This is a genomic window from Methylolobus aquaticus, from assembly GCF_054172105.1.
In genome coordinates this window covers 57,672-115,342 of the sequence record NZ_JBSYXP010000015.1, presented here as the reverse complement: position 1 = coordinate 115,342, position 57,671 = coordinate 57,672, and the positions used below count along the sequence as shown (strand labels likewise).

Annotated in this window: 40 protein-coding genes (2 of these 40 cut by a window edge); 9 read left to right on the top strand and 31 right to left on the bottom strand. The window is 64.8% G+C overall.

Features of this window, described 5'->3' with window-relative positions:
- From ACW73L_RS18005 to ACW73L_RS17995, 3 genes are all read right to left on the bottom strand, one after another.
- Nucleotides 1-228 carry the 5' end (the start) of a phenylacetate--CoA ligase family protein gene (locus tag ACW73L_RS18005; protein WP_498923962.1) on the bottom strand. The gene continues 1,227 nt to the left of window position 1, outside the view, so only the first 228 of its 1,455 coding nucleotides appear in the window; the start codon lies at nt 226-228; its stop codon lies beyond the left edge, outside the window.
- Between the two features lie 140 nt (nt 229-368).
- Nucleotides 369-1,037 (bottom strand): class I SAM-dependent methyltransferase, encoded by a 669-nt coding sequence (locus ACW73L_RS18000; protein ID WP_498923972.1) that lies wholly within the window; start codon nt 1,035-1,037, stop codon nt 369-371.
- A 32-nt stretch (nt 1,038-1,069) separates the two neighbouring features.
- On the bottom strand, nt 1,070-2,206 hold the full coding sequence (locus tag ACW73L_RS17995) for a BtaA family protein (RefSeq protein ID WP_498923971.1): 1,137 nt from the start codon (nt 2,204-2,206) through the stop codon (nt 1,070-1,072).
- Between the two features lie 233 nt (nt 2,207-2,439).
- Here ACW73L_RS17995 and ACW73L_RS17990 point away from each other — a divergent pair, with 233 nt between their 5' ends.
- Together ACW73L_RS17990 and ACW73L_RS17985 are read left to right on the top strand one after the other, a co-directional pair.
- Nucleotides 2,440-2,835 carry a hypothetical protein gene (locus ACW73L_RS17990; RefSeq protein ID WP_498923961.1) on the top strand — a complete coding sequence of 132 codons (396 nt, stop codon included), beginning with the start codon at nt 2,440-2,442 and terminating at the stop codon, nt 2,833-2,835.
- A gap of 85 nt (nt 2,836-2,920) precedes the next feature.
- Nucleotides 2,921-3,436, top strand: a complete 516-nt coding sequence (locus tag ACW73L_RS17985; RefSeq protein ID WP_498923960.1) for a YkvA family protein — start codon at nt 2,921-2,923, stop codon at nt 3,434-3,436.
- Between the two features lie 58 nt (nt 3,437-3,494).
- Here ACW73L_RS17985 and ACW73L_RS17980 read toward each other — a convergent pair whose 3' ends face one another.
- The 3 genes from ACW73L_RS17980 to fusA all read right to left on the bottom strand — a co-directional run bounded on the left by ACW73L_RS17980 (nt 3,495) and on the right by fusA (nt 12,508).
- Complete coding sequence (locus tag ACW73L_RS17980) at nt 3,495-6,803, bottom strand: transglutaminase family protein (protein WP_498923959.1); 3,309 nt, start codon at nt 6,801-6,803, stop codon at nt 3,495-3,497.
- Nucleotides 6,800-10,168: a transglutaminase family protein gene (locus ACW73L_RS17975; protein ID WP_498923958.1), complete on the bottom strand. Its 3,369-nt coding sequence runs from the start codon at nt 10,166-10,168 to the stop codon at nt 6,800-6,802. The genes ACW73L_RS17980 and ACW73L_RS17975 overlap by 4 nt, the downstream gene beginning before the upstream one ends.
- A gap of 300 nt (nt 10,169-10,468) precedes the next feature.
- Nucleotides 10,469-12,508 carry an elongation factor G gene (gene fusA, locus ACW73L_RS17970; RefSeq protein ID WP_498923957.1) on the bottom strand — a complete coding sequence of 680 codons (2,040 nt, stop codon included), beginning with the start codon at nt 12,506-12,508 and terminating at the stop codon, nt 10,469-10,471.
- A 162-nt stretch (nt 12,509-12,670) separates the two neighbouring features.
- On the opposite strand from fusA, the gene ACW73L_RS17965 reads away from it, so the two are divergent.
- Complete coding sequence (locus ACW73L_RS17965) at nt 12,671-13,384, top strand: S1 family peptidase (RefSeq protein WP_498923956.1); 714 nt, start codon at nt 12,671-12,673, stop codon at nt 13,382-13,384.
- A gap of 177 nt (nt 13,385-13,561) precedes the next feature.
- On the opposite strand, the gene ACW73L_RS17960 is transcribed toward ACW73L_RS17965, so the two are convergent.
- The 8 genes from ACW73L_RS17960 to sucC all read right to left on the bottom strand — a co-directional run bounded on the left by ACW73L_RS17960 (nt 13,562) and on the right by sucC (nt 30,738).
- Complete coding sequence (locus tag ACW73L_RS17960) at nt 13,562-14,290, bottom strand: esterase family protein (RefSeq protein WP_129884552.1); 729 nt, start codon at nt 14,288-14,290, stop codon at nt 13,562-13,564.
- The gene (locus ACW73L_RS17955; RefSeq protein ID WP_498923955.1) at nt 14,262-15,242 is read right to left on the bottom strand and encodes an acetylxylan esterase; all 981 of its coding nucleotides are present in this window, start codon (nt 15,240-15,242) and stop codon (nt 14,262-14,264) included. The genes ACW73L_RS17960 and ACW73L_RS17955 overlap by 29 nt, the downstream gene beginning before the upstream one ends.
- 124 nt (nt 15,243-15,366) lie before the next feature.
- Entirely contained in the window at nt 15,367-16,557 is a 1,191-nt protein-coding gene (locus ACW73L_RS17950) for an ATP-binding response regulator (RefSeq protein WP_498923954.1), read from the bottom strand.
- Nucleotides 16,558-16,688: 131 nt separating this feature from the next.
- Entirely contained in the window at nt 16,689-22,007 is a 5,319-nt protein-coding gene (locus ACW73L_RS17945; protein ID WP_498923953.1) for a PAS domain S-box protein, read from the bottom strand.
- A gap of 236 nt (nt 22,008-22,243) precedes the next feature.
- Nucleotides 22,244-26,938, bottom strand: coding sequence for a PAS domain-containing protein (locus tag ACW73L_RS17940; RefSeq protein WP_498923952.1), 4,695 nt, complete (start codon nt 26,936-26,938; stop codon nt 22,244-22,246).
- 101 nt (nt 26,939-27,039) lie between these two features.
- A complete protein-coding gene (locus tag ACW73L_RS17935) occupies nt 27,040-28,659 on the bottom strand; it encodes an NAD+ synthase (RefSeq protein WP_498923951.1) in 1,620 nt (539 codons plus the stop codon).
- 46 nt (nt 28,660-28,705) lie between these two features.
- Nucleotides 28,706-29,578 carry a succinate--CoA ligase subunit alpha gene (gene sucD, locus ACW73L_RS17930; RefSeq protein ID WP_498923950.1) on the bottom strand — a complete coding sequence of 291 codons (873 nt, stop codon included), beginning with the start codon at nt 29,576-29,578 and terminating at the stop codon, nt 28,706-28,708.
- Nucleotides 29,575-30,738 carry an ADP-forming succinate--CoA ligase subunit beta gene (gene sucC, locus ACW73L_RS17925; RefSeq protein ID WP_498923949.1) on the bottom strand — a complete coding sequence of 388 codons (1,164 nt, stop codon included), beginning with the start codon at nt 30,736-30,738 and terminating at the stop codon, nt 29,575-29,577. The genes sucD and sucC overlap by 4 nt, the downstream gene beginning before the upstream one ends.
- 126 nt (nt 30,739-30,864) lie before the next feature.
- Between sucC and ACW73L_RS17920 the strand changes: the two genes are divergently transcribed.
- Together ACW73L_RS17920 and ACW73L_RS17915 are read left to right on the top strand one after the other, a co-directional pair.
- Nucleotides 30,865-32,562, top strand: coding sequence for a sensor histidine kinase (locus ACW73L_RS17920; RefSeq protein WP_498923948.1), 1,698 nt, complete (start codon nt 30,865-30,867; stop codon nt 32,560-32,562).
- 2 nt (nt 32,563-32,564) lie between these two features.
- Nucleotides 32,565-33,908: a sigma-54-dependent transcriptional regulator gene (locus ACW73L_RS17915; RefSeq protein WP_498923947.1), complete on the top strand. Its 1,344-nt coding sequence runs from the start codon at nt 32,565-32,567 to the stop codon at nt 33,906-33,908.
- Between the two features lie 93 nt (nt 33,909-34,001).
- Here the strand turns inward: ACW73L_RS17915 and ACW73L_RS17910 are convergent, their stop codons facing one another.
- From ACW73L_RS17910 to ACW73L_RS17865, 10 genes are all read right to left on the bottom strand, one after another.
- Nucleotides 34,002-34,505 (bottom strand): hypothetical protein, encoded by a 504-nt coding sequence (locus ACW73L_RS17910; RefSeq protein ID WP_498923946.1) that lies wholly within the window; start codon nt 34,503-34,505, stop codon nt 34,002-34,004.
- 169 nt (nt 34,506-34,674) lie between these two features.
- Nucleotides 34,675-36,501: a lipid A export permease/ATP-binding protein MsbA gene (gene msbA / locus ACW73L_RS17905; protein ID WP_498923945.1), complete on the bottom strand. Its 1,827-nt coding sequence runs from the start codon at nt 36,499-36,501 to the stop codon at nt 34,675-34,677.
- 156 nt (nt 36,502-36,657) lie between these two features.
- Nucleotides 36,658-37,257, bottom strand: coding sequence for a Uma2 family endonuclease (locus tag ACW73L_RS17900; protein WP_498923944.1), 600 nt, complete (start codon nt 37,255-37,257; stop codon nt 36,658-36,660).
- 292 nt (nt 37,258-37,549) lie between these two features.
- The gene (locus ACW73L_RS17895; protein WP_498923943.1) at nt 37,550-39,256 is read right to left on the bottom strand and encodes a ClcB-like voltage-gated chloride channel protein; all 1,707 of its coding nucleotides are present in this window, start codon (nt 39,254-39,256) and stop codon (nt 37,550-37,552) included.
- A 150-nt stretch (nt 39,257-39,406) separates the two neighbouring features.
- Nucleotides 39,407-41,224: an asparagine synthase (glutamine-hydrolyzing) gene (gene asnB / locus ACW73L_RS17890; protein ID WP_498923942.1), complete on the bottom strand. Its 1,818-nt coding sequence runs from the start codon at nt 41,222-41,224 to the stop codon at nt 39,407-39,409.
- On the bottom strand, nt 41,225-42,331 hold the full coding sequence (locus ACW73L_RS17885) for a glycosyltransferase family 9 protein (protein ID WP_498923941.1): 1,107 nt from the start codon (nt 42,329-42,331) through the stop codon (nt 41,225-41,227).
- A gap of 42 nt (nt 42,332-42,373) precedes the next feature.
- Complete coding sequence (locus tag ACW73L_RS17880; protein WP_498923940.1) at nt 42,374-43,060, bottom strand: sulfotransferase family 2 domain-containing protein; 687 nt, start codon at nt 43,058-43,060, stop codon at nt 42,374-42,376.
- Between the two features lie 19 nt (nt 43,061-43,079).
- Nucleotides 43,080-44,204, bottom strand: a complete 1,125-nt coding sequence (locus ACW73L_RS17875) for a glycosyltransferase (RefSeq protein WP_498923939.1) — start codon at nt 44,202-44,204, stop codon at nt 43,080-43,082.
- A complete protein-coding gene (locus tag ACW73L_RS17870) occupies nt 44,201-45,421 on the bottom strand; it encodes a glycosyltransferase (RefSeq protein ID WP_498923938.1) in 1,221 nt (406 codons plus the stop codon). The genes ACW73L_RS17875 and ACW73L_RS17870 overlap by 4 nt, the downstream gene beginning before the upstream one ends.
- A gap of 86 nt (nt 45,422-45,507) precedes the next feature.
- Complete coding sequence (locus tag ACW73L_RS17865; RefSeq protein WP_498923937.1) at nt 45,508-46,809, bottom strand: M18 family aminopeptidase; 1,302 nt, start codon at nt 46,807-46,809, stop codon at nt 45,508-45,510.
- A gap of 556 nt (nt 46,810-47,365) precedes the next feature.
- On the opposite strand from ACW73L_RS17865, the gene ccmA reads away from it, so the two are divergent.
- Genes ccmA through ACW73L_RS17850 form a run of 3 tightly spaced genes read left to right on the top strand, consistent with a single transcriptional unit; the run spans nt 47,366 to nt 49,419 of the window.
- Nucleotides 47,366-48,004, top strand: coding sequence for a cytochrome c biogenesis heme-transporting ATPase CcmA (ccmA, locus tag ACW73L_RS17860; RefSeq protein WP_498923936.1), 639 nt, complete (start codon nt 47,366-47,368; stop codon nt 48,002-48,004).
- A 1-nt stretch (nt 48,005) separates the two neighbouring features.
- Entirely contained in the window at nt 48,006-48,683 is a 678-nt protein-coding gene (gene ccmB / locus ACW73L_RS17855) for a heme exporter protein CcmB (RefSeq protein ID WP_498923935.1), read from the top strand.
- Nucleotides 48,684-48,687: 4 nt separating this feature from the next.
- Nucleotides 48,688-49,419, top strand: a complete 732-nt coding sequence (locus tag ACW73L_RS17850; protein ID WP_129884533.1) for a heme ABC transporter permease — start codon at nt 48,688-48,690, stop codon at nt 49,417-49,419.
- A 59-nt stretch (nt 49,420-49,478) separates the two neighbouring features.
- Here the strand turns inward: ACW73L_RS17850 and ACW73L_RS17845 are convergent, their stop codons facing one another.
- From ACW73L_RS17845 to ACW73L_RS17835, 3 genes are all read right to left on the bottom strand, one after another.
- Complete coding sequence (locus tag ACW73L_RS17845) at nt 49,479-50,288, bottom strand: Stf0 family sulfotransferase (RefSeq protein WP_498923934.1); 810 nt, start codon at nt 50,286-50,288, stop codon at nt 49,479-49,481.
- 112 nt (nt 50,289-50,400) lie between these two features.
- Nucleotides 50,401-51,102 carry an FAD-dependent thymidylate synthase gene (gene thyX / locus ACW73L_RS17840; protein ID WP_498923933.1) on the bottom strand — a complete coding sequence of 234 codons (702 nt, stop codon included), beginning with the start codon at nt 51,100-51,102 and terminating at the stop codon, nt 50,401-50,403.
- Between the two features lie 93 nt (nt 51,103-51,195).
- A complete protein-coding gene (locus ACW73L_RS17835) occupies nt 51,196-52,290 on the bottom strand; it encodes a glycosyltransferase (protein WP_498923932.1) in 1,095 nt (364 codons plus the stop codon).
- A gap of 410 nt (nt 52,291-52,700) precedes the next feature.
- Here ACW73L_RS17835 and argB point away from each other — a divergent pair, with 410 nt between their 5' ends.
- Nucleotides 52,701-53,609 (top strand): acetylglutamate kinase, encoded by a 909-nt coding sequence (gene argB, locus ACW73L_RS17830; RefSeq protein WP_129884529.1) that lies wholly within the window; start codon nt 52,701-52,703, stop codon nt 53,607-53,609.
- 66 nt (nt 53,610-53,675) lie between these two features.
- On the opposite strand, the gene ACW73L_RS17825 is transcribed toward argB, so the two are convergent.
- The 4 genes from ACW73L_RS17825 to ACW73L_RS17810 form a co-directional block, all read right to left on the bottom strand.
- The gene (locus ACW73L_RS17825) at nt 53,676-55,298 is read right to left on the bottom strand and encodes a right-handed parallel beta-helix repeat-containing protein (protein WP_498923931.1); all 1,623 of its coding nucleotides are present in this window, start codon (nt 55,296-55,298) and stop codon (nt 53,676-53,678) included.
- A 229-nt stretch (nt 55,299-55,527) separates the two neighbouring features.
- Nucleotides 55,528-56,169, bottom strand: coding sequence for an orotate phosphoribosyltransferase (gene pyrE, locus ACW73L_RS17820; RefSeq protein ID WP_498923930.1), 642 nt, complete (start codon nt 56,167-56,169; stop codon nt 55,528-55,530).
- A gap of 57 nt (nt 56,170-56,226) precedes the next feature.
- Entirely contained in the window at nt 56,227-57,237 is a 1,011-nt protein-coding gene (locus ACW73L_RS17815; protein ID WP_498923929.1) for an AAA family ATPase, read from the bottom strand.
- A gap of 82 nt (nt 57,238-57,319) precedes the next feature.
- Nucleotides 57,320-57,671, bottom strand: partial view of an alpha/beta hydrolase gene (locus ACW73L_RS17810; RefSeq protein ID WP_498923928.1) — the 3' portion only. It continues 323 nt past the right edge of the window; the window shows 352 of its 675 coding nt (coding positions 324-675); the start codon falls outside the window, past its right edge; the stop codon is at nt 57,320-57,322.

The window sequence follows — 57,671 nt, the reverse complement described above, 5'->3', positions numbered from 1 at the left end:
ATCCGTCGCCTTTTCGGTCTGGCCCAGGAAGGACCGGAAGCGCCCCCTGAAAAATGGGTTGGACCGATCGACCCGTTCCAGCAGCTTCTGCAGTTCCGCCCGCAGAAAAGCGCTCGATGCGGGGCCCTCGGGCACCATCGCAGTACGGCGATAGATCTCTTCAGCTCCGATGGCTCGCAGGAAGCCGCCGAGGAAGAGTTGGCGGAGGCGGACCTGATTGAATGGCATTGTTTATCGCGGCAGCGTGGGGATACGAAGGCCGCACCGTACACTCGGGTCAGCGCAGTGACCACGAAAGACGATGGCGCGGTGCGTGATGGGCCGACACTGCCCGGCGGCGCAGCCACGGCTCTATTGTCTATCGGGGGTTATGCGGCGAACCCGGCGCGACCAATGAACAGGTAGTACGGCACCCGGAGGCCAGGCAGATACGGAATCGGCGCTCGACGCTCTTCGACCGCGTGGTCACGGCATAGCCCGCGGAGAGCGCTCACATGCTCCGCGTTCAGTCGCACGCCATCGTGGCCGAACCACGCGCGCCAGAACAGGCTGGCCAGCCGGCCCTGCTGTGGAGAAACGGTGAAATCAACAACGGCCAGCAGGCCGCCCGGCTTGAGCATCGCCATGGCGTTGCCCAGCGCGGCGTTCCAGTCGGGGATCATCGTCAGGCTGTATGAAAAGATCACGCAGTCGACGGAGTGCGCGGGGCGATAGCTCGTCGCGTCCCCCTCGACCACCCGCACGTTCGGAAACGACGCCGCGCGCTGCCGGGCCTCGGCCAGCAGCGCCGGACACAGGTCGACCAGGTCCACCGATTCGAACGCGTTGAGCCGCTGGCCGAAGTGATCCAGATTGCGGCCCGTGCCGGCCCCGAGTTCCACGATGCGGGCGCACCGCGGCAGTTCGAGTTGCTCGATCAACTCGCGGCGCCCTTGCAGCAGGCGCTCGCGGAAGTCGTCATAGGCTGAAGCCTGCGGCGCGTAAAACGCTTGCAGCCGCGCTGCCGCATCGCCACTCCGCGGCATGCCCCGGAGCATGTGCAGCACGACCCGCAAATCGGACGCGACGCTCATGTCGGCACGTCGGCAATGTGGAAGCCGGCGTAGGTATGCACGCGGTCCTCGGTCTGCAGGCGCGCCGCCAGCGCGTCGTCGAACTGCAGCCGGTCCTTCAGACGCTGTCCGCCGAGTTCGAGCTGCTCCAGGTAGGCCGGCCGCGCGTGCGCACTGCGGAAGATGATGCGGGCATTCGGTGTCGCACGGTCAAGGATGGCCTCCCATTCTTCGCGCAGCGCGACAGGGTTCACACTGGACATCCAGTCCATATGGTCCAGCAACACGAAGCGCGAGAGCGCCTCGGGCGTAGCGTGCAGGAAGCTCGTCACGGTGCAGGTGTGCGCACTGATACGGTCCACCAGACCGCCCTTTAGGGCCAGGAAATTGTCGCGCTTCAGATACTCCGGACAGCACGCCTCGCCGTAGCGGCCACGCACGTAGACGCTCCAGAAATAGTTATTCCAGACCGGCAGTTGACGGAACACATACTCGATCGAGTCGCGCACGAACCCGGCGACGCCTCCGGCATGCTGTGCCTGAACCTCACGGCGCTGCGCGGTCGGCACCCCCAGCAGGCTCATCGTCAGTTGCCGGGACAAAGCCCAGTTCAGGCCGCGGTGCCAGAGTTGCGGCTGGATGTGCTCGTCGTAGAGGCGGCGTTGCTCCTCGAGGTTCTGTGTCTCGAACAGCGCCAGCACCGGCTCGGCCAGTCGCGGCCGCATCGCCAGATAAGTCCGGAACAGACGAGCCACCAGCCCCGACAGGCCATGGTAGTAGAAACTGCCCTGGCGGCTGACGAACCAGCCGGCGTTACGGTCCCAGAACGCGCGCCCAAACTCGGAAAGCTCGGCGCGCAGCAGATCGCGGTAGAGTTCCGGGAAGTGAGCGTGGTACCCCTGGCCAAACGTCGCAAAAAAATCGCTGAAATCGAGCCGGCGGATACCTGCCAGCTTGAGTTCCAGCAAGGCGGTCTGCCGCGGGTTCGCATCGACGGCATAGATATGGCGGGGACCCGTCAGCGCGTAGTCGAGGACATTGCACCCGGCACTGGTGATAACCAGCATCTTGTCGTCCGGTCCGAGTTGCAGGGCCCGGCGGTCCACGGCCGGATCTTCCCAGCACGTGTTGTAGACAAGGGAACGGGAGTAGATCGCGTCGAAAATTCGTTGATCGACGCGTTCGGTCAGAGTCGGTTCGTGTTTCAGGGCCGGAATCCTCTGGATTTAGGTTTTCGGCACGATACACGTCGGATGTGACAATACGATTGCCTGAAGATCTCCGGCAAGGCGCACCCGCAAGCAAACTTGCGCTCGCGGCAAAGAAGGCGCCGCGTGCTAACATGCGGCCGCGCAGTGGGTATCGCCAGAATAACGGTGAATTGCAGATGGCAGAGAACGACGGCCGGAGCGGATTCGAGGGACCGGGCGGCACGCCCGGCGGCCTGGGCGAGTTCATCGTCGGCGTCCTGATGGCCACCGCGGCACTGTACCTGCTAACCAGTCAGGTGACGGTGAGCAGCGGGTACTGGCAACTTTGGGGATACAACGCGATGGGACTGTCGCTGGTTCCGCTGATCCTGGGCGTGGGAGTGCTGTTCTTCAATGGCAAGTCGCCCGCCGGCTGGTTACTGTTGGCCGCGGGGCTGGTCATCGTCGTGACGGGTATCGTCATGAACCTGCATTTCTACTTCCAACCCACGAGTCTCTTCAACACGCTGATCATGCTGAGTCTGCTGGCCGGCGGGATCGGCTTTCTGGCCCGCGGATTGCGAGGACATTGACCCACCGACCCGCGCGGATTGCGTTTCGGCCGGGGCACCATTACGCTGGTCCGGCGGCAGCACACCATCCCGAGCGAGCCCAGTAATGTCCGACAGCAAGGCCGTGGTTCTCACCGCCACCCGAGACGGGTCGGCCTACTTCGATTTTTATCAACGGTTGCGCGCGCGGATCCGCCATTCGCTGGCGCGCCGAAAAGCGCCCGGGCCACCGGCGTCGTCGGCTTTCGGGGGCCTGGTCGAATACCTGTCGACCCTGCCGGATCTCTTCCACCTAGGCGTCAGCCTGTTGCTCGACAAGAGCGTCCCCTCAGAGAACAAGGGCGCGTTGATTGCCGCGCTGGTCTATGTGATGAGCCCTATCGATCTGATCCCGGACGCGCTGCCGATTGCCGGCTGGGTCGACGACCTGATCGTGATCATCGTCGCGCTGAACAAGTTTCTGGAAACCGAGAAGCCCGAGGTCGCCGCCGCCGTGCGGCGGCACTGGGCCGGCGATCAGGATGTGTTCGAACTGCTGAAACATCTGCTGGCAGTCGGCGACGGCGCCATCGAATTCTTTCCGAAACGGCTGACACGCATGATGCGCGACATGTTCCGATGACTGCGGGCGCCCTCACCATCGCCGGCCAGCAGAAAGGCTCTGGCCGGGATGGGGATGATCAGGTCCAGTGGGTCAGATCGAGCAGGTAGGGCGCATCCGGCCGCAGGTGCTCCACCGGAACCGGCGGCACCTCGGTGGCGCTGCCGAACGGCAGGAACTTGCCACCGACACTCCAGGGCGGCACGTTCGTCAACGGCTGCCGCCGCTGCTGGCGCCGCGGGGTCGCATCGACGGCCGGACTGGTCCATGACGTACCGGCCGAACCCCACACGCCGGGACGGGGCGGATAGTAGGTAAAACCGCCTGCGATGCGACGCGTCCAGTTATCGATCAGGTCGACGACGAGTGAGCTGACCGGGTAAACGGTAGGATGCAGCGTCGACGGGGGATTCCAGACCTTGTACCGCACGCCGGCAACGTACTCGCCCTGAATCCCGGTCTCGTGCAACGGGACGATGAAGCCATTGCAGAAGACACTGTAGCGGCCGGGCGTAAGACCGAGGCAACGCACCTGCACCCGTTCGTTCGCGGCATCGACGAAGCGGGTGACGCCACCGGCGCAACTCTCCTCCGCGAGCAGCGCCCAGGGTTCGTGGGCGGTCCGCAATTCCAGCGTGACGTCACCGATCTGGGTCGTGCCGAGAACCGGGAAGCGCAACTCGACGATGGGCAGAAACCACTCCTCCTGCAAGGGATAACCCGCTTCGGATAACGCCGCGAGCACGCTGCGGAAATCCTCCCACAGCAGGCGTGGCAGCATGAAGCGATCGTGCAGCGCCTCACCCCAGCGAATGAACCGCCCCGCCTCGGGCTTCTTCGCCAGCGCGGCGATCAATGCCGACACCAGCAGGGACTGCAGCGCGGCCAGCTTCGGGTCCGGCACCGATTCAAAGGAACGCAGCACCAGTTTGCCGAAGCGCAGGCTCGGCCGGTCCGGCGCGTACAGCAGATCCATCCGGATCTCGGCGCGCTTCATGTTTCCGGCGGGATCGGCCAACAGGTGGCGCAGCAGCCGGTCCGGCACCCAGGGCATCAGGTTCTCGCCGCTCGGGACGCGCTCCAGCGCCAGCCCGAGTTCGTACAGGGCATCGTCGCGACCCTCGTCGGGGCGCGGCGCCGGCCCGTCCGGACCGACCAGGCGACCGGCGAACAGATAGGACAGGGACGGGTGGCGTTGCCAGAAAACGATCAGGTCGCGGAGAAGCTCCGGCCGATGCAGGAACGGGCTGTTGCCGGGATTCTCTCCTCCCAGGGTCAGCTCGGCACCGCCGCCCGGCGGCACGCGCCGACCTTCACCGATGATGCGCTCGGCGCGCAACCCCAGTCGCTCCGCCTCCTCGTAAGCCGCGACGACCAGTTGCATCTGTGCGGTCCAGCCCGGAATCTCCGGTAGCCAGGCCTTCAGGACGCCGGGTTCCGGCTCGATGACCAGCCGCCGCAAACGATGATCCTCGGGCGGTTCGTAGCCTTCGAACATCACCGGGATGCCCGTCTCGCGCGCGGTGGCCTCGACCGCGCCGATCAGGTCCAGGTAATGCTCGAGATGCGTCAGCGGCGGAATGAAGACGAATAGCTGGCCATCGCGCAACTCGAGCGCAAGCGCGGTGCGCGGGGGGCGGCCAGCCTCGGACAAGGGGCCGTCGGCCTCTTCCATCGCATGACTGGGCGGACCCACGGTCGAATAACGGACGCTGAGCTCGCCGCAATCCTGGGGCAGCAGCGAACGCTCTTCGGTCTGACAGCGTTCGTGTTCGGTATCGAGCGGACCGGCATCACCGGCCGGCAGGCTTTCGATGGGAAGCCGGAAACCCAGCGGCGATTTGCCGGGAATGAGGAACAAGCCTTCGCGCCGAAAGGACCAGCGGCCGCTGGACCAACGCTGCAGCACACGATCCCAGCGCAAGGGCAGCACATAGCCCGCGGGCTCGCCCTGACGCCTCGACAGGCAGGCGGCGACGGCGCGACGACGCTCCGGATCCCGCAGATCGGCCGGCGACGGGATGTACCCGGTGCCGAGTCGGCCGGCCCACAACTGATGAAGGCTGTCTTCGTGAGCGGCCATCACGTGATCCGCCGGGACGCGCAGCACTTGCGCCAGCGACTCCGCGAAGAACCGGACGTCCTCCGACCGGATGTTCATCGGCCGGCGGCGGCGCCACGCCAACAGATCGGGGTTCTTCCATATCGGCTGGCCGTCGGCCCGCTGGTAACAGCCGAGGCGCCAGCGTGGCAGTTCCTCGCCGCTGAACCACTCGCCCTGCCCAATGTGCATGACGCCCCCGGCGCCGCAATGGCTGGCCAGTGCCGGCAGCAGCATCTCGGCGACCTGCCGCTTGTGCGGCCCGAGGGCCCCGGTCGTCCATTCCGCTGCCGTTGGATACTCCATCGAAACGAAGGACAAGCCGGTCCCAACGGTCAGATTCAGGCGGGCCGACGCGAGATCGGCTTCGACGCGCCGGCCAACGGCCCGAATATCGCGCCAGGCTGCCCCATCCACCGGCTGCTCGGGCGGCGCGGGGACCAGACGCCGTACGCTGACCGTGGTGCTGATCTCGCTAGGGCAAGCCTCGTGGTAACCCGATATGGGCACGGTACGCAGCGGATCGGGCGCGGAGGCCAGCGGAATGTAGCCCTCCGAGGTGTATAGGCCGCTGGCCGGATCCAGGCCGATCCAGCCGGCACCCGGCAGGAACACATCGCTCCAGGCATGCGGACTGACCACGTCCGGGAGTTCATCCGTTGCGGACAGCCAGACCCGATAACCCGAGGTGAACCGGGCCGCGAGGCCGAGACCGCGCAGGGTCAGCGTCATCAGCCAGGCGGTTTCCCAGGGGGAACCGGAGCCACGGGCCAGCAGCCCTTCGATGTCGACCCAGCCCGGACGGCTCTCCCCAACCGAAGCGATGCGCTGGTGGACGCCGGCCAGTATCCCGTTGAGCTTTTCAACGATGTACTGCGGCGAACGGTCGAGACTGCCGAGCCAATCCGTCAGCCAGGGCCCCGGCTGGTCGATCCGCAGATAGGGCACCAGTTCCTTCCTGAGCTGATCGGGGTACTGGAACGGATAGTTGGCGGCATAGGGATCGGTCAGGAAATCGAACGGGTTCGACGGCTCCAGTGCCGCGATGATCTCGAGATCGAACCCCAGGGAGGACACCGGCTCCGGCAGGTCGAGTCGCGCCAGATGATTCTCGTAGGGGTCGCGGAGCCAGTTAAGGAAATGCGGCTCTGCGTCGACCCTCAGCGAATAGGCCTCGATGCCCCCAGCCTGCGGAGCGGGCCGCAGTCGCAGCCAATGCGTGGACAGCTGTACCCGGCGCTCGAAGTTCTCCGCGATCCGGGCGGTCAGGGCGATGCGTTGCGTCATGAGGCCCCCAGGCGGCGCAGATCGAGGGTGCACGGGTAGTCCGGATTGGGTGGTTCCGGCGGCGGTTCGTAACAGGCGGCGGCCAGTTTGCCTTCATGAAACCCGGAAAGACCCTGGACCCAGGGTGGCGGTGAGACATCGCCGGCGGTATGCCCGCAATCCCAGAAACGGGACACGCGGCGCGACTCGGCTTCGTAGGCGTTTACCGGGAAGGTGTCGTAGGCGCGCCCGCCCGGATGGGCGACATGATAGACGCAACCGCCGACCGAATGGCCCAGTTGCCGGTCCACGATGTCGAATACCAGAGGCGCATGCACTTCGACCGTAGGATGGAGTCCGAAGGCTGCCTTCCAGGCCTTGAACCGCACACCCGCGACATAGTCCCCACTGTTGGCCGTCGGCTGCAACGGCAGACGGCGCCGATTGCAGGTGACCAGGAAACGCTCCGGATCGAGATTGCGGCAACGCACCTGCAGCCGCTCGACCGCCGAGTCGACCACCCGAGCCTGACGGTGCGCCGTGGCGTCCTCACCCAGCACCAGCCAGGGTTCGAGCGCCGTACGGAGTTCGAGTTCGACACCGGCGTAGTGGACACGGCCGCAGACCGGAAAGCGAAACTCGAGAAAGGCCTCGAACCAGGCCAGGTCGAAGTGATAGCCGGCCCGCTTGAGCTGCTCGATGACCGTTCCGAAGTCACTCCAGACGTAGTGCGGCAGCAGGAAACGATCATGCAGCGAGGTGCCCCAGGGCACCGGCGAGTGCCGATAGGGCTCGCGCCAGAAATACGCGACCATGGCCCGCAGGAGCAGCATCTGGGCCAGACTCATCCGTGCGTGCGGCGGCATTTCGAAAGCGCGAAACTCCAGCAACCCCTGCCGACCCGAAGCGGAATCCGGCGAGTACAGCTTGTCGATGGAGAACTCGGCACGATGTGTGTTGCCGGTGCCGTCGACCAGGAAATTCCGCAGGGCCCGGTCGAGCAGCCAGGGCGCGGCGATATGCTCGATTTCGCGCAGGCTCACATCCAGTTCGGCGAGCAAGCGGCTGCCGCGCTCGTCCGGCCGCGGGGCCTGGGAGGTGGGGCCGATGAAGGTGCCGGAGAATAGATACGACAGCGAGGGATGATGCTGCCAGTAGGTCACCAGCGACCGGAGCAGATCCGGGCGCCGGAGAAAAGGGCTGTCCTGCGGTGTGGGACCGCCCAGCGTCACGTGGTTGCCGCCTCCGGTCCCGGTATGGCGCCCGTCCAGCATGAACTTCTCGGTAGCCAGGCGCGACAGGCGCGCCTCCTCGTACAGCGTGACGGTGTTGCGTTCCAGTTCCTCCCAGTTGGATGCCGGGTGGATGTTGACCTCGATGACGCCGGGGTCGGGCGTGACCTTTAGCACCTTCAGTTCCGGCGATCCCGGTGGCTCGTAGCCCTCGATCAGCACCGGCAGGCCGAGTTCGGCAGCGGTCGCTTCGATCGCTTCGAGCAGGTTCGCGTAATGCCACAGCGTGTTCAGCGGCGGCATGAAGAGGTGCAGGCAGCCGCCGCGGGGCTCGATACACAGCGCGGTATGCGGGATGCCCTCCCAGGTACGGTAGCGCTGCCGGATCACCTCCGGCCGTTCGTCGGCCGCGAGCGGCGCGCGGACGTCCGGCGCAGGCGAGGCCGGGGCGGCTCGCGCGCCGGGCAGGGCCCCGACATTCGGCGAGCGCTGCGGCGAGGGCGCGCTGATCAGGACCTCCTGCTCGACCTCGACGGCCCAGGGCAGTTCGTGCGTGGGCAGGCGCAGGCCCATCGGCGAACCGCCAGGGGTCAGGTACATCTGCTCCCGCGCGAACCGCCACAGGCCGGAGCGCCAGCCGGCGGCGGCGTAGTCCCACAGCAACGGCAGCGCGAGTCCGACCGGCTGGTCAAGTCCGCGCGCCAGCACCAGGCTCAGGTCGTCGCGGAACTGCGGCGCCCAGGGAATCGCGATTGGGTCGAGATTGACCGGTTGGTTAGCCTCCCGCCACAAGTAGTAGACCCAGTCCTCATAGCCGCGTACCAGATATTTCGGATCGATGCCGAGGCGCTCGGTCAAACGTTCCGCAAACTTCCTGGCCTGCTCCGGCCCCACACCATAATCGCGCTCAGCATCGGCGATCAGCCTTTCGTCCTTCCACAAGGGTTGCCCGTCGGTGCGCCAGAAACAGCCCAGGGCCCAACGCGGCAACGGCTCGCCCGGGTACCATTTACCCTGACCGAAATGTAACAGGGCGCCGGGGCCGAAGGCCGCGCGCAAGCGTTTCAGCAGCACGCCCGCGCGCTGGCGCTTATCGGCGCCGAGCGCCTCGGTGTTCCACTCGGGACCTTCCATGTCGTCGACCGAAACGAAGGTCGGCTCACCGCCCATCGTCAGGCGCGTATCGAGCGCCCGCAGTTCCGCATCGACCTGATGGCCCAGATGCTGGATATCGGCCCATTGCGCTTCGGTGTAAGGTTTGGTTACACGCGGGTCTTCCAGCACCCGCTTTACGACGTTGGCGTAGCCGAACTCGACCTCGCATTTGTCGCTGGCGCCGGTCAGCGGCGCGGCGCTCACCGGGTCGGGCGTGCAGGCCAGCGGGATATGCCCTTCCCCGGCAAACAGTCCCGAGGTCGGATCGAGCCCGATCCAGCCCGCACCCGGAATGAAAACCTCCGCCCAGGCATGCAGGTCGGTGAAATCCTCCTCGGGCCCCGAGGGGCCGTCCAGGGACTTCTGATCGGCTGTCAACTGGATCAGGTAGCCCGACACGAAGCGCGCGGCCAGCCCCATATGGCGGAGGATCTGCACCAGCAGCCAGCCGGTATCGCGGCACGAGCCGAGTGCCTTGGTCAGCGTCTCTTCGCCGGTCTGAACACCGGGATCGAAGCGGATCGTGTAGTCGATGTCGTCCTTCAGACGCTGGTTGATCGCGACCAGGAAGTCGACGATGCGCATCTTGCGCCGGTCGACCTTATCCAGCCAGGCCATCAGCTTCGGACCGCTCTCGGTCAGTTCGAAGTACGGTTCGAGTTCCCGCTTCAACAGCGGCTCGTACTGAAACGGAAAATGTTCGGCGTATTTCTCGACGTAGAAGTCGAACGGGTTGATCACCGTCATCTCGGCGACCAGACGCACGTCGATCTTCAGTTCGTCGACCTTGCCCGGAAAAACCACCCGGGCGATGGTGTTCCCGAAGGGATCCTGCTGCCAGTACAGGCGGTGATCGGCCGGCGTGATGTCGAGGCGATAATCGTGTATCGGCGTCCGCGCATGCGGCGCGGGACGCAGGCGGATTACGTGCGGGGAAAGAGAGACCGTACGGTCGTATCGATAAGAGGTGCTGTGCTCGATGGCGACATGTATTGCCACGTACGAATCTTCTCCGAAAGGCTGCTCCGGTCGGCCGCGACATTGGCGGCGAGAGACCGACGGTTTTCCTGGGTCGAAGCCGTACTGTAACGGATTTTCACGGGTCCGGGCGAACGCGTTCGAACAATGCAGTGGTTCCTTGCGTTTACTCCCTGGCGACCGTCACTGCACGATTACCGGCCACCGGAGTCAATTGCATACGCATCATGACGCAGGAAACGGAGCCGTCCAGACCCTGTACCGATGCAGCCTGGTCAGCTCCGGCCGCGAACCCCGCGGGGCCGGCTGTCGGCGAACGTATCAGTCTTCCTGCCGCTTGTGCCTGCCGGCCAGTTCCTTTTGCACGCCGGGTGGCGCGGGCTCGTAATGGCTGAACTGGATGCCCCAGTTACCTTCGCCGCCGGTCAAGGACTTCACACGTGAACCGTATTCCTGCAGTTCGGCCAGCGGCGCCAGGGCCCGGATGATGACCTCGCCATTCGGGCCGGCATCGGTCCCGCTGATGCGCGCCCGGCGCGACGAGAGGTCGCCGGAAATCCCGCCGGCGGAGTTGCCCGGCCCGCTGACCTCCAGATCGACCATCGGCTCCAGTACGACCGCCCCGGCCTTGTCGACCGCATCGAGAAACGCCTTGCGACCGGCCGTGACGAAGGCGATTTCCTTCGAGTCGACCGCGTGATACTTGCCGTCGACGACAGTGACGCGGACATCCTGCAACGGAAACCCAGCTAGCGCCCCGGACGCCATAACCTGACGCACGCCCTTTTCGATCGCAGGAATGAACGTTCCGGGAATCGCACCGCCGACGATGCGGTTGACGAATTCAAAGCCTTCGCCACGCGGCAGCGGCTCGATCTGCAGCGCGACTTCCGCGAACTGCCCGGCGCCGCCGGTCTGCTTCTTGTGGCGGCAGAAACCATCGGCCGGCTTGGTGATCGTCTCGCGGTACGGGATGGTCGGAGCATGCGTTTCGACCTCCACGTGGAAGCGCTCGTCGAGCTTTTCCAGTGCGACGCGCAGGTGGAAATCGCCGAGACCACGCAGCACGGTCTCGTTGGCGGTCATATCGTATTCGATCCGCAGACCGGGATCCTCCGCCACGAGCTTGTGCAGCACCTCGGTGATCTTCTGCTCATCGCCGCGGCGCTTGGCCTTCAACGCCAAACCGACCAGCGGCGTGGGATACGATAACTGCGGCGCGGCAACCGTATCCTGCTCGTGCTTCTCGTGCAGCACGACGTCCTGCTCGACCTCCTCGATCTTCGCGACGGCGCAGATGTCGCCGGCTTCCGCTTCGTCGATCTCCTGGTGCTCCTTGCCGCTGATGCGAAGCAGATGAGCCAGCTTCACCTGTTTGCCATCACGCCCCACCAGGATCTGCGAACCCTTGCGGAGACGGCCCTGATGAATGCGCACCAGCCCGATCTTGCCGATGAACGGATCGAATTCCAGCTTGAACAAATGGGCCAGCAGCGGCGCGTCCGCATTTGGCTCGGCCCAGAGTTGCTCACCCTTGCCATCGGCTTCGGCGATGAACGGATAGGGATTGGCCTCCAGCGGGCTCGGTGCCAGATCGGCCAGCGCTTGCAGCAGTTCCGGCACACCGGCGCCGCTCCGCGCGGACACGAAGCACACCGGAATCAGGTGCCCTTCGCGCAACGCCTTCTCGAACGGGGCATGCAGTTCGTCGGGGTTCATGTCGCCCTGCGACAGGTATTGCTCGGTCGCCGCCTCGTCGACCTCGACCGCCTGTTCCAGCAACGCCGCGTGCGCCTCGGACACGGACGAAAAATCCGCGGACCCATCGTTGTGGGCCACGACGTCGACGACGCGCTCGGCATGATCCGTCGGCAGATCCAGCGGCAGGCATTCTTTCCCGAATGCCTCCGTAATCTCTTCCAGCAGCGTGGCGAGCCGATCAGGCTCGGCATCGATCTTGTTGATCAGGATCATGCACGGCACATGCTGATGGGCCACCCAGTCCATCATGCGCCGGGTCATGGGCTCGATGCCGGTCTGGGCATTGACCACGACCGCGACGGTCTCGACCGCCGACAGGGCGCTGAGGGTCTGGCCTAGAAAGTCCGGATAGCCCGGCGTGTCGATCAGGTTGATTCGCCGCCCCGCGAAGTCGAAACCGACGACCGAAACCTGGAGTGAATGCTGGTGGCGCTGTTCCAGGGCATCGAAATCACTGACGGTATCGCCCTTTTCGACGCTACCCTTGACCGGTTTGGCGCCGGCATGGAACAGCAAGGCCTCGACCAGACTGGTCTTGCCTGCACTGGCCTGTCCAACCAGCGCGATATTGCGTATGTTTTCTGCAGTGTATGCAGCCACGGTTCATCCCTCGAAAATCACCAGAATTTAATCGGCGCAGTATAAAGGCTGGGGCGAAGTCGCGGCTATGGCCTCAAGGTCGTACCCCGCGTTGCCGGCGAACTTACGCCCCGAGGACCACTCCAAAATTGTGCTGGGTTACCAATGACAGGAGCGGCTTCAATGCAGCGTGCATGCTCGATCGCAACAGCCTTTTTCATGGCCTTGTCTTGTTCCGACGGCATGGCCGAGGTGGATCATCGCTTGTCCTTGAGCGTCGTGCAGATCCACGCTTACCCGGAGGGCGGACCGATGTTCTTCGGATCGGGCGTCGCAATCGGCAGCGACCAAGTGGCGACGAACTGTCACGTGACCCGACTGGCCCACTCCATCGTCGTTGCGAAAGGGCCTGTCCGTTACCGCGTCACCGCACAACAGGCGGACCCGCGCCACGATCTCTGCCTGTTGACGGTCCCGGGGCTCCCCCTGCCACAGGCGCAACTCGGCAGTGCCGCTGACCTGTCGGTGGGCGAGGAAGTGTACTTCTACGGATTTCCGCGCGCGCTCGGGATGTCCTTTTCGGTGGGGCGGGTCGAGGGGTTGCATCCATTCGATGGTGCGCCGGTCATCGAGACGTCGACCGACTTCGTGCAGGGCGGGAGCGGGGGCGGCCTGTTCAGTGAGCGCGGTCGGCTGATCGGTCTCGCAACCTTCCTGACCGCCGGCAAAGCCGGTCGGAATTATGCAATACCCGCCGACTGGATTCCGGCCCTGTCGCGAACCGCGGCGAACGCGGTCGTGCCACTCAGCGGCGCGTCATTCTGGGAAGACGTGAATCATCTGCCGGGCTTCCTGAAGCGGCCCGAACCGCTGGCGACGGTCCACGCGCGGCCCTGAAGGCCGGATTCAGTGATTTCGTGCGCATGGCGCACGAAACACCCTGCCCCCGAGATGCGCTTCAGCCGCGAACGCCACCCGGGTTTGCCAGAGAAGAGGGTGTCTCGTCGCGGGCTGCGGCGCCACGAAAGTACCGCGGCGCGAATCACGCGGGGTGATTTTTCGCTCGGCCTGCGCTCACAGGTAGGCCGGAACCATGCCGCGCCAGGCGGAACCCTGGTGGGCGCGACCGTGCCAGGTGCGCAGTGAATGCCCGATACCTTTTTCCCAAAGGGTTTGACTCAGGTTCAGGTTGTTGCCGAGGAACGGGTCTTCGTCGCCGATGACCAGCACGATGTCCATGGCGCGCAAGTGATCCAGCCGCCCGTGGTCACCGAGGTTCGGCAGGAAGTGACTGGGAGTATGGTGGTAGACGTTCTCGTCGTAGTAGCCATCGAACAGGTTGCGGAAGTGCTCGATGCCCAGCGTCAGGTCGTAACGACCTGACAGCGCGCAGACCTTGCGAAACAGGTGCGGATGGCGAAATGCGATATTCACGGCGTGGTACGCACCGAGGCTGCAGCCGTGGGCAATGGTGCACGGATGGCCGTTCTTGGCGGCCATCAGCGGCAGCACCTCGTTCAGCACGTAATCCTCGAACTGCATGTGGCGCCGGATGCGGTCGGCCGGGTGACGCCAGAAGCAGTAGAAGCTCTCGTGGTCCAGGCTATCCAGACAGTACAGTTGCAACTGCCCCGCCTCCAGCTTGTGCCGGACGCTGTCCACCAGCCGGAGATTCTCGTATTCGTAGAAACGCCCGTCGCGGGTCGGAAACACCAGCACTTTCGCGCCGGCGTGACCGAAGATCAGCAACTCCATGTCGCGACCGAGCCGGTGGCTATACCAACGGTGATATTCGCGATTCATCGCACCCAAAAAATTGCTCGAGTTCCGCCAGCAGCATCCGTTGCTGCTCCACGCGGCGGGGGTAATCGAAATGACCGGCGTCCAGCACAAACAGTCGCTTTTCATCGGGCAGCGCGTTGTACACGGCAAACTGACCGGGCGGAGCGACGACCGGGTCAAACAAGGCGGCCGCGACATGGACCGGCACCGTCGTGAAAACGGCTGCCACGGCGGCATCGTAGTAACGCAAGGTTTCCGGAATGTGACCGCATTGTTGCCGGTATCGCTGCACGGCTTCGCCGCTACCGACCGTGGGCAAGCTCAGGCGCAAGGCCTGGTGTCCGAAGCTGGGAACGTTGTAATGCGCACTGGCGATCCGCTCGTCCCAGGGCACGGCCATCGCTCCGATGCCGCCGCCGAAGCTGATGCCCAGGTAGCCCACGCGCCCGCGGGCGCCGGGAAACAATTCCTCAAGTGCGGTCACGGCGACCCAGACATCGTCCACGCAACCGCCCAGCACGTAGCGTTCGCGATCGTCTATGCCCCACAGCACGTGTTCGTTGGGCGCCTCCGGCAGGCCCGCGCAGCGGCTGCGCGAAATCCCGCGGGCGCAGGGAAAGAACAGCACTGCATCGTCGAAGGGCAGGTCCAGATCCGGGCTCTCCCGCCCGCCATAACCGTGACCGATCACGAAGCCGCGCCGGACCGGCAGCATGCGCGGCACCAGTACCCAGCCGCCGATGCGCATGCCCCCGGTCGATTCGTAACTCAGGTCATGGACATCGAAACGCTCATCCGCCCAACCCGCCGGGCGCAGTTCAGCCGCGGGGCGCTGCTCCCTCGCTCTCGCGTAGCGGGATAACCAGAAGGCGGCGAAATCGGCGGGAGGCTCGGGCGGGGTCACCGCCAGCAAGGCGTCGAGATCGTAGCCGTAGGTGGGATCGAACGGATAGCCGTGGCTGAAGGACGCCATCGGCGACCTGTTCGGTGAAACCATGCTTGATTTAGAGATGTCGCTATCTCGACTACTTGGAGTTAATCCACCCCGCAAGCAGCCCCAACAGGGCCTGTCGACTTCGCTGGAGGCGTCCGCGCCCCTACTGCGTGTCCCTGGACTGCGGCAGCCGCACCTCCGCGACGAAGGTGCTGCCCTGCGGACCGCTGGCATCCAGCCGCACGTCGCCGTTCATCAAGGCCGCGAGTTGGCGGGCGATCGCCAGACCGAGCCCCAGGCCACCGAATTCTCGGGTTCTGGACCCGTCGGCCTGCTCAAAGGACTGGAAAATGCGGTCCCGCGCATCGCTTGCAACGCCGCAGCCGGTATCGCTCACATCGAAGGCCAACCGGAGGTTGCCACCGGCGCTGTCGAGCACCCTCGCGGAGAGGCTCACCGCTCCGCTGTGCGTGAACTTCACGGCATTGTCGAGGAGTTGTGTCAGCATGGCCGCCAAGTGATCCAGATCACCACGGAGTCGATCAGGCAGATCCTCAAGATCAATGGTCAGATCGAGCTTTTTCGCCTCGGCCGACGGGCCCGTGGTCGCCAGAAGCCGTGCGCGCAACTCCTCCGGCGCAAAGTCCTGCGGCTTGATCAGCACCTGGTTGGCCTCGAGGCGGGAGATCGCCAGCACGTCATCGAGCACCCGGACCAACTCATTGGCGGCGACCAGGATACCGTCGAGCCGCCGGAGCTTGTCGGGATCCGTTTCCTTCATCTGCAGCAGGCTGGCAAATCCGATGATTCCATTCAACGGAGTGCGCGTCTCATGACTGACGTTCGCCAGGAACGTGTTCTTGGCCCGATTGGCCGTCTCGGCCCGCGTCAGCGCCTCGCTCAGCGCCTGCGTCCGCTCGTCGACCCGGCGCTCCAGGTCGGCATTCAGCTGCTGTAGAGCCTGTTCACGTTGGCGCAGCAGGATGTGTAAACCCACCCGAAGGCGTGCGACCTGAGGATTGATGGGCTTATGGATGAAGTCGGAGGCACCGGCCTGCAGCGCAAGCGTCTCGCTCTCGATCTCGCGGCTGGCAGTGACGAAGATGACCGGGATTTCCCGGGTACGCGGATCGTTCTTGAGGCGGCTGCAAACCTCAAACCCGTTCATTGAGGGCATCAGCACGTCGAGGACGATCAGATCCGGGACATCGTTGGAAGCGAGCCGCTCCAGCGCCTCGGTACCGGAAAGTGCAAACTCGGCGGTGACGAGTGGCGCCAGCGCCCGGGCGATGATCTGCACCGACGACGGTTCGTCGTCGACGATCAGAACACGTGCAGCGGAATTCCCGGACATCAAGCGCCCCTCTCCTCGTTCATGCCGACCCGCCCACGCGATCGCCTCGACCCGCGTAGGTCCCCCAAAAGCATGCTATCACACCCCCCCCCCCCGCATACCAAGGTCGGGCCCGAGCCTTGGCCCAGGACCTAGTCCCGCTCCAGTATCGCCAAGGCGTCATCGAAGCGCAGCGTGCGTACCGCTTCGTCCAGCGCGACGACCGCCTGGACTCCAAGCGTTTGCGCCAGCGCCTCTCGCTGGGCATCGAACAAGCTCAGCGCCGCCAGATCGCGATTGACCAGGGCGAGGCGCAGGGCTTCAAGCCGCTCCGGATCGAGCAGAGGCGCATCGCTCTCCGGCTCGGCTGGCTCCCGCAGCCAGGGGGCCAACGCCACCTGCAGCGCCTCGGAGCGTTCACGAAACGTCTCGAACAAGGGGCCGAGACCGGTGTCTCCGTCCGCAATCGCGTCCTCGAGCCGCTGCGCAGCCTCGATCAGTTCGCGGGCACCGATATAGGCGGCGGCCCCACGCAGCTTATGCAAATGTGCGGCGGCCGCGCCGAGTCGATCGGCTGCCAGTTCGTCCTGTATCAGCTGTGCCGTGGCGCCGTAATCGGCGGCAAAGCCGCGCAGCAGGCGCACAAAGAAGGGTCGGTCGTAATCGAGCAGCAGCGCGGCCTGCCGGGTATCAAGGCCCTCGATAAGTGGAAAGACCGTGTCGACCCCGGCGCCTGCAGCCGCCGCAGGGGCCACGGCCGGCGCCGTGTGGACCGGCGCGACCGGTCGAGTCCAGCGAAGCACCGTGGCAACGACCGCTTCCAGATTCACCGGCTTGAGCAGGAGCTCGTTAGCCCCGGCGTTCAGCGCGTCCTGCCGCTTCTCCGCCCCCGCCCCGGCCGAAATGGCGATCAACGGAAGCCCGGACAGACCCAGTTCACCGCGTATTGCGCTCATGGCGGTAAACCCGTCCACGACCGGCATCTGGAGATCGATCAGTACGGCATCGACGGGCTGATGCCCCGCACGCAGATACTCCAGCGCCTCGCCGCCATGGGTGGCCAGGCTGACATGAGCCCCTTCCCGGCGCAGCAGTCGTTCCAGAACATCGCGGTTCATCTCGCTGTCGTCGACCACGAGACAATGCAGGCCGTTCAGCCGGTTCCCGCCTGGGCCTGGCGGGACCACCGCCTTCGACGACAACGCATCCAGCGGGGCAAGTTCGAACTCCAATTCGAACCAGAAGGTACTTCCGGTGCCGAGGACTGAGTCCACACCCAGGGTACCACCCATCAATTCGATCAGATGTTTGCATATCGCGAGCCCCAGGCCGGTGCCGCCGAAACGGCGGGTGATGGAGCCATCGGCCTGGGTGAACGGCGAAAACAGGTTGGCGACGTGCTCTGAAGCAATGCCGATCCCGGTGTCCCGAATCTCGAACCGCAGATGCACAGCGCCAGCGTTCGGCGCTCCGGCCGCGACGCGCACCCTGACTTCACCGCGTTCAGTGAATTTCAGGGCATTGCCGGTCAGATTCAACAACACCTGCTCCAGCCGCAGGGCATCGCCGACCAGACAACCGGCCAGTCGCGGCAGGGGTTCGATCACCAGCTTCAGCCCCTTGCCATGGGCGGTGTGGCGCAACATGCCCCCAACGTGGGACAAGACAGCATTCAGGTCGAAGGGCTGCCGGTCTATCTGCAAGCGGCCCGCCTCGATCTTGGACAGGTCGAGGATATCGTTGATCAGGCCCAGCAACGACTGACCGGCGGTACGGATCCGCTTCACCATCCCGTGTTGGTCGGCGTTAAGCGTATCTTGCTCCAACAGTTGCACCAAACCCAGCACGGTGTTCATGGGCGTCCGGATCTCGTGACTGATGTTGGCCAGGAATTCGCTCTTCGCACGGTTGGCGGCCTCAGCGGTCTGCATCGCGTCCATTAATTGCGACTCGGCGTACTTTTGCTCCCTGATGTCCTGATGCGTCCCCGACATCCGCACGGGCTGATCGTCCGCATCCCATTCCACGACACGCCCACGGTCCATGATCCAGACCCAGTCACCCTTCTTATGCCGCATTCGGACTTCGCACTCATAGGTTTCCGCATCACGGCGGAAGCATCGCTCCAGGCTCTGCGAAGAGCGCTTCAAGTCGTCCGGATGCACCAAGGCTTTCCAGGTATCGATGCTGATCGGGGCGAGTTCCGCGAGTGTGTAGCCGACGATCTCCGCCCAGCGTTCGTTGAACAGCACCTCTCCGGTCGGTACACACCACTCCCAGGTACCGATATTGGTCGCCCAGATGACCTCCGTGAGCCGACGGCTTTGCTGGCGAAATTTGCGCTCGCTCTCCCGCAGCTCCGCGTCGGCACGTTTTCGCTCGGTGATGTCCTCGTAAACCCCCAACATTCCGATGACTTCATCGGACGAGTTACGGAGCGGGACCTTGGATGTCCGCAGCCAAATACGCTGCCCGTCAGGCTGGGTCAACGGCTCCTCGTAGCCCAGTTTGGGGGTGCCCGAAGCGATGACCGCGCGGTCGTCGGCCTGATAGCGATCCGCTTGCAAGCGCCAGGCCAGTTGATGATCATCCTTGCCGATCAAATCCTCCGGCCTGCTGAATCCCGCATCGCGAGCAAACGCAGGATTGCAACCCACGTAGCGCAAGTCGCTGCCCTTCCAGAACACCCGAACCGGCACCGTATTGATGATGCATTGCAACAGCTGGTTAGACTCGGCAAGTGCCAGCTCGATGTGCTTGCGGTCCGTGATGTCATGGATGAAACCATGCCAGAGAACCGCCCCGTCGGTCCCCCGGTTGGGTACGGAGCTGCCATGCAGCCAGCGCACGGTTCCATCGTCGAAGCGGACCCGGTATTCGTGTTGCAACGGCCGAAGCGTCTGTGCCGAGCCGTGAATCGATGCGATGACCGCGTCTCGGTCATCGGGGTGCAGCGTCTCCAGAACCGCGGCCGCGTCCTCCCGCACAGCGTCCGGAGCCACCCGATAAATGCTGCGAATGGCTTCACTCGCATACGGGAAACAGGAACTGCCGTCGGCCCGCAGCTTATACTGATAAATCATTCCCGGAACGCGGCTGGCGATGCGGTCCAGTCGGTTGTAGAGCTCGCGGATGGCCTCTTCCGCTTCCTTCTGGCGAGTTACATCGCGCGCTGCCGCAAACAGGCCGGTCACCTTGCCCATGTCATCCCGGAACACCGCGGCATTACACAGCACCGGGGTCAGGCCACCGTCGCGATGAAGGATTTCCAGGGAGTAGTCGCGCACCGTACCGGCCTCGAACGCCTCCTGATACCCCGCTCGTGCGAGTTCGGGCGCCGAGAAATAGCTCGCGAAAGCCGTACCGATAAGTTCCCATCGGCTACGACCGGTGGCCGCTTCCATGGCCGCGTTAACATCCGAGATCGCACCGTCCGGGCTGATGGCCACCAGTGGATCCAGGCTCGTTTCGAGCAGCGTGCGGGTATAGCGCGACGCGAGGCGCCAAGCTTCCGCTGCGCGCAATGCCGCCTCGCTTTCCTTGCGCTCGGTGATCTCCATGACCGTGCCGTGCATCCGTGTCGCCTGCCCATCGTCAGCGAAAATGAATTGCCCCAGAGCACCGATCCATATCACGCGCCCATCGGGCCAGACGACGCGAAAGTCACAGGAGAATGACGTTTTATCCGCGATGCTCCGGGCAACCGCGGCGTCGACCTGGGACAGATCGTCGGGATGCAACCGGCTGGCGAAATGCTCATAGGTCCCGGCGAACTCGCCGGGCGAGAACCCCCAGAGCGCCTCGTGTTGGGGCGACCAGACAATCTTTTGGCTCACCAAATCCCAATCGAAGGTGCCCATGCGCGCCGCATCCAGCGCCAGCCGAAGTCGCTCTTCGGCGGCGAGCAGCGCCTGCTGCGCACGTTTACGCTCGGAAATGTCTGTACCCACCCCACCAAGACCGACGATCGCCCCCCCCGCATCGCGCAACGGGAATTTCGTCGTGATGGCGTCGATATGGCTGCCATCGGCAAGAACCAGTTCCTCCTCGAGTTGCAGCGCCTGCCCGGTGATCATGACCTGCTCGTTGTCCGCCCACAGCCGCTCGGCTGTCGCAGACGGGAACACCTCGAGTTCGGTGTGCCCCATCAGTTCGTCCCGCCGGAGTCGGCAGACCGACAAATTGGCCTGATTGGTCAACGTGAAGCGGTGTGCCCGATCCATCGCGAAAACCGCGGACGGAGCGCTGTCGACGATCCTTGCCAGCAGTTCCTGGCTGGCGTGCAGGGCGGCCTCGGCCTGCTTCCGTTCGGTCACCTCGAAGACAGTCCCGCGCATGCGCACCGGCTCTCCATCGTCTCCGTAGGCAAACTCGCCACGACCGATGACCCAGCGCTCGCTGCCATCGGGCCAGACGACCCGGTATTCGCAGCGGTAGTGCTTCCGTTCCGCCCGGCTTCGGGCCAAGGCAGCCTCGACCACGGGGAGGTCATCCGGATGGACACGGCTCGCGAAATCCTCATAGGTGCCGGTCGACTCCCCGGGCTGGAACCCCCACAGTAGTTCGTGTTGCGGATTCCAGCTGACCGTCCCGGCCACTACGTCCCAGTCGAAGCAGCCGATACCGGACACTTCCACCGCCAGACGCAGCCATTGCTCGCTTTCGGCCAGGGCACTTCTCGACTCGTCGAGATCGCTGAGGTCAGTCAGCGTCAGCACCGCGCCGACGTTCGAATCGCGCGGGCCGTGCATCGGGGTGAGCTTGCAGGCCACCGGGAACCGGCGACCGCTGCTCGCGGTCATCCAGGCCAGCCACCGCGGGGTCGAAGCGCATGGCTCGCCGCTCAGGACCCGACTCAGCATCTGCCGCCAATCCTGCCCCGCGTGTTGATGTTCAAGCGTCAGTACCTGGGCTATGGGCTGGCCGATCAACTCGGCCAGCGGCCAGCCGCTCAGGTCGGCGAACTCCCCGTTGCCCAGTGTCACTCGCCCCGCCGCGTCGACCGCCACGAGGCCGTCGGCGACGCTGGCAAACGTCGCCTCCAGCCACTGACGGTGTTGGTTGAGGTCACGGCTCAGTCGCACCTTGCCAATGGCATTGGAGACGGCTTGTGCGAGCGATGATGCGGTGGCACGGTCCTTTTCGATAAAATCCGTGGCGCCGGATTGCAACGCGGCCACCGCCAATGGCACATCGGCATAACCCGTCAGCACCACCACCGCCGGTTGCTCCGATGACGGGTCCTGATGAAGCGCCTCGAGGAACTCGAGGCCATCGAGATCGGGGAGCCGGTAGTCGAGCAGGATGCAGTCCGGCTTCGCACGGCGGTAGGTGTCGAGCCCCGCCTGGCCGTTCCCGGCTTCCAGCACGCGGCATTTGGACTGCATGAAGTCGCGATAGGTCTGTCGATCCTCGGGCGAATCGTCGACGATCAGGACAGTCGGTTGGTCGGGGATCTCCATATCCTTCATTGGGTTCCAATGCCTCGTGAGACAGATCTGCCAACCGATGGGCCCGAGGATGCGGACGCGCGACGCCAGGTGGAGCACGGGCCTTGGGAGATCGATCCGATCGCACCGGCCGCGTTCCTCCATGAGCCGCGGAACGGGCGGACAGCGCCCTGTTCGCGCGCGTTCCGGACAGATCTCTCGGCAATTCGCGCACGCACTCTATTCGCCCCGTTCGGGCCACGCAAGCTTGGACCTTGCTATCGGGGCATCGCCGGTGTGGGCGCAACCAGCGCTGCGGATTGGGTCCAGCGCAGCAGCGTGGTGACGAACGCCTCGAGGTCCACCGGTTTGAGCAGGAAGTCGTTGGCGCCCGCGTTCTCTGCCGCCTGCCGCTGCTTCCGCCCCGCCGCAGCCGAAACGGCGATCAAAGGCAGCCCGCTCAGACCGAGTTCACCGCGTATTGCACCGATCAACTCGAGTCCATCCATCACTGGCATCTGGAGATCGATCAGAACGGCATCGACGGGCTGACTTCGCGCACGCAGGTACTCCAGCGCCGCGCGACCATCGGCCGCCACATCGACATGAGCCCCTTCCCGCTGCAGCAGATATTGCAGAAGGTCGCGGTTCATCGCGCTATCGTCGACCACGAGGCACTGCAGTCCCTTCAGCCTGGGACCGGTCACGGTCAAAGGCGCGGACGCCACCGCCGTTTCCAACAGGGCGTCCGCGGGGGCCAGCGGGAAACTCGCTTCGAACCAGAAGGTGCTGCCGACGCCCAGGGTACTGTCGAAGCCGAGCGTTCCGCCCATTGCTTCGATGAGGTGCTTGCTGATGGAAAGCCCTAGGCCTGTCCCGCCGTAGCGGCGGGTGATGCTGCCATCGGCTTGCGTGAAGCGCGTGAACAGGGCGTCCTGTTGTTCCTGCGAGATGCCGATGCCGGTATCGCGGACCTCGAAGCGCAGACGCGCCTGGGTCCCGGTCACCTCCTTCGCGATCACCCGTACCTCGACGCTGCCCTGGTCGGTGAACTTGATCGCATTGCTGGTCAGATTGACGAGCACCTGTTCCAGTCGGCCCGCGTCCCCGAGGAGTGTGATATCGCAGTTGGCCGGCATGTCGAACCGCAGTTCCAGGCCTTTGCCGACGGCCATCGAGCGCAGCAGTCCGATGACATTGGACGACACTCCGTCGAGCGAGAAGGGCTGCCGCTCGAGGGCGAAACGGCCTGACTCGATCTTGGAAAAGTCGAGGATGTCATTGAGCAGGCCCATCAATGATTCGCTGGCGGTGCGTATCCGCCGCACCATCCCGCGCTGCTCGGGAGTGAGCGCATCCTTCTCCAACAGTTGTGCGAAGCCAAGGATCGCATTCATGGGTGTCCGAATCTCGTGACTCACATTGGCCAGGAAAGCACCTTTGGCCTCGTTCGCTGCATCGGCTGCAGTCCTCGCCTCCCGGAGGTTCTCCTCGAGCGCCCGCTGCGCCGTTACATCGCGGTTGATCCCGACCATCCTCACCGCTGCGCCATCCGGGTGATATTCGAACAGCGCGGCCGATTCGATGTAGCGGACCCGCCCCCCCGGCAACAGGATGCGGAATTCGCCCGACCAGACGGATTGCGCAAGCCTGGCAGCCGCAAAACTGGCTTCTATACGTTCGATATCGTCGGGATGAACCCGTGATCGCCAGAATGCGTAGTCAGGCCCGGTCTCGCGCATGCCATCCGGCACCTCGTACCAGGCCAACAGCCGGTCGTCCCAATTCAGACGGTCATCAGCGAAACTCCAGGTCCAAATTCCGATATCCGCCGCTTCGGTAGCCAACTGCAGGCGTTGCGCAGCTCGCCGCACCTCGAGTTCCGCCCGCTTGAGCGGTGTGATGTCCTGCACCGTGCCTACGCCATTCAACAGCGTGCCGCGTTCGTCGAAGTCCAGCTCCGCGAGGGCCCTGATCCAGACGACCTCGCCCCGAACGACGATGCGGTAGACCCTCTCGTAGGGCGCACCGCGCAAGGCATCCTGCCAGGCCGCCGCAACCCCTGCCTGATCGTCGGGATGAACACGAGCGAACCATTCGGTGAACGTGACGGGCCGGTCACCCGGGAGATCGAACAGCTTCGCCGTCTCCTCGGAAATGTCGAAAACCTCGGAATCGCGAAACAGACGCCAACTCCCGATCTGGCCAACGGACTGGGCGCGCCGCAAGCTCGCCTGACTGGCCTCAAGCGCCTGTTCCGCTTGAAGACGGGCCGTGATGTCGCGAGCGGCGGCGAAAACACCCTGGATCCCGCCGTCTTCGTCGCGGACAACGGAGGCGTTATACAACACGTCCGTCAGTTGCCCGGACGTGTGCCGGAGGGTCAACGGATGGTCCCGCACACGACCTTCCACGAAGGCCTGCCGGTAAATGGCGCGGGCCTGGGCAGGGTCGGTGAAGTAGTCCGCGAAGTCGCTGCCAATCAGATGTGTGCGTGACCATCCGGTAGCGTCCTCGGTCGCTCGATTGACATCGGTGATGACGCCGTCCGCGCTGATGGTCACCATTGGATCCAGGCTCGTCTCGATCAGAGAGCGGGTGTAGCGTGAAGCCAGGCGCCATGCTTCCGCGTCAAGTAGCGCCGTTTCACGCGCTTTGCGGTCGGAGACATCCATCGTGACCCCGCGCAGCCGCAGCGGCTTGCCGTCGCTGGCATACTCGAACTCGCCCAGAGAACTCACCCAATGCGTGCTGCCGTCCGGCCAGTTCACGCGATATTCCAACGAAAAACGCTCGCGCGCGGCCCGGCAACGGGCCAATTCGCTTTCGACGGCAAGCAGGTCGTCACGGTCGACCCGTTGCGTTGCCGCCGCGTAGGTGCCGTCGAACTCGCCGGGCGAAAAGCCCGAGAGCGCTTCGTGCCGGGGTGACAAAGTGATATGCGCGGTCACGAGGTCCCAATCGAACGTTCCCATCTGCACGGCATCCAGCGCAAGGCGCAAACCCTCTTCGCTGATCCTCAGTGCCTGCTCCGCCACTTTGCGCTCGGTGATTTCGCTGTGAGTCCCGATCACCCGCAGGAGATTCCCTGCCGCGTCCCGCGCTACAACCTTCGCTCGGCTGGCCACCCAGATATAGGGACCCGCCCGGCTACGCATTCGAAATTCCAACTGGTATTCGCCGACGGTGGCTAGCAGGTGCATCGCCTCCGCTGTAACGGATTCCCGCTCATCGGGGTGCAGTAAGCCGGTCCAGGTCTCAAAGGATTCAGGGAAATCGCCCGGCGCGTAGCCGAGCATCCCGAAATAGGCCGGACTGTAGTAGGTATTCCCGGTCGGAACGTCCCAGTCCCAGATCCCATCCCTGGTCGCGTCCATCGCCAGGCGGAAGCGCTCCTCGGCGGCGCCCAGCGCCTGTTGCGCGCGCTTGCGCTCCGAGATATCCGTGGCTACCCCACCGAGCCCGACGATCTCGCCCTGCGAGTCGCGCAAGGGGAATTTCGTCGTGATCACGTCGATACGGCTGCCATCGGCGAGGACCAGTTCCTCCTCAAGCTGCAACGCTTGTCCCGTATGCATGACTTGCTCGTTGTCGGCCCAAAGCCGCGCGGCTGTCACGGGAGGGAAAACCTCGCGCTCCGTGCGTCCGATCAACTGATCCCACTGGAGCCGACAGGCCGACAGGTTGGCCTGATTGGTCAGCGTGAAACGATGCGCTCGATCCATCGCAAAGACCGCCGATGGCGCGCTCTCGATGATCCTTGCCAATAGTTCCCGGGTTGTCTGCAAGGCGGCATCGGTCTGCTTCCGTTGCGTCACTTCGACGACGGTGCCGCGCATGCGCAGCGCCCTGCCATCCTCCTGGTAGACAAACTCGCCCCGACCGCCCATCCAGTGGGTACTGCCATCGGGCCAGACGACCCGGAACTCGCGGCAGTAAGGAACCCGATCATCCCGGCTGCGGGCCAGAGCGGCCTCGACTTCAGGCAGGTCGTCCGGGTGGACGCGTCTCGAGAAATCCGCATAGGCACCCGTCGTTTCCCCGGGCTGAAACCCCCACAGCGCTTCGTGCTGCCGGTTCCAGGTCACGGATCCGGTCTCCAGGTCCCAGTCGAAGCAACCCATGCCGGAGGCTTCCAGCGCCAGACGCAGCTGTTGCTCACTGTCCGCCAAAGCTCGTCTCGACTCATGAATCTCGCTGAGGTCAGTCAGAGTGATCACCACGCCCGTGTCTGAATTCCTCTGGGCGAGAATCGGGGCCAGTTTGAAGGCGATCGAACGTCGGCTTCCATTCCGCGCGATCAACTGGCCCGACCAACGGGGCGTTGCAACCTGCCGCTCGCCGCTCAGGATCTGCCGGAGCGTCTGCCGCCAATCATGTGCCGACCCATCCTGAGTGAGCGCCAGCACCTCATTGATCGGTTGACCCATGGCTTCGGCCAGTGACCATCCGCTCAGTTCGGCGAAGGCCTGGTTGCACAGCGTCACCCGGGCCGACGCATCGACCGCCACGACGCCTTCGGCAACGTTGGCGAACGTCGCATCGAGCCACTGGCGCTGACGGTCCAGATCACAGCTCAGCCGCACGTTGCTTATGGCCCGGGCCACGACCTGTTTGATCGATACCGCAGTGATGTGGTCTTTCTCGATGAAGTCGCTGGCTCCCGCTTGCAAGGCAGTGACCGCCAAGGTCACATCGGCATGGCCGGTCAGCACCACCACCGCGGGCTGTTCGCATGAAGGGTTCTCAAGCAGCGTCTCGAGAAACTCGAGACCATCGAGGTCGGGAAGCCGATAGTCGAGCAGGATGCAGTCCGGCTTCAGGCGCCCGATCAGCTCAAGACCCGCCTGACCCGTGTCGGCTTCCAGCACCCGATACCCGGTATCCAGGAAGGTGCGACAGGTGTGTCGATCCTCGGGCGAATCGTCGACGATCAGGACAATCGGTTGGTGAAGAACTTCCATATCCTTCATTGGGGTGCAACTCCTCGTGAGGCAGTCTTGGATGGGCGCCGCGCGGCGGTCTGAGGTGGCTGACAGATGCGCAGCATGGGAACGTCGCGCCCCAACGCCCGTCAGCGCCGCCCGTATCCGCAGGTAATCGGATAGCGGCGGTCGCGCCCGAAGGCTCGTCGCGAAATCTTGACGCCGGGCGGGGCCTGACGGCGTTTGTACTCGTTGCTGTCGACCAGCCAGGTCACCCGCCGGACCGCGTCCTCGGGATACCCTGCGGCGATGATGTCCTCGACCGAGCGGTCTTCCTCGACGTACAAGGCCAGGATGGGATCGAGCAGATCGTAGGGCGGCAACGAGTCCTCGTCCTTCTGGTCGGGCCGCAACTCGGCCGAAGGCGGCCGGTCGATGACGCGCTGCGGGATGACGCGCGAGATCCCATTCCGATAGTCGGCCAGGCGGTAGACCAGCAGCTTGGGCACGTCCTTCAGCGGCGCGAAGCCACCGGCCATGTCACCGTACAGAGTGGCGTAGCCGACGCTCATCTCGCTTTTGTTGCCGGTGGTCAACAGGATCTTGCGCTTCTTGTTCGAGATGGCCATCAGGATCACGCCCCGGCAACGCGCCTGAATGTTCTCCTCGGTGGTGTCGGCGGGCAGACCCTCGAACGTGTCGGCCAGGGTCTCCGTGAAAGTGCGGAAAGCCGGCTCGATCGGGATCACATGGTGGGCAACACCCATCAGTTCGGCCTGCGCCTCGGCATCGGTCACGCTGATGTCGGCCGTGTAGCGCGATGGCATCAGCACCGCCTCGACATTTCCGGCACCCAGCGCATCCGCCGCCAGCGCAAGTGTCAAGGCAGAATCGATGCCGCCGGACAACCCCAACACCGCGCCGGCAAAACGGTTCTTGGTAACATAGTCGCGGATGCCGGTCACCAGTGCCTGGTATACCGCGGCGGTCTCGTCCAGCGGCGGTGTCACCGTGGCGGCAACGGGTTCGGGAGACGCGGTGCCGGCAAAATCGACCGCGAACAACGCTTCCTCGAAGGCAGGTGCGCGGGCGACGACCGATCCGGCGGCGTTCATGACGAAGGACGAGCCATCGAAAACGAGTTCGTCCTGGCCACCGACCAGGTTCGCGTACACGACCGGCACGCCCGCCACCGTGACGCGATCGCGGACCACCCGCTCGCGGTCATCGCCCTTGCCAACCTGAAACGGCGAGGCATTGAGGTTCAGCACCAGACGTGCGCCGGCCGCGGCCGCGCCCTCGACGGCCCCCGGCAGCCAGATGTCCTCGCAGATCGTCAGTCCCACCGGGACGCCATGCAGTTCGAACACGCAGGCATCGGCGCCGGGCAGGAAATAGCGCTTTTCGTCGAACACGCCGTAGTTCGGCAAGGCCTGCTTGCGGTAGGTGCAGTGCACCCTGCCCTCCCGCAGCACCGCGGCGCTGTTGTAGGGCATGCCGACCTGACGCTCCGGAAAGCCGACGATGACGTCGATGCCCCGCACCTGGGCCGCGAGCCCCTGCAGCGCGTCGTCGACGCAGCGCAGGAAATCGGGCCGGAGGATCAGGTCCTCGGGCGGGTAGCCCGACAAAGTGAGTTCGGGGAAGACGACGGCGTGCGCCCCAAGGCGGTCGCGCGCCTCGCTGGCTGCCTGCAGGACGCGGCGGCTGTTGCCGGCCACGTCACCGACGAGGAAATCGAGCTGTGCGATCGCGATGCGGAGGTTCATCGCCCGGCGCCCCACGCATGCGATCGCATTCGGATAGCGGGGGACTTCAGGCCAGCAGCTCCGACATGCGGCGCCCCATCGCGGACGGCGAATCGACCACCGCGATGCCGGCGGCCTGGAGCGCGGCGACCTTGCCCTGACCGGTCCCCTTGCCGCCGGTGATGATGGCACCGGCATGGCCCATGCGCTTGCCCGGCGGAGCGGTCAGGCCGGCGATATAACCGACGACCGGCTTCGTGACGTGGGCGCGGATGTACTCGGCCGCTTCTTCCTCCGCACTGCCCCCGATCTCACCGACCAGGATGATGCCGCGGGTTTGCTCGTCGGCCTGGAACAACGCCAGCACGTCGATGAAATCCAGCCCCTTGATCGGATCGCCGCCGATACCGACGCAGGTGCTCTGCCCCAGACCGGCCCGCGTCGTCTGGAACACCGCCTCGTAGGTCAGCGTACCGGAGCGCGACACGATGCCGACCGAGCCCGGCATGTGAATGAAACCGGGCATGATGCCGATCTTGCATTCGCCCGGCGTGATCACCCCCGGACAGTTCGGGCCGATCAGCCGGACCTCCGGATAACCGCGCAAGGCATTCTTCACCTTCATCATCTGCAGGACCGGTATGCCTTCGGTGATGCACACGATCAGCGTGATGCCGGCGTCGGCCGCCTCAAGAATCGCATCGGCGGCGAACGGCGGCGGGACGTAGATCATCGAAGCCGTGGCCCCGGTGCCGGACACCGCCTGCCGCACCGTGTCGTACACCGGCAGGCCGAGGTGGGTCGTGCCACCCTTGCCGGGCGTGACACCGCCGACCAGTTGCGTGCCATAGGCGAGACACTGCTCAGAGTGGAACGTCGCCTGTTTGCCGGTAAAGCCCTGGCAGATCAGCCGCGTCGAACGATCGATCAGAATGCTCATGCGCGTGCTGCCTCCACTGCCTTGCTGGCCGCCTCGTCCAGGTCGGATGCGGCGATGATCGCGAGTCCCGATTCAGCCAGCATGGTCCTGCCGGCCTCGGCATTGGTGCCCTCGAGCCGGACGATCACCGGCACCGCGACATGGACCTCCTTCACGGCCGTGATGACGCCCTCGGCGATCAGGTCGCAGCGGACGATGCCGCCGAAGATGTTGACCAGCACGGCCTTGACCTTGTCGTCGGCCAGGATCAGTTTGAAAGCCTCGGCGACCTTGGCCGCGGTCGTGCCGCCACCGACGTCGAGAAAATTTGCCGGCATGCCGCCGTGCAGCCGCACCATGTCCATGGTCGCCATCGCGAGGCCGGCGCCGTTGACCATGCAGCCGATCTCCCCGTCGAGGGTCACATAGCTGAGCCCGTGCTCGCGCGCGGCGGCTTCGGTGGCATCTTCCTGCGACAGGTCCCGCAGTTCGACGAGGTCCGGATGCGCGTACAGGGCGTTGTCGTCGATGTTGATCTTTGCATCGAGCGCCAGCAGCTGCCCTGCCTCGTTGACGATCAGCGGATTGACCTCGACCTGGCTCAGATCCTTGTCGAGCAACAACCGGTAGAGTCCTTGCATGATGCGCCCCAGCGCGGCCACCTGCGCACCCTGCAGTTTCATCGCGAAGGCCAGGTCGCGGGTCTGGTAGGCCTGCAGGCCGACCACCGGGTCGACACTGCAGGTCAGAATCGCCTCGGGCTGCTCCGCCGCCACGGCCTCGATGTCCATGCCGCCCTGTTCGGATGCGATGAACAGAATCCGGGCGCTGGCGCGGTCGACCAGCGCGCTCAAGTAGAGCTCGCGCGCGATCGGCCGGACCTCCTCGACCAGTACCCCGCTGACCGGAAGCCCCGCAGGGCCGGTCTGGTGCGTCACCAGGCGCATCCCCAAGAGTTCTGACGCGACGGCGGCCACCGAGTCCAGGCCTTCGACGACGCGGACTCCGCCGGCCTTGCCTCGACCACCGGTATGCGACTGCGCCTTGAGTACCCAGCGGTCGCCGCCGAGCGCAGTCGCTGCCGCGCAGGCCTGTTCCGCCGAGAAGGCGACCTGCCCCCGAGGGACGTCAATGCCATAGTCGGCGAACAGGGCTTTGGATTGGTATTCGTGTAGGTTCATCAGTGTGGAACCGAAGAGCGTTATCCGGCGTGGGTTGCGCTGCCGGAACAGGCCGTTTACGGGCCGCGAGTGCTAAAATCTTGGCGAAACGGCATTTTAGCCAAGTCCTGCGAAAACTGCACCGCGATGGCAACGGGTTCGCTCGAAGGAACGAAGACATCCACCGTCAACGACGCCGAGGACGGCGTTGCGACTCCCGATGCAGCCGACCCGGGCGCTTATCTGACGCCCTGTCCCTTTTCCCCGAATTACCGGGTTCAGGTCGACCCGGCCTGGCGATCGCTGGTGTTGTACGTCGGCTACCGCGGCGTACTAGGGTTCGCGTTCGTCGTGCCACTGTGGCTCGGCCGATTGACCTCGCTGGTGGACGTGCAGGACCCCCAACGCTTCGCCACGGTTTCCGGCCTGTGTCTGATCACCGCAGTGCTCAGTGCACCCCTGGTCGCGCTGCGCCGTCCTCAGTACACGACCCAGGTCAACCTGCAGGTGCTGACGGACATCGCGCTGATAGCGATGCTGATGAGCGCCTCGGGCGGCGTGTCGGGAGGACTCGGGATCCTAATGGCCTGCACCGTCGCTGCCGGCGGCATCCTTACCGGGGGACGCTGCGCCCTGGGCTTTGCGGCGGTCGCGAGCATCGCCGTGCTGTCGCAGGAGTTGTCCATCGGGTTGGGCGTGCTGCCGTCGGCGATGTCCCTGACCTCGGCCGGACTGCTGGGCGCGGCGTTCTTCGCCGTCGCACTGCTGGCCACGGCACTATCGGCGCGTGCGGAGCAGAGCCAGTTGCTGGCCGCCCAGCGCAGCCACGACCTGGCAACGCTGCGTCAGCTAAACGCCTTCATCATCGACCATCTCCAGTCCGGCATCCTCGTGCTGGACGACCAGCAACGCATCCGGACCGCCAACCCAGCGGCGCGACGCCTGCTCGGGGCGGGTGCTTCGGTCGCCTCCGTCAAGGATCTCAACCCGGTATTCCAGCAGGCTTATGTGGAATGGTCCCAACAGGATTCGGAGGCCTCCGGCACGCTGCGTTCGCCGAACGGCCAGCCGGTCCATGCCCGGTTCGCGCGCCTGCTGCATTCGGACCCCGCGCTGAACATGGTCATGCTCGAAGACGAAGCCGTCCACAAACAGCGCGTGCAACACAGCAAGCTGACGTCGCTCGGCCGCCTGACCGGCAGCATTGCGCACGAAGTGCGCAACCCGCTCAGCGCTATCCACCATGCCGCTCAGCTCCTGACGGAGTCGGATGCCCTGAGCGGGGAGGATCAGCGCCTCCTCGAGATCATTCTGCGCCACTCGAAACGCGTCAACGAAATCGTCGAGAACGTCCTGCAACTGTCGCGCGGCCGCAGCACCCAGCGCGAACGCGTGGAACTGGGCCCCTGGGTCAGCCGGTTTCTGGATGACTTCACCGAGGAGCGCGATCTGTCCGCTCCGCCCTTCGCGCTGCGCGGCGCCGAACGCTCGCTGTGGGCGCTGATCGATCCGAGCCATCTCCGGCAAATATTGGACAATCTGTGCACCAACGCGATGAAATACGGGCGACCGGACAAAACCATGCTGGAGATACGCCTTGAAGCGGACGCACGAGACGGTCGCCCCTGCCTGGCCGTGGTGGACCACGGCGGGGGCATCGATGGACAGACCGCCGATCAGATTTTCGAACCCTTCTTCACGACCTCCCGCAGCGGCGTGGGCCTGGGGCTCTACGTGGCACGCGAACTGGCCGAACTCAACCAGGCCCGGATCGACTATCGGCCGCTCAGCGATGGCAGCGAGTTCCGCCTTTGCCTGGCTGACGGCCAGAACCCGGCGATCTGAACATGACTGAGCCGGTCGTACTGATCATCGACGACGAGCCCGACATTCGGGAACTGGTCGGCATCACGCTCCGCCGCATGGGAGTCTCCGTCAAGTCCGCCGAGGATCTGGCCACGGGGCGCGCGCTGATCGAAAGCGGCACCGTACATCTGGTCCTGACCGACATGAAGCTGCCCGACGGCAATGGACTGGACCTCGTCGAGATGATCCAGCAGCGGTACCCGAACCTGCCGGTGGCTGTCATCACCGCGTACGGCAACATGGACGTCGCGATCCGGGCACTGAAGAGCGGCGCCTTCGACTTCGTCCCGAAGCCGATCGACCTCGAAGTATTGCGCCGTCTGGTCGAGGTCGGACTGAAGCTGAGTCTGCACAGCGACCACATCGACCGGCGGTCGCGCGACACACTGATCGGTGACTCGCCGGCGATGCGGCAGATCCGCGCCACCATCGTCAAGCTCGCCCGCAGCCAGGCACCCATCCTGATCACCGGTGAATCGGGCACCGGCAAGGATCTGGTCGCCCGCCTGATCCACAGCAAGAGCCCGCGGGCCGACCAGCCGTTCATTGCGGTGAACTGCGGCGCGATTCCGGGGGAACTGATGGAAAGCGAATTCTTCGGCCACCGCAAGGGCAGCTTTACCGGCGCAGCGAGCGATAAGGAAGGCCTGTTCCAGGCCGCGGATGGCGGGACCCTGTTTCTGGACGAAGTCGGGGACCTGCCACTGTCGCTGCAAGTCAAACTGCTACGCGCGATCCAGGAAAAGTCCGTGCGGCGAATCGGCGATCCCAAGGAGATTCGCGTCGACGTGCGGATCCTAAGTGCGACGCACACGAATCTGACCGAGGCGGTGCGCGACGGAGCGTTTCGCCAGGACCTCTTCTATCGGATCAATGTCATCGAACTGCACGTGCCGCCACTGCGTGACCGGGGCAGCGATATTACGCAATTGGCCGAACGCATTCTGGCGCGGATCGCGACCGAAAACGGTCTGCCCGGACTGAGGCTGAGTCAAGCCGCCCTCGATCGGCTCGCCGCCTATGCATTCCCGGGCAACGTCCGCGAACTGGAGAACATTCTTGAACGCGCCGTCGCGATGTGCGACGAGACCGAGATCAAGCCTGGCGACCTGCTGCTCGAAGCGGGAACCGACACCGGTCGGTCGACGGAAGCCGCACCCTACGACCGTTCGATGCCGCTGGACCGTTATATCGACGACGTGGAGAAACGCGCGATTCTGGAGGCGCTGGAGAAAACGCACTGGAACAGGACGGCGGCGGCACGCGTGCTGGGGCTGACCTTCCGGTCGCTGCGCTACCGCCTCAAGCGACTGGGCCTGGAATGACGACGGCCTAAAGCGACCGCCCGAGACCCTGCTGCGATACCCCGTCTGCAATAGTCCTTCGCCGCCGGAGCGGCGGGACTCAAGCGGGTTGTTTCAACCCTGATATTTCTCGATGCTCTTCAGCCGTCCGATCGCCTCCTTGACCTGCTGCGAACCTACGTCATCGAGATCCGCTGCCTTGTAGACCCGGTCGAGCAAGCCTTCGGCAACCAGCGCATCCTTGACCCACTTCTTGGCAAAGCGGTAATTCGTCGGCACGGGGCAGGTCTCGCCGGTGGCAGGGTTGCGCAACGTCGAGATCACCTTGTCGGTGGGCGGAGCCGAGATCGGCGCCGATGCAGGCTCCGCGGCGGCTTCGGCGGCCGGCGGCGGCGCGGTGGCTTCAGCAGCCGGTTCGGGCACCGGCTCGGCAGCAGCAGGCTTCGGAGCCTCGACCGGCTTCGCCGCAGCAGCCTTGGCCTCGGGCGGGAGCTTGGCCTTCTCCTGAGCCGGACCGGCTACGGGGGGCCGGCGGTTGGTTTCCGAAACCGTCTTGAAGACCTCGTATAAAACATAACCGGCGAATACCACCGTCAAGCCCGCTACCAACTCGAACATGTTCTCTCTCCTTTCCAGGATTGTTTGTCGTTTTAGATTGCTTGCGCGTTTTTCGTGGCCGAGGCGCCCCCTGGTTCGGCGCCTCGGCCGCTACACCTTATGGCGAAACCCGCGAAACCGCAATATCCCGGATTTAGCTGGCATTTGAGTGCCTCGAAGCGGTGACGCCTCAAACGGCGGGATTCGGCGACGCCTGGACCGCAGCGGGCGCGCTGCGCCGGAGGCTGCCGCCGGTGGCATGACCGAACTGCAACGCATGGAGATCGGCATACGCGCCGTGAGCCGCTAGCAACTCGGCATGAGTTCCCTGCTCGACGACCCGCCCGTCACGCAGCACACAAATCTCGTCGGCGTTCTGGATGGTCGACAGCCGGTGCGCGATGACGAGCGTGGTCCGGTTGGCCATCAGAATATCCAGGGCCGCCTGCACATGGCGCTCCGACTCGGCATCGAGCGCCGAGGTTGCCTCATCCAGAATCAGGATCGGCGCATTCTTCAGCAGCGCGCGGGCGATTGCGATGCGCTGCCGCTGGCCACCCGACAGGATCAGTCCCTGCTGCCCGACCATCGTCTCGAAACCCTGCGGCAAGGCCTCGATGAACTCCATGGCATGCGCGGCGCGCGCCGCCTCCCGGATCTCCTCGGGCGAAACTACACCGCGCCGCCCATAGGCGATGTTGTTCGCCACCGTGTCGTTGAACAGTGTGACTTCCTGGCCGACGTAGGCAATGTGGCCGCGCAGGTTGGCAAGCGTCAAATCCCGAATCGCATGACCGTCGATACGGATCTCCCCGCCTGTCGGCTCGTAGAGGCGCGGCAGCAGTCGGGCCAGCGAGGTCTTGCCGCTGCCCGATTGCCCGACCAGAGCGACCGTCTTGCCGGCTTCAATGGTCAGGTTCACGTCGCTGAGCGCCGGTTGCTGGTCCTCGTTGTAGCTAAGGCTAACGGCCCGGTATTCGATGTGTCCCTCGATTTTGTCCAGTTCCAGCGTGCCGGTATCGTGTTCGCGCTCGGTGTCGAGCATCTCGAAGATGCTGTCGCCAGCCGCGATCCCTTTCTGGATCGTGCTCATGATGCTGATCAGCCGCTTGATCGGGCTCAGCATCATCGCCATCGCGGCCACGAACGCGATCAGGCTGCCCGGGGTGATGGTCTGCCGCACCGACTCCAACGAGACGACATAAAGGATCGCCGCGAAGCCGCTGATATAGATGAACTGGATCACGGCACTGCTGAGCGAGTCGGTCGAGATCAACCGCAGGTAGCGCCGCGCGTTGCTCTCGTTTTCCCGGGCGAACTTCTCGGTCTCATAGTCGCTGCCATTGAAGACCTTGACGATACGGTGCGCATCGATGACCTCCTGAGCCACATGGCTGACATTCCCCATGGACTCCTGGATGCGCGCGCTGATGTTCCGGAAACGTTTGCTGACGAAGCGGATGCTGAACACCAGCAGCGGCCCGACCAGCATGAACACGGTCGACAGGATCAGGTTCTCGTAGATCATCAACGCGGTCAGGCCGATGATCGTCAGTGCATCCTTGAAAGCCGAGACGAGGCCGGTGGTCAACGCATTCGAGACCTGCTCGGTGTTGTAGAGCAGACGGGACAACAACTGGCCCGAGGACGAACGGTCGTAGTATTTGCAGGGCAGATACAGCAGTTGGTCGAACAGGTCGCGACGCAGATTGGCGATGATGCGGCGACTGACGTAGCCCGAGCAGTAATCCCCGGCGAAACCCGTGACACCCCGCACCAGCGACAGACCGAGCAGGATCCACGGCGCGTTGCGCATGACGGCCGGGTCCTTGTCGATGAAAGTGCCGTCGATCAGCGGCTGGATCAACTTCGCGAACGCCGGCCCCAGCATCGCGTACAGGATCATCGCGACGACCGAGATTGCGAACATCTTCCAGTACGGCAGCCCGTAGGCGAGGAGACGGCGGTAGATGGCGAGACCGGTTTGGGTCTGCCGGGAGTCGGACTGGCCGGTCATGGTCGATTGGGCACGCGCAAAAAGACGCAATGATACGCGAAAGCCGCCAAATGCCGTGGCGGCACATGGCCCGGCCGGAAGCCCGAGCGCGGTGCCGGAGGCTGGGTGGACTGCGAGCGAAACGGCTGGGGTCGCGCTTGCGCCGGGAGCGGCAGGCTAATCGGAATTCGGCACCGGTAGCGCAGACTCGACGTCCTCGAACAGCGCGGCCAGCGGTGCCTTGAAACCGACGCTCGCCAATTCGAGCGTGTCGCTGCCGGCAAACGGATACAACACCCAGTGATACAACACCCAGTGATACAACACCCAGTGATCGGACGGGTCGCGCCGGAAACAGTCAACCGTGAACCGGAACGGATCGACCAGCACATACTCCTGCAGGGTATCGATCTGGCGGTAAAGTGCGAATTTCTCGCCGCGGTCGTAAGCCGCGGTGCTATCCGACAGGACTTCGACGATCAGGCTAGGGTGACGCTTTGCCAGCGGATCGGAGCGGTCGCGCGCATCGCAGGTCACGAACACGTCGGGATAGAAATACACATTCGCGGCGTCGACGCGCAGCTTCATGTCGCTGATGTACACCCGGTACGGACCGCCGCGCAAATGGGCGAGGAGCTCGGCAAATACATTGCCCGCCACGGTCACATGCGCATCGCGCGCACCCACCATCGCGTAGACCGGATACACGAAGCCGTCGACATACTCGTACTTCTCGGACTGGGTCTGTTCCCATTCGAGGAATTCGTCAGCGGTCATCGACGAGGCGGTTTGCGGCGTAGTTATGAGCGCTTCCGGAAAACGGAGATCGGTCAGGCAAAGCTTACCACCCCGTGCAGGATCCGGGGCGGCAGGCGTCAGACCTCATCCGTGCGCACGGCGCACGCTACCGGTCGTCCGTTGGACACCGCTGGGAATGACCTTGATCTTGTCGACCTGCCCCCCCGGCCGGCCGTGCCGAACCGGCCCGGTCGCGGGCGCCGCGCGCGGAAGGAAGGCGGCGTGCGCCTGCCGATCGTTTTAGCCCATCCAGCGTCGGGTGTGCGATCGGTCAGGCCAGCGATAGCAGCACATCGGTCTTGCTGATTTCCCCCAGCAGGACGCCGTTCGCTCCCACCACTGGCAGGCGCTCGACGCCGGTTCGCGAGAAAGCGGCGAGTGCATCGGTCAACGGCGCGCTGCTGCGCATCGCCGGCACATCGTCTTCCATGAAGACCGCCGCAGCCCTGATGTGTCGAAGATCGCCGTGACCGAGAAAGCGTTTCATCGTGTGCAGCGCTATCGCTCCCCGGTAGCGCCCGGATGCGTCGACGACCCAGACATGCTGGACGGCAGACCGGCAGAAGATCTCTCTGACCTGTTCCGCCGAAACGTCGTCGCGGACTGTCGCAACCGGCCGCGTCTTCAGGTCCTCGACATGCAGCAGATACGGGAGCCGCGCCTGTCCCGTGCCCAGGGAATGCGCATAAACGGACGACGGCCGGATCGCCGCGGCCACATAGCGCGCGGTCATCGCAGCCAATATCAGTGGAAACAGGAGATTGGCATCCAGCGTCATCTCGAAGACCAGCACGATCGCCATCAGCGGCGCGTGCGTCGTGCCCGACAATAAGGCCCCCATGCCGAGCGCGGCAAAGGTCACCGCATTGGTTGCCAACCCGGGTAATGCCAGATGCAGACCGTCACCGTACAACCAGCCAGCCGCAGCACCCATCAGCAACGTTGGCGTGAAGACCCCGCCCACGGCGCCCGAACCGACGGCGATAGCGGTCGCCAGGACCTTGAACATCAACAGATGCAGTACGAAATCCGCCTCGAGCTGTCCGCCCAGCAGCGCGGTCGTGGCCGCATGACCGTTGCCCCAGATCTCGGGCGTGTTCACCGACATCAGGCCGACCAGGAACCCACCCAAACCGAGACGGATCGGCAGCGGCAGCCGCGACCACTGAAAGGCGCGGGTAGCTGCCCCCAGCAAGCCCAGCAGCGCCGGTGCGAGCAGACCGGCGAGGAGACCGAGTCCGAGCACCGGCAGCACGTCGACATCGGCTGGCGCGGCAAGCTCTGGGGACGTGAAGATGGGCCGTAGTCCAATCCAGTGCCGGATGGTCAGCGTGGCCGCTACCGATGCGACGACCAGGGGTCCGAGCGCTTCGATCGCGAGCGACTGGAGCACGATTTCGGCGATGAACAGGGCTCCTGCAAGCGGCGCATTGTAGGCGGAGGCGATGCCCGCGGCCCCGCCACAGGCAACCAGCAGGCGAAGTTGCGGCTTGGAGAAGCGGAACAGGCGACCCACGGTCGATGCCATCAGGGCGGACAACTGGACCATCCCGCCCTCGCGGCCGATCGACGTGCCGGAACTGATCGACAACAGCGAAGAGACGAGCCGCGCGAGCGTCGGCCGCAGCAGGATGACCCCGTCGCCGAGCCGGATCACTTCCAGATACTCTTGCGCTCGCATGCCGCGAAACAGCCGTGCCCCAACCGCCAGCGCGATGCCGGCGCCGATCCCGCCCACGGTCGGAATCAACAGTCGCATGCCCGGCGACAGGCTTTCCGCAATCGCGACGATGTCGCCGGACTGCCCCGTCAAAAGCCATTTCAACCCGATATTGGCCTCGCGGAAAAGGGCTGACGTGAGACCGCCGCCCATGCCGATCAGCGCGGCCCAAACCAACATGCCATGCGCAGGCATGCGACCGAACCGCGCCCCGAGCCGGATTCGCGCAAGCAGCATCAGTCGATCGAAACTGCCCATCATCGCGAATTCAGGGGCAAATGAGCGAAGCGCAGCCCATGGCAGCGCACGATGCCGCCCACCGTTCGCCGCCGAACGGGAGACGATGAGTCCAGGAAAGCACGGTCAAGCGCCACGGACAGCTCTCGGCCGGCGGCAGGCCAGACCTTATCAGGCAATCCAGTCCAGCGGATCCTCGTCGACACCCGGTTGGCTTCCCGGCTGCTCGATGAACAGCCGATGCCAGATCGCAAACTGCATCAGACAGAAGAGTTCGCGGCCGGCGTTGCCCTTGCGCCGCTGCGCGGCAAACAACGCCGGCAGACGATTGGGCTCGAACCATTCACGAACGGCAGCGTTGCGCATCAGTTTGCGCTCGAGTCCATCCAGAAAAGGGCCGCTGAGCCATTCTCGAACCGGCACCGTGAAGCCGCGTTTCTTGGTGTACAGATGGTCTCTGGGCAGGTACTTCTCGGCCCAGCGGCGCAGGAAGATCTTCGGTTCGCGACCGTCGCTCTTCAACCCGTCGGGCAGCGACAGACCGAACTCGACGACGCGATGGTCCAGAAACGGCACGCGCCCTTCGAGCCCGAACCCCATCATCATTCGGTCGACCTTGACCAGCAGGCTGTCGGCCAGATCGGTCGCGATATCGGTGTACTGGCAATGCGTCAGATGGCTCCAGTCGGCCGGTGCGCTCTGCCAGGCTCTGATGTAGGGGTCGCGAAAGCGCGGGCGCAGCGCAGCCAGTTGCGGCCCGAGCAGATGCTGCGAGCGCCGCCGCCACCAGTCGCTGCGGGTCCGGAAGCCGCCGGAGCCCGGCGCGAGCAGGTTTCGAAACCACCAGGCCAGCGCCGGCTGGCGGTAGCGGCGGTATCCGGCGAAGACCTCGTCGCCGCCCTCACCGCTGAACACGACCTTCAGTTCCTGCGCGGCCGCCTCCGATAGGGCCGAGGTCGGCAGGCTGGCGTAGTCGCGCATCAAGTCGTCGGCGGCCCAGATGGTATGCGGGATACGTCGGAACAAAGCGGAACGGTCGACCCGCAGGGACGAATGCTGACTGCCGAATACGGCGGCGATCCGCTCGGCGTCGTCCAGTTCGTCCTTCATCGCGGCGTCGCGGTAGCCGATCGAAAAGGTCCGTACCGGCTGGCTCTGGAAGCGGCTCAGCATGGCCAGCAGGATCGCCGAGTCGTTGCCGCCGGACAGGAACAGGCCATAGGGCACGTCGGAGCGAACATGCTCGCGCATCACCTGCTCGAACAGCGCCTCGAACTCCGCATCGGCTTCGGTGAAATCGATCGCGCGTGGCCTGACGCTCAGCGCCGACCAGTAGGTCCGGCGACGGATTCGCAAGTCGGCATCGATCTCGATGATCTCACCCGGCGCGACGCGCCGAATTCCCTGAAAGATCGTCTGCTCGCCGATCGCACAGTGGTCGTGCAGGAATTCGGACAGCGCCTCGGAAGCGATCGCCGGGGCAGCCGGCAGTAAAGGCAGGATGGCCTTCAGTTCGGAACCGAACAGCACGCGGTCGGGAAGGACCGCGTAGAACAGCGGCTTGATGCCGAGCCGGTCACGACCCAGGACCAGTTTCCGCCGCTGAGCGTCGACCAGTGCGAACGCAAACATGCCGTGCAGGCGTGCGACGAAGTCGACCGGGTCCTCCGCGTAGGCATGCAGAATGGTCTCGCTGTCGGAATGTGTGGCGAAGCGCCGACCGGACTGTTCCAGTTCGTCGCGCAGTTCGATGTAGTTGTAGATCTCGCCGTTCGCAACGACGGCGAGTTGGCCATCGTCGCCGAGAATCGGTTGACGTCCGCCGCTCAGGTCGATGATCGACAGGCGCGTGTGCACCAGGCCGAAACCCTCGTGCGTGAAAAAGCCGAAGCCGTCGGGCCCGCGATGGCGCATATGCTGCGCCATCGGCTCGAGCATGTTGTCGGTTACCCCCGCACCTCGCAGCACGATTCCCGCTATTCCGCACACTTAGCTCTTGCCCTCCTGACGATCGGTTGGAACGGCCTCGGCCCCTGCCAGCAGCGTTTGCATCGTGTCGAACACGCCTTCGACGGTATGCATCCGCATACAGGTGAATTCACCCCCGCAGGTCGGCCGGCGGTAGCAGGGATAACAGGGCAGCCGGTGATAGAGCACTCGACCATGGGCGGTGCCGGTCTCAAAATAGGGGTCGGTCGAACCGAGCAGCGTCACGCTCGGCCGGCCCATCGCGATGCCCATATGCGTCATTCCGGTGTCGACGCCGACCACTAGCGCAGCGCTCCGGATCACCGCGGCGCATTCGTCCAGCCGGGTCTGGCCGCACAGGTTGACTGCAGCGCCAGCGCTGGACTGCACGATGGCTGCGGCGCGCTCCCGGTCGCCCGCCCCCCCAACGAGCACGGGCACCAGACCCGCCTCCCGGCGTGTTCGCACCGCCAGTTCAACCCAACGCTCGTCGAACCAGTGTTTCTGCGGCCGCGTCGTGAACGGGCAGAACACCGCGAACGGTCCCACGACACCGGACCCGTGCAACAACGTGGAGGCGTGGCGATCGGCCTCGGCCGAGACGGCCATGTCCATCACGAATCGTTCCGGCGCGGCGGCCAGGACGTTCATCAGATGACGGTATTCCTTGCCGATCAGCGGGCTCTCGGTCGGCCGGTCGACGACCTCGGTCATCAGCCACTGCGACCCCTCCTTCGAACCGAGCCCGATGCGGCGGCGGCCGCCAGCCAGCCGCGCCCACAGCGCACTCTTCAGCAAGCCCTGCAAGTCGAGGATCCAGTCAAAGCGCTGACCCCTCAACTCCTGTCGGAGCTGATGGAATTCCTGCCAGACGGCCCGGCGGCGGCCGGCCTTCCAGTCTTCGCGCCAGCGTCGGCGCGGCCAGACGAAGACCCGGTCGAGGCGCGGATTGGCCTGCAGCAAAGCCTCGTTGCCGGCCTCGGTCAACCAGGCAATGCGCGCCGCGGGAAAAGCGGCACGCAGGCATGGCAAGACACCCGAGGCCATGATGATGTCGCCGATCGCACTGAGCCGAATGATCAGAATGCTGTCCGGCACACGCGCCGGCGACGAGCGCCGCTTGCTCATGACCACCGCATGGGCTGCGGCACACCAGCCGAAAGGGTCACGCTATTCCCCCGTCAGCAGGCAGACCGAAGGATCATCGAAGCGGTAGCCGAAGCGCTCGCAATCCGACCGGTAATGTTCGGCGATCAGGGCTGCAGAGGCATCGTCGAAATAGGCGCGGTAATCTCGGCTCCGGTCCGTCGCGCGGCGGCTGTGACGGAGTTTCGGCGCGCGTATGCCGATCTTGCGGCAGGCGGTTTCGAAATCCTCGACCAGATGCTCATAGCGCCCGACATAATCCACGATCAGGCGGCCATGCAGGTCGATCAGGTAGTCGCTCTGCACGACGGTCGACATGTCGGCGTGGTACTGAGGGGGGCGCCGCGGATCGAACTTCCAGCGCAGAAACGCCGCAAAGTCGGGAATGCCCGTCATCAGGTCGGGACGCTCCCGGCGGATGTGATGGTAGGAGCTGACCTGGAGATCCCACGGATTGCGCACGAAGGCGAACTTGAACAACTGCTCGTAGACCTCGCGGGGCAGCATCTCCTGCGCGGCGATGGCCTTCGCGTGGCGCGGGAATTTGGCGCCGATCCGATGCCCGGTCAGGCCGCTGAGCTTGCTACACAGGAACTGCGGGAACCGGTAGGGATCGGTCCATTTGTACCAGCCGAGCGAATCGCGCACGCTGGTGCCGCCGGTCTTGGCAATGTGCACGAATAGGAAACGATAGCGAAGTGAAAGCAGCATGGCACCGTCGGTCCGGACGCTAGATCAGATGTAAGGCTTCGAGATAGCGTCGGGCGCTGACGTGACAGGAGTATTCGGCAACCGCCTGGCGCAGCACCGGGCCCGGCAAGGGCCGGTCCAGCGTCGCGAGGATGGCATCCGCCAGCGCCGCCGCATCGCCGACCGGCACCAGGCGTCCGAACTCTCCTCCGCGCAGAATCTCGCGCGGACCGCTGGGGCAGTCGGTCGCCACCGAGGGCGTGCCCACGGCCAGCGCCTCGGTCAGGACGTTGGGGCTCCCTTCCCAGGCGGAGGACAACGCAAACACCGCGGCCTTGGCCATGAAGGCGTAGGGATTCGTCACATGCCCGGGCATCCACACGTCATCACCGACACCCAGCGATTGAACCAGCGCCTCCAGCTCCGACCGCAGCCCTCCCTGCCCCAGGATCACCAGACGACAAGGGCGCCGCACCCGAACCCGGGCAAATGCGCGGATCAGCGTCGAAAAATCCTTCTGAACGGTGAGCCGGCCGGCGCCCAGGATCACCGGCGGGGCCCCGGTGTGAAACCACGGATGCATGACCGGCTCCTGCGCCAGTACGTCCAGCGCCGGAGTCACGACGGGATTGCGGATCACGATCACGCGCTCATCGGGCAACCGCGTCAGTCGGCGCGTGTCCTCGGCCACACCCTCCGAGTTCGCCACGACACAGTCCACGCCCTGGTAAATCAGCCGCATCGGCCCGGTGCGGAACCAGCGCAACGGCGCCGGCTTGCGTTCCAGGGCCGCAGAAAGATGCGTGCCGAGGCGCCCGACCAAGCGCACACGCTCGCGTTCACCGCTGAGCTTGCGGGCCACCACGGCGGCACGGATCGCGCGATCCTTCGCCGCCAGCAGAGCAGCCGGCCGGCTGGTCCGCAGGTAGCGCATCAAGGCCGGCACCGCCAGCGAGGAATGGCGCACGTTGAGATCGATACGACGCACACCGTAGTCACCCAGCTTCTTGAGTTCGGGCGTCGGATACCGCTCGATGGCCAGCAGATCGACCTTGACACCGGCGTTCACGATATCGGGCAACAGATTCAGGACCATCCGCTCGACACCGCCGGTCCCGGAAAACGAAATGAACACGGCCAGCTTCCGCGGCTCCGGCACGCTCATCGGACCGCTCCGCCGGCATTGGCAACCCAGTTTGGCCGCGAAGTATCGGCGGCGAGAACTGCTGGGTTCGACGGTGGCAGGAGGCCGAATGCCTGCAGATAGCTGCGGGTGCTTTGCTCGACCGAGTAGCGTTCGGCCGCCCGTTTCAACGCCGCACCCGGCAGCGGGTCACGCAAGGCGGCATCGATCGCCTCCGCCAGCGCTGGCGCATCGCCCACCGGGACCAGTGCTCCCCAGCGCCCGCCTTCCAGGATCTCCCGCGGGCCGTAGGGGCAGTCGGTTGCGACCACCGGAGTGCCGCAGGCCAGAGCTTCGATCAGAACATTCGGCCCGCCTTCCCTCAACGACGACACGACGAACACCGACGCCCGGGCCAGATAGGCATAGGGATTGTCCACGAAACCGGTGAAGTCGACGTCGGAGGCCACGCCCAGCGTCTGCGCGAGTCGTTCCAGCTTCCGCCGCTGTCGCCCCTGCCCCAGGATCATCAAACGACACCGGCGCATCGCACGCAGCCGCGCGAAAGCCTCCAGCAGCGTCGGAAAGTCCTTGACCCGGCTCAGGCGCCCGGCGGCCATGACCACCGGAATCGCCGTATCGGATAACCACGGATGGTCCACCGGCGCCGCGGCCCGCGTGAGAATATCCGGCGGCACGGCCGGGTTCGGGGCGACGGCGATGTGGGACGGCGCAATGCCGAGAAATGCTGTCAGGTCCCTTGCAACGCCCTGCGCGTTGGCGATGAGGCCGTCACAGCGGGAAAAAAGGGCTTGCAGACGACGCCGATACCACCAGCGCTTGGGCCAGAACGGATGGCTTTCCCGCGCCTGTTGCGACAAGGGCGTGCCGACGCTGATGAAAAAACGGTGGCCGCCTCGATCGAGTTGGCGTTTGGCGGTCATCGCGATGCAGTCATCACGATGCTGGCCCGTCATCACGACCGCGGGCGGTTGACCGGCCAGGAAGGCCAGCAGCTCGGCTGCCAGATCGCTCTCACTCGCGCCTGCAAGGCGGCACAGCTCGACCTTGGGGTGCAACTGTTCCAGAAACACGCAGCGGTCGGCGCTGGCCATCAGCGTGACGGGATACCCGGCGTTCGCGAGGCCATTGGCCAGAAACACGAAGTTGCGTTCGACACCGCCATCGCCGTAGCTGGGAATGAACAGCACCACCGGTGTCGGGGCTGTGTGTGTTTCGTCCTGAATCAATGCGTACAACAGGCGTGGAGATGGAGAGGGTGCCTCGTGGCCTTAGGAACGATGCGCCCGCCCGGTAAAGTTGTCAAGAATGGCCCGGCGGCGCATCAGCCGGCAAAGAATTCGTGCAACACGCGCAGCAGATAGGCATGGTCCAGGACACCCGCGCTCTCCCGAATGCTGTGCATCGCCCACATCGGGTTGCCGACGTCGATCACATCCAGCCCCAGGCGCGCCGCCGTCATGGGGCCGATCGTGCTCCCGCAGGCGAGGTCGCTGCGATGGCAGTACGTCTGATAGGGCACCCCCGCGCGCTCGCACAGGTGCGCGAACCGCGCCGCGCCGACACCATCGGTTGCATAGCGCTGATTGACGTTGCTCTTGATGACGGGCCCGGCATTGACGGCAACCAGGTGCCCCGGTTCATAGGCGCCGGGGAAATTCGGCTGGAATGCATGCGCCATGTCCGCGCTGAGCATCAGACTCCGCGCCAGGCCACGCCGCAGGCCCTCGCGGCTGCCGCCGCCGGCCTGGACGATGCGCTCCAGCACATCGGACAACAGGCTGCCGGCAGCGCCCTTCGCGCTTTCGCTGCCGATCTCCTCGTGATCGAAGAAAGCCCCGACACAGGTCACGGGCGACGGTGCGGCGTCCATCAACGCGACGAAGCCGGCATGGCACGAGGCGAGGTTGTCGAGTTGGCTGTTCGCGATGAACTCCTCATTCGCTCCCCAGAATGCACCGCGCTGGGTGTCGAACGCATTGAGCTCAAGACCGAGGATGTCGCCCGCGCTGCAGCCAGCGGCAGCGCCGAGCAGACGCAGAAAGACATCATCTGCCGGCGCATCGCCGACACTCGTCAGCAGCAGCGGCAGTTCGGTCTGCCGGTTGAACTTCAGGCCGTCCTCGTTGACCTTGCGGTTCATGTGTATCGCCAGGTTCGGCAGGCGCAGCAAAGGTCGGTCCATCAGCACCAGTCGCGTCTCCACGCCCTGGGCGCTCCTCAGGCTCACGCGCCCCGCCAGGCCCAGATCCCGATCGGCGAAGGTCGCGAGGATGGGACCGCCGTACACTTCGACACCGACGCGGATCAAGCGGCCGGCGGTATCGGCCGGTCGCGGCTTGACGCGCAGGCCCGGAGAGTCCGTGTGCGCGCCGACAATCCGGAAACCGGCTTCCTCGACCGGCTGCAGACCGGCGATGAAAGCCACCAGCGACGAACCACCGCGGATCACATAGTGCCGCGCCCCCGGCGCGAGGCTCCAGGCTTGCGCTTCGTCCAGTTCACTGAAGCCCGCGGCCTCCAGTGCACCAGCCATTGCGGCCACAGCGTGCCAGGGGCTGGGCGACGCATCGACGAAGTCGAGCAGCGCCTGTGCATGGGCGCGAACGTCGGGGGTGATGATCATGTGCAATCCAGATCAGTTAAAACGGAAATGTTGCGGTCGCTCCTGATCCCTTGGAGTCTCTTCAGATCGTCCACGACAGGGCCGGCTCGTCACGATGGCGGATGGTAAGCAGCACCGGCTGAACCGCCAAACGGAACCGCAGCTTGCGCGGTCAGTGGTAACGCCGAACGCCTTGGGCGCCCTGTCTCCGCAGCTATTGTAGCCCGCCTTCCTGCCCCGGCCGCATCAAGCGTATCGCGGCCATGCGCGCCGCAGGCCGTGGACCGATACCCCGAGCGCCGGCCGCCGAGGACCGGCCAGTGGTCGCTCCGGGCCTGTCGCTGCGACAGTAAAGGCAGCGGTCCGGATCATTATCCGGATAAGGCGAAGGGCCTTACGGGGTCGCAGCGGGGCTCCGTAGCGACGAGCCCGGTGCCCGGTCCACGCAGTGCACCGCGCTTTGACCCGCTGCCCGCAACCGCTATCATGCGCGCTGACCGCGCAAGCGCGGCACGCGATGGGGAACGGTGAGGCGTTCCCCAACAGAATTCCCACCGTACTTCCCCAACAAGACCCGATGGGTAAGCCGTCACCCGATGCCGCGGAGCTGCAAGCACAGGGCCTGGAATGCATTCGAGGCGACCGTCTGCTGTTCTGCGACCTGTCCTTCGACCTGGCTGCCGGCGAGTTGCTCGCCGTCGAGGGCGCCAACGGAGCCGGCAAGACCAGCCTGCTGCGTATCCTCGCCGGCCTCAGCCTGCCGAGTGAAGGCAGCGTGGTCTGGCGCGGGCACGCCATCGCGCGCCGCCGCGCCGAGTATTGTGCCGAGCTGATCTACCTGGGACATCAGGGCGGCCTGAAGATGGACTTGTCGCCCCTGGAAAATCTGCGCCTCTGGCTCACGCTGGCGGGGTTGGAAGCCAATGACGACGCGATCACGCACGCTCTGGCAACGGTGGGGCTGGACGGGTATCAAGATGCGCCGACACGCATTCTATCGGCCGGACAGCGGCAACGCACGGCGCTGAGCCGGCTACTGCTCAGCGCGGCTCCCTTGTGGATACTGGATGAGCCGTTCACGGCCCTCGACACCCGAGGATTGACCCTAGTCCGACAGTTGCTCGATCGGCATGCCGACCGAGGCGGACTCGCCGTGCTGACCTCGCACCAGCCGATCGAGGTATCCGGCCCGCTCCGCAGCCTGGTGCTGGCATAGCATGGACACTCTCGTCGCCGCCTTCCTGGCGCTGCTCCGGCGCGATCTGATGCTGGCCTTTCGCCATCGCGGAGAACTGGCCAATCCCCTCATCTTCTTCCTGATGATCGTGACGCTCTACCCTCTCGGCGTCAGCCCGGACGTGAACCTGCTGCGGCAGATCGCACCCGGCGTGATCTGGATCGCGGCCTTGCTCGCGGCCCTGTTTTCGCTCGAAAACCTGTTCCGCACCGATTTCGACGACGGATCTTTGGAACAGCTGTTGTTGAGCCCGCAGCCACTGCCGGTCCTCGTGATCGCCAAAGTCCTGGCACACTGGCTCGTCAGCGGCCTGCCGATGGTGCTGCTGGCACCGCTGCTGGGCCTGTTGCTCTCGATGCCGACGGCAGCTGTCACGGCATTGGTCGCGAGTCTCGCGATCGGGACTCCGCTCTTGAGCCTGATCGGAGCGGTCGGCGTGGCTTTGACGGTGGGCCTGCGGCGGGGCGGCCTCCTGCTGACGCTGCTGATCCTGCCGCTCTACATCCCGGTGCTGATCTTTGCGACCAGCGCCGTTTCCGCTGCCGCCGCCGGACTTCCGGTCGCCGGTCAGCTATACCTGCTGGCCGCGCTGCTGGCGCTCGGTGTCACGCTGGCACCGTTCGCCGTCGCCGCGGCCTTGCGCATCAGTTTGAGCTAACGCCATGTGGACTTTCCTGCACAAATTCGCCTCGCCCAAGCACTTCTACCGGATTGCCGGGAAAATGATTCCGTGGCTTGCGGCGCTCACCGTGCTGTTCATGGTTGCCGGGCTTTACTTCGGTCTTTTCGTCGCGCCGCCCGACTATCAGCAGGGCGAGAGCTACCGGATCATGTTCATCCATGTGCCCAGCGCCTGGATGTCGCTGTTCGTCTATGTGTTCATGGCGGTCGCCGCGGCGATACACCTGATCTGGAACATCAAGCTCGCGGACGTGATGGCCAGCAGTTCCGCAGTGCTGGGCGCTTCGTTCACCTTCCTGGCACTGGCCACCGGCTCGCTGTGGGGCAAACCGATGTGGGGTGCCTGGTGGGTCTGGGACGCGCGCCTGACCTCGGAACTGATCCTGCTGTTCCTTTATCTCGGCTATATCGCCCTGGTCGCCGCGATCGACGACAAGCGCGCCGCGGGCCGGGCTGGCGGCGTGCTGATTCTGGTCGGGGTCGTCAACATCCCGATCATCCACTACTCGGTCGAGTGGTGGAACACACTGCATCAGGGACCCACGGTGACCAAGTTCGACAAGCCATCCATCCACCTGTCGATGCTCTTGCCGCTGCTGTTGATGGCGGCGGCATTCCAGTTCTACTTTTTTACGCTGGTATTGATGCGCGCACGCACCGAGGTATTGGAACGGGAACGCCGCAGCGCATGGGTGGAGGAGTTGCTGGGGTAGCTGCGTTCAGCGGCGCTCTCCATGCCACCGCCCGCACAGGGAAGCGTAACGCGCGGCACTTACCGAGCAGGCTGGCGCCGGGAATCGGCGTCGCGTTGCAGATCGAGCAACAGGCGCCTCGCCCACTCGCCATTGCGCTCATCGCTGACCTTGCGGAAGACGGTCGGCTCGGCCGGAAGCGACACATTGTCCGGGTTGACACCGACAAAGGTGGCGATACGCTTCACGGCCCCTGCCAGGTCGTATTCGATGTCCTCGTAACTGAGGCAGAGCGGGAAGATGCGTCTCCGGAAGAAGTAGGCCTGCCAACCACGCTCCTGTTCCACGATGTGCCGGTACCACTCGGCGATGGCCTCGTAGCGGTACTCCAGCGCTTCCAGCTTGCTTAGCGCCGCATCGGCGTGGCTGACGTTCGTATGCCAGACAGAGGTTTCGACCGCCTTGTAGAGCGATACTGCCTGCGCCGCCAGGTCACGACGCGTCAGATAGATCCAGCGGAATCCGGCAAGGTAGGAACGATCCTGCATGGCCGCCTCGAAATCCCTGAACTGGAACCAGCTGACCTTCAGGCCCGACACCCGATTGCGGCTGCTCCAGGCACGGGTGACATTGCGGAGATAGGCCTCGGCTGTAGCGCCCGGAACACGCCTCAGCACGTTGGGAATGTGCGCTGCATTGAGCGCTTCGTCCGGCCGGCCGAAGCGACGCGTCGCCTTCAGCGCTGCGCAGAGCCAGCTGCTTCCGGAACGCGGCGTCATCGCGATGAGGTAACGGCTCCGCGGCTCGGGAAGTGATTCCAACGCCGCGAGCCGATCGGAATCGACGGCGGCAGCCGCGAAAATGCTCGCGATCGTCGGATTCGTGCTCATCCGCGCGGCTCCGCGCGGGCGACGTCGACTTGGTCAGACCCGCCGCAACACGTTGGAGCAAGGCGGATGGGGCAGAGGGCTTGCCGCTTCGTCGGCTCCGTGCACCGACTTTTCACGCCGCCGTGTGACGGGTCAGGGCCTTCCACGAGACCGGGAACAGGCCGCCGACGATCTCGCCGACGGCCTCGGCATAAAGCCTCAGTTCGCGCTGGGCCATAGGGCCGGTGTGCAGCCCGTATGCGCGGACGAAGTAATGCAGGCTACCGGTCTCGATCCAGCGCGTGTAGGTGGCCTGGGGCAGCACGGCCTGCGCCAGTTCGGGCGCGACGCCTTCCTGAATCATCTGGCCGTACAGCTTCTTGATGTCCCGGTACAAGCGTTCGACCTCGGTCGACAGGGCGGCCTGCCGCTCCGCACCAAGTTCTCCGGTACCGCTGCCCGCCTTGGGTCGCTGCGCGCGCAGACGCCAGTGCGGGGGCTGGTAGCATTCCGGTTCCGCAACGACATAGCGCCGATAGACTTCCGATCGCGACACGCCGACCGTCGAACGCCACCATTGATGCGCCAGGAAGGAAGGCATCGTGATGCGCAGGCAAATCTGCGGATGAAAGAACGGGCTCACGTGCTCGTTCTCGGCCAGGAAACCGATCAGCTTCTCATCCTGATCCTGCAGCCACTGGCCGGTGTCATCGCATTCGAGGTGGCTCTCACGATCGAAGCTGATCCGCGCCGCGTTGACCACGCGCAGATCGTCGCCCATGTGGTCGAGATGCTCCACACGGGAAATGCCATCGCCTAAGGGATCGAATGTCATCATGTCGGTCTCGGGTCGCAGCGCGGTACAAGGGTGCGCCGCGCCTTTATAGCAGAACGCACGGCCGACTGCCTACGCGCCACGCCGGATGCCTCACGGCCTGCCGCGTTCGACCAGCAGTTCGCGATAGACCGCGAGATTTCCCTCGACCATCCGATCGACCGAAAACTCCCGCTGGACCAGGGAACGGCCCGCGCGCCCCATCGCGCTCGCCCGGGCCGGATCCCCCAGCAGGGCCTCGATCGCCTGCCCGAGGCCATCGACATTCCCCGGCTCGACCAGCAGGCCGTTCACGCCTTCCCGCACGACTTCGGGCACCCCGCCGGCGCGAAACGCCACGATAGGGACACCGGCGCTGGCAGCCTGCAGTAACGAGACGCCCAGGCCCTCCGCGAGCGCCGGGTGAACCAGCAGGTCCAGGCAGGGCAGAATGCGCGGCAGATCGCCTCGGAAACCGGCAAAGTGCACCCGTTCTGCAACACCGACCCGTGCCGCAAGCTGCCGCAGTTCCTGCTCCAGCGCACCCTTGCCGAAGAACAGCGCGGACAGGTTCGGGAAGCACGCAACCAGGCGCGGCAGCGCCTGCAGCAGGTAGCGGTGCCCCTTCCGCCCGATCAGCTGCGCGACGACCGCGAGGATCGGCCCTTCCGGAGGCAGGCCGAACTCCGCGCGCAGCCATTCCCGCTCCGGCGGCGCGAGATAGGGCGTGGGATCAACCGCACTGTGAACGCACCGCAGCTTCGCCGCGGGTAGCCCCTCGGCTCGCTTCACCCGGCCGATCTCTTCCGAAATCGCGATGACGCGGTCGAACAGACGGTACTTCAGTGCCACGACGAGCGGGTACTCCGGATTATCGACACGACGGGAGTGGACCACCGGCACGCCGGCAAGGCGGGCGGCGAGTCCGCCCATGACATCGGCCCCGATGCGGCTGTGCAGGTGGACCAGATCGGGTCCGACCGAACGAATGACCCGGCCGAGGCGCGCAATCAGGCGCACATCCAGGTCGCCTCCCATCGGCAATTCTTGCACGGCGGCGAACGGCGTTGCCCTGCGCCCCAACTCGCAGCCGAGCGGACAGACCAGCACGTTCTCGACGCCCCGCGCCGACAAGCCCTGCAATAGATAGAAGAGCTGCTGCGCACCGCCATAGAAATTGCGGCCTCCTTCGACATGTAAAATCTTCATGAATGACGGGGCTGGGTGCTGAACTCCGGCCGACAGATCGGCAACGAAAGAAGCAGTATGGGGACAACCGGAGCGGTGGCTCCGGTAAAGGCTGGCCTCAGCGGAACAAGTCGACACGGATTCTACACCAGGCACGATCCGGGTCGGGACCTCGCCCAAGCACCTCCTGGGTCAGCCTCACTCCGGGCCCGATGTTAGTATGTCGCGACATAGCCACGATCTGGGCCCGGAGCACACACCGTCTGCATGCCCATGACACCGCGTGCTGGCCGAGCCCGGAATCCTGCGCACGAGCCGTGTCGCGGAGGTCCGGCCGGCCGGCCCCACCGCACGAATGGCGATGTGCGCTGTGTCGGCGGCTTGGACCTACGATCGACTATTTCTGCTGTGAACCCGTCATGGAGCCCGAAGTGAAAAAACAGGAGACCATCGAAAGCCAGTCTGCCCGCGATATCGCCCACGTTCTGACCGAGGCCTTGCCCTACATCCGCCGTTTCCGCGGCAAGACCATCGTCGTCAAATACGGCGGCAACGCGATGGTGGACGAACAACTCAAGAGCAGCTTCGCGCGCGACATCGTGTTGCTCAAGCTGGTCGGTGTGAATCCGGTCATCGTGCACGGTGGCGGCCCACAAATCGGCGATCTGCTGAAGCGCCTCGGCAAGACGAGCGAGTTCGTACAAGGCATGCGGGTCACGGATGCCGAGACGATGGATGTCGTCGAAATGGTGCTCGGTGGGCTGGTGAACAAGGAAATCGTGAATCTGCTGAACCGTCACGGCGGCTCGGCAGTCGGTTTGTCGGGCAAGGACGGCGATCTGATTCATGCCCGCAAGATCGTCATGAAGCAGCGCACTCCGGAGAGCGAGGAGCCGGAAATCATCGATCTCGGACACGTCGGCGAAGTCGCCAGCATCAATGCCGCCGTGGTCGACATGCTGATCAAGGGCGACTTCATTCCCGTCATCGCACCGATCGGCGTCGGCCAGGACGGCTTTTCCTACAACATCAACGCGGATCTCGTCGCCGGCAAAATGGCTGAGGTCATGAAGGCGGAGAAGCTGATCCTGTTGACCAATACCACCGGGATTCTGGACGCACAGGGAGAATTGCTGACGGGGCTGTCGCTCGCCGAGGTCGACGCGCTGATCGAGGACGGCACGATCAGCGGCGGCATGATCCCGAAAGTCGACTGCGCCATGGACGCGCTGAAAGCCGGCGTCAACAGTGCCCATATCATCGACGGCCGCATCGACCATGCGGTCCTGCTCGAACTCTTTACCGACCGGGGTATCGGCACGCTGCTGATGCGGCGCTGATCGCGGCTCGCTCTGCGCGGTTCGGGGCAACGCCGCAGCCAACCTGCCGCGGCGTTCGAAATCTGTTCAGCGTGACGTGGCCTCATGTGCGCCGATATCAACCCGGCCCCCTTGCGGCAGCGCCGTGCCATGGAAATCGCGGCGACCGTCGTCGAGTCCGAACAACACCGGAAGATCCAGACCACTATCGATCAACAGCGACCCGGCTTGCAGCCGATAGGCGCTCAGGCTTGGGAGCAGGGTGGCATCATTCAGGGTGCCACCTCCCCCAGCATTCACGAGCCGTGGGTCAATACGGTAACCAACCGGACCACCGCCGAGCATTTCTTGCCCCGTGGTCCCTCGCCAGTTGGTCAGAGCCCAATACTCGGCCCCCTCCCACCGCACCCTGAAGTTACCGCCGCTCGACCAGTAGTCATTTCCCTGGAATAGCACACCGGTCTGTCCCACCACGGCATCCACGAGCCTCAAGCCGCCAGTCGTTATCAGGATATTGTTGCGAACATGAAGGTCGCGGGCCGAGGTCTGGAAGTACACGGCTCTCGGCGTACCGCTGGGTGCCGGGCTGACATAGACCATGTTGTTATGGATCTCGCAGCGCTCGATCCCGCTGCCGCCGTTCCAGACATGGATGGCCCCGAAGCTGTTCTTCCGCGCGTCATTCTGACTGATGTTGTAGCGGATGGTATTCCCGGAAAAAGGCCGCGCCGTCGGGAACTGTGCCAGCAGGAAACCCGCGCCGTCATTGTCGTGGGAGTAGTTGTACTGCATCACCGAGCGGGTCATGCCGCCATCCAGATCGAAGCCGCCACCATCGGTCCGGGAGGAGGTCCGGTTATGGTGGGACTCGTTGTGCTGAATGACGATGCGATTGGCATCCCAGGCCCAGATGCCTATCGGACCGCCATTGGCGCTGTTCAGCGCGCCGTTCTCATACGCGACCGAATACTCGATGAGTCCGTTATCCACGTCCGACATGATGATGCCGCTGCCTGAATGGGACGAAAGCCCGGCACGACCGGAGTTTTGCCAAACACGGCAATGATCGATACGGATGTTCTGGTGGGCATAGCCGGGCAGCGAAGTGGAAAAATGGCCCGACACCATAATCCCGGCCAGCGCATTGTGATGGGCGTCTACGTTGGATACCCGGACGTTGCGATACCCGCTCTTGTTCAACGCCGCGATTAACAGCCCGTATTGCCCGTACCCGGTCACTGCAACGCGGTCGACCCTAAGGTAATCAAGCCTCCGACGGTCGGGCCGATCGTTGTAGAAGACAATGCCGCTATCACTGTTCAGCGCCGGGCCGTCACCGACGAAATCGATGTTGCGCAAAACGTAGCCGCCGACGTTATGGGCAAAAAACCCGAAATTCGCACCGGAATGGATGGAAGCGCGCCCCACGCCGTAGGACGCGACCCCGATAGGACTTGCGGCCGTACCCTGATCCGAGGGATCAAAGTACAGACTGCCGAAGAAGATCCTTCCGCCTTCGAACAGAACACGGTCCCCCGGCCCGAAGACAGCCTGATTGACCCGCCCGATGGTGCGCCACGCCTGGGTCCGGGCAGTCCCAGGATTCAGGTCATCACCGGCCGGACTCACGAAATAGTCTGCGGCCTCGGAGGCTGCAGCGCTCAGCAGCAAGATCACGATCGATCGTGCCAGTTTGCGTAGAAGATTCAAAGGCCTTGCGCTCCGTCTGCGACTGACGAGCAGGGTTAGAGGCAGCTGCTACGCGAGGTAGCCGTTCGTTGGGGCCGCCACGGGGTTCCGGTCCGTAGCCGTCCCGCGGGCGGTGGACGGCCGCCGGCCGACGGCATGACGAGGACCGGCAGGGCTCATGCCAGACGGCTCCGAGCGACCGCTTTCGCTCGCCAAGCGGCAGAACGAAGCGTTGAGCCCCTTTAACCGTTCAACCCGAAGCGGCTTGCGAGCGGTACTCCAGAATGCGGGCCAGTTCGGCTTCGCGGCCGGCTTGTTCGAGATACGCGACGATGTGTTCCAGCGTGATGATTGGATAGACGCGCAAACCGAACGTCTTCTCGACTTCCTGCACCGCGGTCAGGTCGCCCTGTCCTTTTTCCTGACGGTCCAGCGCGATCAGCACGCCGGTGGCCTCGGCCCCGGCGCCGCGGATGATGTCCACCGATTCGCGCACGGAGGTGCCCGCCGTGATCACGTCATCGATGATCAGCACGCGCCCTTTGAGCGGCGCGCCGACCAGTACCCCGCCTTCGCCATGATCTTTCGCCTCCTTGCGATTGAAGGCAAACGGAATCTCGCGCCCGGTCTCGTCCGCCAGCGCGATCGCCGTCGCGCAGGCCAGTGGTATGCCCTTGTACGCTGGCCCGTAAATCACGTCGGCGGACAGTCCGTGGTGCTGGACCGTCTGCGCGTAGAACCGGCCCAGACGACCGAGGCGTGCCCCGCTGTCGAACAGTCCGGTATTGAAGAAGTACGGGCTCCGGCGACCGGACTTCAGCGTGAAATCGCCGAAGCGCAGGACCTGGCAACCCAGGGCGTATTCAATGAACTCATGCTGAAATGCTTGCACGTCGGTCCTTTTCAGTCGTGACACCGGCGATGGCCTGCCCCGTGATGCGGTGCCCGTTCAGGGCACCGCGACCAGCCGCAACAACTCTTCGATGACCTGGTCGGTCGTGATGCCCTCGGCTTCGGCCTCGTAGCTGAGGATCAGCCGGTGCCGCAGGATATCCGGCGCCAGGGCCTGGATATCGTCGGGAATCACATAGTTCCGGCCGCGCAACCAGGCCCGAGCGCGCGCGCAGCGGTCGAGCGCGATGGTCGCGCGCGGACTCGCTCCGTATTGCAGCCAGCGCGGGATATCGCTGCTGTAGGCGGCCGCATTCCGGGTCGCCAACACCAACTGCAGCAGGTATTCGCCCAGGGGCTCCGCCATGTACAGATCGAGCACCTCGCGACGGGCATCGAACAGGACATTCTGGGTCAGCGTCTGGAATGGGGCGCTCCCGGCGGATACGCCGGCCGGTGAACGCGCCTCACGCCGCACCAGATCTAGGATCTTCCGCTCGTGCGGGGCCTCCGGGTAGCCGATCCGGACGTACAGCAGGAAGCGGTCGAGCTGGGCCTCGGGCAGCGGGTAGGTACCTTCCTGCTCGATCGGATTCTGTGTGGCCATCACCATGAACAGCTCGGGCAGCGGGTAAGTCTTGCGGCCCACCGTGACCTGACGTTCGGCCATCGCCTCGAGCAGCGCCGACTGCACCTTGGCCGGCGAGCGGTTGATCTCGTCGGCCAGTACCAGGTTGTGGAACAGCGGCCCGGGCTCGAAGCGGAACGAACCGTCCTGCGGACGGTAGACCTCGGTGCCGGTCAGATCGGCCGGGAGCAGATCGGGCGTGAACTGCACGCGATGAAAATCCGCCTGGATGCCGGCGCCCAGCACGTTGATCGCGCGCGTCTTCGCGAGACCGGGCGCCCCCTCGACCAGGATATGGCCGTCGGCCAGCAGGGCGATCAGCATGCTCTCGACGAGATGCTCCTGCCCAATCACGCGGGTGCCGATGAAGTCCCGGAGCCGCGCCAGCTCGCGTTGGGCCGCGGTGAGCGGCGGCGTATCGTTCGTAGCGATCTCGGTCATGCAGTGAATGGACTGGTTGGCGTAGCCGCCTATTATGCCGGGCCCGGCGGTTCAGCGCATCGTGAGCGTCCGCCCGACCGGCTCACGCCGGTCCCGGGGGCGCAAGCCGTTGAATCAGCCAGGCGCCGATGTCGGCGATTTCGCGCGCACACACCGAGTGCGGCATCGGGTAGCTGTGCCAGGCGACGGCATAGCCCCGGCTTTCGAGCGTGGCCCGGCTGCTTTGCCCGAGCGCGAAGGGAACGATGGGATCCTCGGTGCCGTGTCCCATGAAAACGGGCAGCGCCGCGTTCGCCAGCGGCAGCTGGTCCGGCTGGGCCAGATAGGTCGACAGCGCGATGACGCCCGCCAACCGGGCCGGATAGCGAGCCGCCGTCTCGAGGGCGATGACGCCGCCCTGCGAGAAGCCGGCGAGAATGATGCGTTCAGGGGCG

Excerpts from the sequence above, each read along its gene's own strand:
- ACW73L_RS17990 (WP_498923961.1), top strand. The coding sequence starts at position 2,440 with ATGGCAGAGAACGACGGCCGGAGCGGATTCGAGGGACCGGGCGGCACG.
- ACW73L_RS17945 (WP_498923953.1), bottom strand. The coding sequence starts at position 22,007 with ATGAAGGATATGGAGATCCCCGACCAACCGACTGTCCTGATCGTCGAC.
- ACW73L_RS17950 (WP_498923954.1), bottom strand. The coding sequence starts at position 16,557 with ATGTCCGGGAATTCCGCTGCACGTGTTCTGATCGTCGACGACGAACCG.
- ACW73L_RS17915 (WP_498923947.1), top strand. The coding sequence starts at position 32,565 with ATGACTGAGCCGGTCGTACTGATCATCGACGACGAGCCCGACATTCGG.
- ACW73L_RS17865 (WP_498923937.1), bottom strand. The coding sequence starts at position 46,809 with ATGATCATCACCCCCGACGTTCGCGCCCATGCACAGGCGCTGCTCGAC.
- ACW73L_RS17920 (WP_498923948.1), top strand. The coding sequence starts at position 30,865 with ATGGCAACGGGTTCGCTCGAAGGAACGAAGACATCCACCGTCAACGAC.
- thyX (WP_498923933.1), bottom strand. The coding sequence starts at position 51,102 with ATGACATTCGATCCCTTAGGCGATGGCATTTCCCGTGTGGAGCATCTC.
- sucC (WP_498923949.1), bottom strand. The coding sequence starts at position 30,738 with ATGAACCTACACGAATACCAATCCAAAGCCCTGTTCGCCGACTATGGC.
- ACW73L_RS18000 (WP_498923972.1), bottom strand. The coding sequence starts at position 1,037 with ATGCTCCGGGGCATGCCGCGGAGTGGCGATGCGGCAGCGCGGCTGCAA.
- ACW73L_RS17965 (WP_498923956.1), top strand. The coding sequence starts at position 12,671 with ATGCAGCGTGCATGCTCGATCGCAACAGCCTTTTTCATGGCCTTGTCT.
- sucD (WP_498923950.1), bottom strand. The coding sequence starts at position 29,578 with ATGAGCATTCTGATCGATCGTTCGACGCGGCTGATCTGCCAGGGCTTT.
- ACW73L_RS17960 (WP_129884552.1), bottom strand. The coding sequence starts at position 14,290 with ATGAATCGCGAATATCACCGTTGGTATAGCCACCGGCTCGGTCGCGAC.
- ACW73L_RS17875 (WP_498923939.1), bottom strand. The coding sequence starts at position 44,204 with ATGAGCGTGCCGGAGCCGCGGAAGCTGGCCGTGTTCATTTCGTTTTCC.
- ACW73L_RS17815 (WP_498923929.1), bottom strand. The coding sequence starts at position 57,237 with ATGACCGAGATCGCTACGAACGATACGCCGCCGCTCACCGCGGCCCAA.
- ACW73L_RS17935 (WP_498923951.1), bottom strand. The coding sequence starts at position 28,659 with ATGAACCTCCGCATCGCGATCGCACAGCTCGATTTCCTCGTCGGTGAC.
- ACW73L_RS17900 (WP_498923944.1), bottom strand. The coding sequence starts at position 37,257 with ATGACCGCTGACGAATTCCTCGAATGGGAACAGACCCAGTCCGAGAAG.
- ACW73L_RS17880 (WP_498923940.1), bottom strand. The coding sequence starts at position 43,060 with ATGCTGCTTTCACTTCGCTATCGTTTCCTATTCGTGCACATTGCCAAG.
- ccmB (WP_498923935.1), top strand. The coding sequence starts at position 48,006 with ATGGACACTCTCGTCGCCGCCTTCCTGGCGCTGCTCCGGCGCGATCTG.
- ACW73L_RS17845 (WP_498923934.1), bottom strand. The coding sequence starts at position 50,288 with ATGAGCACGAATCCGACGATCGCGAGCATTTTCGCGGCTGCCGCCGTC.
- ACW73L_RS17940 (WP_498923952.1), bottom strand. The coding sequence starts at position 26,938 with ATGAAGGATATGGAAGTTCTTCACCAACCGATTGTCCTGATCGTCGAC.
- ACW73L_RS17885 (WP_498923941.1), bottom strand. The coding sequence starts at position 42,331 with ATGAGCAAGCGGCGCTCGTCGCCGGCGCGTGTGCCGGACAGCATTCTG.
- ACW73L_RS17835 (WP_498923932.1), bottom strand. The coding sequence starts at position 52,290 with ATGAAGATTTTACATGTCGAAGGAGGCCGCAATTTCTATGGCGGTGCG.
- msbA (WP_498923945.1), bottom strand. The coding sequence starts at position 36,501 with ATGACCGGCCAGTCCGACTCCCGGCAGACCCAAACCGGTCTCGCCATC.
- ACW73L_RS17850 (WP_129884533.1), top strand. The coding sequence starts at position 48,688 with ATGTGGACTTTCCTGCACAAATTCGCCTCGCCCAAGCACTTCTACCGG.
- ACW73L_RS17980 (WP_498923959.1), bottom strand. The coding sequence starts at position 6,803 with ATGACGCAACGCATCGCCCTGACCGCCCGGATCGCGGAGAACTTCGAG.
- ccmA (WP_498923936.1), top strand. The coding sequence starts at position 47,366 with ATGGGTAAGCCGTCACCCGATGCCGCGGAGCTGCAAGCACAGGGCCTG.
- ACW73L_RS17910 (WP_498923946.1), bottom strand. The coding sequence starts at position 34,505 with ATGTTCGAGTTGGTAGCGGGCTTGACGGTGGTATTCGCCGGTTATGTT.
- ACW73L_RS17955 (WP_498923955.1), bottom strand. The coding sequence starts at position 15,242 with ATGGCGTCCTTCAGCCACGGCTATCCGTTCGATCCCACCTACGGCTAC.
- ACW73L_RS17895 (WP_498923943.1), bottom strand. The coding sequence starts at position 39,256 with ATGGGCAGTTTCGATCGACTGATGCTGCTTGCGCGAATCCGGCTCGGG.
- ACW73L_RS17985 (WP_498923960.1), top strand. The coding sequence starts at position 2,921 with ATGTCCGACAGCAAGGCCGTGGTTCTCACCGCCACCCGAGACGGGTCG.